At 37.2% G+C, this 57,671-nt stretch carries 33 protein-coding genes and 4 pseudogenes (1 of these 37 running past the window's edge); 15 read left to right on the forward strand and 22 right to left on the reverse strand.

All coding sequences use genetic code 11. The features are described 5' to 3' along the window. Positions 1–131: 131 nt before the first annotated feature. The 3 genes from JCM15092_RS02510 to JCM15092_RS02520 form a co-directional block, all read right to left on the reverse strand. Positions 132–836: a peroxiredoxin gene (locus JCM15092_RS02510; protein ID WP_034541458.1), complete on the reverse strand. Its 705-nt coding sequence runs from the start codon at positions 834–836 to the stop codon at positions 132–134. A gap of 130 nt (positions 837–966) precedes the next feature. Beyond that, a complete protein-coding gene (locus JCM15092_RS02515; protein ID WP_024993275.1) occupies positions 967–1,806 on the reverse strand; it encodes an MBL fold metallo-hydrolase in 840 nt (279 codons plus the stop codon). Beyond that, positions 1,799–2,266 (reverse strand): C-GCAxxG-C-C family protein, encoded by a 468-nt coding sequence (locus tag JCM15092_RS02520; RefSeq protein ID WP_002562090.1) that lies wholly within the window; start codon positions 2,264–2,266, stop codon positions 1,799–1,801. The genes JCM15092_RS02515 and JCM15092_RS02520 overlap by 8 nt, the downstream gene beginning before the upstream one ends. A 72-nt stretch (positions 2,267–2,338) precedes the next feature. Between JCM15092_RS02520 and JCM15092_RS02525 the strand changes: the two genes are divergently transcribed. The 3 genes from JCM15092_RS02525 (at position 2,339) to JCM15092_RS14690 (ending at position 4,505) form a co-directional block, all read left to right on the forward strand. Then, a complete protein-coding gene (locus tag JCM15092_RS02525) occupies positions 2,339–3,301 on the forward strand; it encodes an IS982 family transposase (protein WP_439645892.1) in 963 nt (320 codons plus the stop codon). Positions 3,302–3,717: 416 nt separating this feature from the next. Continuing rightward, on the forward strand, positions 3,718–3,957 hold the full coding sequence (locus tag JCM15092_RS02530; protein ID WP_034541459.1) for a hypothetical protein: 240 nt from the start codon (positions 3,718–3,720) through the stop codon (positions 3,955–3,957). Positions 3,958–3,968: 11 nt separating this feature from the next. Continuing rightward, positions 3,969–4,505 (forward strand): ParB/RepB/Spo0J family partition protein, encoded by a 537-nt coding sequence (locus JCM15092_RS14690; RefSeq protein WP_024993278.1) that lies wholly within the window; start codon positions 3,969–3,971, stop codon positions 4,503–4,505. 42 nt (positions 4,506–4,547) lie between these two features. Here the strand turns inward: JCM15092_RS14690 and JCM15092_RS02540 are convergent, their stop codons facing one another. The 3 genes from JCM15092_RS02540 to JCM15092_RS02550 are packed head-to-tail and all read right to left on the reverse strand — an operon-like array spanning position 4,548 to position 8,470. Beyond that, entirely contained in the window at positions 4,548–5,237 is a 690-nt protein-coding gene (locus JCM15092_RS02540; protein WP_024993279.1) for a LytR/AlgR family response regulator transcription factor, read from the reverse strand. Positions 5,238–5,263: 26 nt separating this feature from the next. After that, positions 5,264–6,286, reverse strand: coding sequence for a sensor histidine kinase (locus JCM15092_RS02545; protein ID WP_024993280.1), 1,023 nt, complete (start codon positions 6,284–6,286; stop codon positions 5,264–5,266). Positions 6,287–6,325: 39 nt separating this feature from the next. After that, positions 6,326–8,470: an outer membrane beta-barrel family protein gene (locus tag JCM15092_RS02550; RefSeq protein ID WP_024993281.1), complete on the reverse strand. Its 2,145-nt coding sequence runs from the start codon at positions 8,468–8,470 to the stop codon at positions 6,326–6,328. Between the two features lie 163 nt (positions 8,471–8,633). Between JCM15092_RS02550 and JCM15092_RS14695 the strand changes: the two are divergent. Continuing rightward, positions 8,634–10,984, forward strand: a pseudogene (locus JCM15092_RS14695) (beta-L-arabinofuranosidase domain-containing protein). 72 nt (positions 10,985–11,056) lie between these two features. On the opposite strand, the gene JCM15092_RS02560 reads toward JCM15092_RS14695, so the two are convergent. The 5 genes and pseudogenes from JCM15092_RS02560 to JCM15092_RS16455 form a co-directional block, all read right to left on the reverse strand. Then, complete coding sequence (locus JCM15092_RS02560; RefSeq protein ID WP_051532467.1) at positions 11,057–12,406, reverse strand: glycoside hydrolase family 43 protein; 1,350 nt, start codon at positions 12,404–12,406, stop codon at positions 11,057–11,059. Positions 12,407–12,471: 65 nt separating this feature from the next. Further along, entirely contained in the window at positions 12,472–14,028 is a 1,557-nt protein-coding gene (locus JCM15092_RS02565) for a glycoside hydrolase family 43 protein (protein ID WP_024993283.1), read from the reverse strand. Between the two features lie 205 nt (positions 14,029–14,233). Continuing rightward, positions 14,234–14,981: pseudogene (locus JCM15092_RS16445) on the reverse strand (response regulator); the annotation flags it as partial. Positions 14,982–15,101: 120 nt separating this feature from the next. Beyond that, a pseudogene (locus JCM15092_RS16450) lies at positions 15,102–15,812 on the reverse strand (sensor histidine kinase); the annotation flags it as partial. Positions 15,813–15,993: 181 nt separating this feature from the next. Continuing rightward, positions 15,994–18,303, reverse strand: coding sequence for a ligand-binding sensor domain-containing protein (locus JCM15092_RS16455; protein WP_051532461.1), 2,310 nt, complete (start codon positions 18,301–18,303; stop codon positions 15,994–15,996). Between the two features lie 367 nt (positions 18,304–18,670). On the opposite strand from JCM15092_RS16455, the gene JCM15092_RS02575 reads away from it, so the two are divergent. The 4 genes from JCM15092_RS02575 (at position 18,671) to JCM15092_RS02590 (ending at position 26,446) form a co-directional block, all read left to right on the forward strand. Next, complete coding sequence (locus JCM15092_RS02575; RefSeq protein WP_024993284.1) at positions 18,671–21,784, forward strand: SusC/RagA family TonB-linked outer membrane protein; 3,114 nt, start codon at positions 18,671–18,673, stop codon at positions 21,782–21,784. Positions 21,785–21,796: 12 nt separating this feature from the next. Beyond that, on the forward strand, positions 21,797–23,389 hold the full coding sequence (locus JCM15092_RS02580) for a RagB/SusD family nutrient uptake outer membrane protein (protein WP_024993285.1): 1,593 nt from the start codon (positions 21,797–21,799) through the stop codon (positions 23,387–23,389). 7 nt (positions 23,390–23,396) lie between these two features. Next, positions 23,397–24,869: a glycan-binding surface protein gene (locus JCM15092_RS02585; RefSeq protein WP_024993286.1), complete on the forward strand. Its 1,473-nt coding sequence runs from the start codon at positions 23,397–23,399 to the stop codon at positions 24,867–24,869. 71 nt (positions 24,870–24,940) lie between these two features. Beyond that, complete coding sequence (locus JCM15092_RS02590) at positions 24,941–26,446, forward strand: cellulase family glycosylhydrolase (RefSeq protein ID WP_204367502.1); 1,506 nt, start codon at positions 24,941–24,943, stop codon at positions 26,444–26,446. 81 nt (positions 26,447–26,527) lie between these two features. On the opposite strand, the gene JCM15092_RS02595 is transcribed toward JCM15092_RS02590, so the two are convergent. Further along, the gene (locus JCM15092_RS02595) at positions 26,528–28,594 is read right to left on the reverse strand and encodes a beta-galactosidase (protein ID WP_084488431.1); all 2,067 of its coding nucleotides are present in this window, start codon (positions 28,592–28,594) and stop codon (positions 26,528–26,530) included. A 376-nt stretch (positions 28,595–28,970) separates the two neighbouring features. On the opposite strand from JCM15092_RS02595, the gene bla reads away from it, so the two are divergent. Further along, positions 28,971–29,810: a class A beta-lactamase gene (gene bla, locus JCM15092_RS02600; RefSeq protein ID WP_024993289.1), complete on the forward strand. Its 840-nt coding sequence runs from the start codon at positions 28,971–28,973 to the stop codon at positions 29,808–29,810. 96 nt (positions 29,811–29,906) lie between these two features. On the opposite strand, the gene JCM15092_RS02605 is transcribed toward bla, so the two are convergent. Then, positions 29,907–30,182: a zinc ribbon domain-containing protein gene (locus JCM15092_RS02605; protein ID WP_024993290.1), complete on the reverse strand. Its 276-nt coding sequence runs from the start codon at positions 30,180–30,182 to the stop codon at positions 29,907–29,909. Between the two features lie 124 nt (positions 30,183–30,306). On the opposite strand from JCM15092_RS02605, the gene JCM15092_RS02610 reads away from it, so the two are divergent. The 3 genes from JCM15092_RS02610 (at position 30,307) to JCM15092_RS02620 (ending at position 36,584) form a co-directional block, all read left to right on the forward strand. Continuing rightward, positions 30,307–31,944 carry a sialidase family protein gene (locus JCM15092_RS02610; RefSeq protein ID WP_024993291.1) on the forward strand — a complete coding sequence of 546 codons (1,638 nt, stop codon included), beginning with the start codon at positions 30,307–30,309 and terminating at the stop codon, positions 31,942–31,944. A 162-nt stretch (positions 31,945–32,106) separates the two neighbouring features. Further along, positions 32,107–34,284 carry a GH92 family glycosyl hydrolase gene (locus JCM15092_RS02615; protein ID WP_439645894.1) on the forward strand — a complete coding sequence of 726 codons (2,178 nt, stop codon included), beginning with the start codon at positions 32,107–32,109 and terminating at the stop codon, positions 34,282–34,284. Between the two features lie 20 nt (positions 34,285–34,304). After that, the gene (locus tag JCM15092_RS02620) at positions 34,305–36,584 is read left to right on the forward strand and encodes a GH92 family glycosyl hydrolase (RefSeq protein ID WP_024993293.1); all 2,280 of its coding nucleotides are present in this window, start codon (positions 34,305–34,307) and stop codon (positions 36,582–36,584) included. A gap of 342 nt (positions 36,585–36,926) precedes the next feature. Here JCM15092_RS02620 and lacZ read toward each other — a convergent pair whose 3' ends face one another. Together lacZ and JCM15092_RS02630 are read right to left on the reverse strand one after the other, a co-directional pair. Then, positions 36,927–40,016, reverse strand: a complete 3,090-nt coding sequence (gene lacZ / locus JCM15092_RS02625; RefSeq protein WP_024993294.1) for a beta-galactosidase, LacZ type — start codon at positions 40,014–40,016, stop codon at positions 36,927–36,929. 138 nt (positions 40,017–40,154) lie between these two features. Then, positions 40,155–41,138 carry a lytic transglycosylase domain-containing protein gene (locus tag JCM15092_RS02630; RefSeq protein ID WP_024993295.1) on the reverse strand — a complete coding sequence of 328 codons (984 nt, stop codon included), beginning with the start codon at positions 41,136–41,138 and terminating at the stop codon, positions 40,155–40,157. A 247-nt stretch (positions 41,139–41,385) separates the two neighbouring features. Between JCM15092_RS02630 and JCM15092_RS02635 the strand changes: the two genes are divergently transcribed. After that, positions 41,386–45,690 carry a hybrid sensor histidine kinase/response regulator transcription factor gene (locus tag JCM15092_RS02635; RefSeq protein ID WP_024993296.1) on the forward strand — a complete coding sequence of 1,435 codons (4,305 nt, stop codon included), beginning with the start codon at positions 41,386–41,388 and terminating at the stop codon, positions 45,688–45,690. Between the two features lie 96 nt (positions 45,691–45,786). Continuing rightward, positions 45,787–46,926 (forward strand): DUF4861 domain-containing protein, encoded by a 1,140-nt coding sequence (locus JCM15092_RS02640; RefSeq protein ID WP_024993297.1) that lies wholly within the window; start codon positions 45,787–45,789, stop codon positions 46,924–46,926. A 56-nt stretch (positions 46,927–46,982) separates the two neighbouring features. Here JCM15092_RS02640 and JCM15092_RS02645 read toward each other — a convergent pair whose 3' ends face one another. The 7 genes and pseudogenes from JCM15092_RS02645 to JCM15092_RS02675 form a co-directional block, all read right to left on the reverse strand. Further along, positions 46,983–49,745: an alpha-L-rhamnosidase gene (locus tag JCM15092_RS02645; RefSeq protein WP_024993298.1), complete on the reverse strand. Its 2,763-nt coding sequence runs from the start codon at positions 49,743–49,745 to the stop codon at positions 46,983–46,985. A gap of 26 nt (positions 49,746–49,771) precedes the next feature. Continuing rightward, positions 49,772–51,183: pseudogene (locus JCM15092_RS14705) on the reverse strand (rhamnogalacturonidase). Then, a complete protein-coding gene (locus JCM15092_RS02655; protein ID WP_024993299.1) occupies positions 51,180–51,992 on the reverse strand; it encodes a hypothetical protein in 813 nt (270 codons plus the stop codon). The pseudogene JCM15092_RS14705 and the gene JCM15092_RS02655 overlap by 4 nt, the downstream one beginning before the upstream one ends. Then, positions 51,989–52,690 carry a DUF4450 domain-containing protein gene (locus tag JCM15092_RS02660; RefSeq protein ID WP_159101361.1) on the reverse strand — a complete coding sequence of 234 codons (702 nt, stop codon included), beginning with the start codon at positions 52,688–52,690 and terminating at the stop codon, positions 51,989–51,991. Before JCM15092_RS02660 ends, JCM15092_RS02655 begins: the two co-directional genes overlap by 4 nt. Further along, positions 52,677–52,910 (reverse strand): hypothetical protein, encoded by a 234-nt coding sequence (locus JCM15092_RS02665; protein WP_024993301.1) that lies wholly within the window; start codon positions 52,908–52,910, stop codon positions 52,677–52,679. The genes JCM15092_RS02660 and JCM15092_RS02665 overlap by 14 nt, the downstream gene beginning before the upstream one ends. 6 nt (positions 52,911–52,916) lie before the next feature. After that, a complete protein-coding gene (locus JCM15092_RS02670; RefSeq protein ID WP_024993302.1) occupies positions 52,917–54,188 on the reverse strand; it encodes a rhamnogalacturonan acetylesterase in 1,272 nt (423 codons plus the stop codon). Between the two features lies 1 nt (position 54,189). After that, positions 54,190–57,057: an exo-beta-1,4-galactosidase gene (locus tag JCM15092_RS02675; protein ID WP_024993303.1), complete on the reverse strand. Its 2,868-nt coding sequence runs from the start codon at positions 57,055–57,057 to the stop codon at positions 54,190–54,192. Positions 57,058–57,339: 282 nt separating this feature from the next. Between JCM15092_RS02675 and JCM15092_RS02680 the strand changes: the two genes are divergently transcribed. Continuing rightward, positions 57,340–57,671 carry the 5' end (the start) of a beta-galactosidase gene (locus JCM15092_RS02680; RefSeq protein ID WP_024993304.1) on the forward strand. Its footprint extends 1,744 nt past the window's final position, so 332 of the gene's 2,076 nt are visible here — the first part of the coding sequence; the start codon lies at positions 57,340–57,342; its stop codon lies off the right edge, out of view.

Consider the following 57,671-nt stretch of genomic DNA (forward strand, 5'->3'; position numbering starts at 1 on the left):
TTGTTATACTGTTTTTATTTCTTTTCTGTACTACAAAGATAGAGCTTCAAAAGGTAGTTACCAACTCAAAATTTCTATCTGGCCATAGACAGCATCTATCAGTACTTCAACTGAAAATCACTAACTAAAGACTACTTGCCTAATTTACTTTCAACCTCTTCTTTAGAAAGTTTACGAGTACAGAAGAACCAGTCATAACAAGTCAACTCACCGGTTTTGTTATCCATCCTCTCTTTGGCAACACCACAAGAACCGGCAGTAGGTACAATCACGTCATCGCCCGGACGCCAGTCGGCCGGCAACGCTACTCCAAAGTTGTCTGCTGTTTGCAATCCCATCAATACACGCTTTATCTCATCAAAGTTACGACCCAATGAAAGCGGATAGTACAAAATAGTTCTAATAATTCCTTTAGGGTCAATAAAGAAAACAGCCCGTACGGCTTGCGTTTCACTTTCGCCCGGCTGAACCATTCCATATAGTTTAGCCACATGCATGGAAACATCTTCAATCAAAGGAAATTTAATTTCAATATCTTTCATTCCCTTGTAATCTATTTTATCTTTGATTGTTCTTAGCCATGCAATGTGGCTATATAAACCATCAATAGATAAACCCACAAGCTGGCAATTCAAAGCTTCATACTCAGCTGCCATTTTACCAAAAGTCATAAATTCTGTGGTACAAACCGGTGTAAAATCCGCCGGATGACTAAACAAAATGACCCATTTACCTCTATAATCTACTGGGAAATTAATTTTACCCTGTGTAGTTACTGCCTCAAAAGAGGGAGCTTGTTCGCCAATTCTTGGCATGACATTCATTTCTTCCATCATTTATTTGTTTATTATTAGTTGGTTATAAAATCGAAACAAATCTACGCTTAAAAGGTTGGTTGTCAAACAGATAAAATCTATCACTAAATAGATTTTATTTATATATAGCCATTAAGCAGTTATCAATTACTTAAAACTTCAACTGCATTCCGCTGTGAAACAAAGCAAAACGGTTCTGCAAGACCTCTGAAAAAACATCAACAGCAGCACTTCCGGTGCAATGACCTGTATAAAGGCACATTTCGGGATATTTATCCGCCAAGACACGTGCGATGGATGCAACATCATCTTTCTCCTCCATATCAGTATCTACTAAATGAGTACCGCCAACAAATGCCAGAACCTTAGAACAACCGGTTATTTCAATACTTGACTGAATAATATTCAGCACCCCGCTGTGCGAACATGCAGAAAGTATTACGATACCATCATCTATACGGATAACTAAAGCTACTTCATCATTAGGTATATAAGGCTTTTCCTGTCCATCGGCTACAATTCTCAGGAATTGATTGCCAACAGGCAAGCGATGTTCAAAAACACGATTATGTATTAAATAAACTTGGGGCGACAAAAGACAATCTTCTGTTAGCAGTACAAAGCGATCGGCATATTTTGCAAATAAAGAACTGTCCGAGCTAATATCTCTGGGCTTCTCATGCCTGTAAGTCAGATACTTATACTTAAAGGCCTTATCAGAGACAAAAATCTTTGCAGATTTATTTACTTGCAAGAAAGTGCTTAATCCACCAGTATGATCTTTATGTCCGTGAGATAAAATCAGGTGATCAACCTCTTCGGCATGAATACCCAATTTATTAGCATTATTGAGCCATTTGTCAGAAGCCCCCAAATCATATAAACAGGCTAAACCGTCAACTTTAAAATAAAAAGACAGTCCATGTTCCGTCAGCAATTCTTTATCAAGAAAGGCTGCATTATTATCAATCAAAACCGTAAGATCAAGCATGATCAATTAATTTTTGTTCTTCTAAATATTCCACCCAAATACGAGCTGCCTCCTCAACCATTTTGACACAAGGTCTTTTTTTATAATACGTTGCAGTACGTTCTTCAGGCATTGAAGATATGGGGTGATTTTTCTTCAGGCCCAATAATTCACCACAATTCAAGGAGCCATTTCTCGCTACAAAAACTTGCGCCAGGTCCTGCACTAGTTTATAATTGGCTCCTTTCGCTTTTGCATCGGGGACTACACTTCCCGTTTGCAAACCCGCCAGTATAAACATTCCGCAGGCTGCACCGCATGTTTCACGCATACGCCCAATTCCAGCACCAAAAGAAGCTGAAATTCGCAATGCTTGCTCTTCTGTCAAATCATATAAGTCAGCAAAAGCTGTTACAACAGACTGCGAACAGTTGTATCCGCTTTTAAACAATTCAACAGCCCTATCAATTCTTTCTTCCATAAAAACTATCCTAAAAAACTATTCCCTACCCGTTGGCGGAATTAATTATCTAATAAGATGTTTTAAAATAAGTTGTACATATTCGTGATATTTAGTATATTAGAAGTGAGCAAACTTTTAATATGTCATCACTCTATGCACAACTTATATGCAATATTCGCAAAATTTCTCCACATTTGCAAGGAGTTTTCTGATAATCTTGTAACCGAACACGGTAACATACCTCGCCCCGGAGTTGTTCCTCGTTTTTCTGATTTAGAAGTAGTTTCTCTTAGCCTTACGATGGAGTCTATTGGTTTGGATAGTGAAAACTACTTATTTTCCAAACTAGGAGAATACTCCAATGAGCTGCCACATCTAATTTCAAGAAGACAATTTAATGATCGTAGGAAACTCACAGCCAATCTCTGTAAAGAGATACGCGAAAGAATTGTGACTGAAATTGATGGTGGGGAAGAATTCTTCTGTATAGATTCAAAGCCAATAGAGGTTTGTCGTATTGCCAGAGCTAAACGCTGCAAAGTTGGCAAAGATGACTATGAACGTTCACCTGCATTTGGATATTGCGCTTCACAAAAACTTTATTACTATGGCTACAAACTACACGCAGTCTGTGGATTAAACGGTGTGATACACTCCTTTGATTTGACAAAGGCAAACGTTCATGACATTCATTATCTTCAGGATGTAAAGTATGAATATCAGGATTGTAGCCTGTTTGGTGATAAAGGATATATTGGAACTGAGGTACAATTGGATTTATTTGAAAGTGCTAACATTAAACTGGAAGTACCTTACAGACTCAATCAAAAGAATTGGAAGCCAACATTTATTCCTTTTGCTAAAGCAAGGAAAAGAATTGAAACACTCTTTTCGCAGATGTGTGACCAGTTCATGATAATAAGGAATTATGCCAAAGACGTCAATGGGATTTTTACTAGGATAATCAGTAAGATTAGCGCTCTTACGATTTTGCAATACATCAACAAAATGAACAATAGACCTATTGGAAGGATTAAATATGCGCTAATTTAATTCCGCCAACGGGTTAAAAGTAATCATTTAGCGCGAAAGAGTAAAAAGGAAAGCTGATAATATTGAAATAATGCGGCATTTAAATATGCCGCTTTTTTGTACTCCCTGTCAGACTATCCGGGAGTAAAGGGGGATTTTTTCTACTGCCCATATCTTATAACTTCTTCCTCTTTAGCGGAATGCTGATTACGCCGATGAAGTGTTCGATTTCATGCGCGAAAGTATTTCCGTGCTCTTCACGCCGAAGCAAGTTCGAGCCTCCGGTTTCGTGAAAAATCTTCCTCTTTCCGTTCCGGCGAGTGTATTTGTTCCCGAAAAACTTTCTTCGGCTAAACACTACCTTTCTCTGCCCCTGAAACTCGATCACTCATAACCGGCTCCGATACGGCATAGCGTTTAAAAAAAAAGTCAGAATTATGATGCGAACAGCAGAAAAAAACAGGAAACAACGATTCTCAAACCTTCCAATCAGCATAGGTTGGGTTTTGAAAATAGCTTTTGCGGTGGCGGGTTTTGCCCTTTGGGGTTGGTCGTTCGTGGCGGTTGTCGCAGGGATTTATTTAGCGTGGGCAATCATTAAAGGCGTTTTGTCCTGTCTTGTTTCCTTGCTCGTTTTGGCAATTATTATAACACTGATAATAGGTTTAACCTTTTAAATAACAACATTATGACAGCAATTAAGAACAACGGCACAGCAGTAGCAGTAGCAGGGAAAGCAAACGAAGTAGTAACCGCAGTAGTGGTACGCCAACCCGACAACGGACAGCGCAAAGCCGTGAATATTGCATCGGACTTGATAGAGCCGAGCAATTACAACGCCCGAAAAACCTTTGATGCCGATGCACTCAAAGAGTTGGCACAAAGTATCTCCGTTCATGGACTGATACAGCCCATTACGGTACGGCGCAAAGGCGAAAAAGGCGAACATTACGAAATCATTTGCGGGGAACGCCGCTTTAGGGCTTGCCGTATGCTGAAACTTGCCGAAATCCCGTGCATCATTCGGGAAGTAACAGAGGAACAGGCGTATGACCTTTCAATCTCCGAGAACTTACAGCGTGAGAACGTGCCACCTATGGAGGCGGCAGAGGCTTACAAACGCCTTATAGACTTCACTTGTGGACTATTCACTCCACACTGTAGATTATACGTTCCACAGTGTGGAGTGAATAGACTACAGTGTGGAACGAACAATATTATATGACTAAAAAAAGTTTTTATCTAGAGAGAAAATAAATGAGAACACCTACAGAGCGTTTTTCATTATCTTATCAAACACCTCATCGCGGAAGTTTCGGGCAATGGTTATAGCTTCATCGCCAATGATTATCTGATTGCCATTTATCATATCTATCTTTTCGATATTTATCAGATATGACTTATGAATCTGCAGGAACATTGATGAAGGTAGTGAGTCTATCATATGTTTCATTGTGTTTCTTATCACAAGCTTTTCTTTTTCTGTATATAGGCATATATAGTTCTCCATACTCTTAACGTAAAGTATATCTTTAAAGAAGATCTTATACATCTGTCTATCAGAGCGAACAAAAATGAAATCAGGAGTCTCTTCTTTTGTCTGCATCATACTATATATCTTGTTTACTGCTTTCAGAAAACGATCGAATGATATAGGTTTCAGAAGATAGTCTGCAACGTTAAGTTCATATCCTTTCAAGGCATACTTCTCGTATGCAGTAGTGATAATTACATATGGAGGATTCTCGATTGTGCTCAGAATATCTAGCCCTGAAAGATATGGCATCTCAATGTCCAGAAAGATGAGATCGGGACGAGAAGTTTGAAGGTATGTGTTGAGTTGCATGGCATCCTCAAATACAGCTTCAAGAGAGAGAAAATCTACCTTTTCAACATAGCTCTGCAACCCTTTCCTAGCCATAGGCTCATCGTCGGTTATTACACATTTTATCTTCATTATCTATCGTATTATTAAGTTATAAATTAGAACCCTATTTTTAGCTTAGCAATGAAACGTCCCTCCTCTTTTACTATTTCAAACAGATGTTTGTCAGGATATAGCAATGCTAATCTTCTCTTTAGATTTTCCAGGCCTATGCCGGATGCATTTTTTTTCTTTGGTAGTTCTTGTTCCGGTATGCTGTTTGCCACCTCAAAGTATATAAAATTATCTGCCGTAAGTTCCATTTTAATATCAATGATATAGTCGCCACCTACATATTTGAATGCATTTTCTACTAAAGGTGTAAACATCATCGGGTAAATATTCTCATCCATAAGTCTATCGTCAAAGTTGACATTCAGCTTAAGGCACTCTTTAGATCGTAACTTACAAAGTTCTATATATCGTTTAAGGTAATAGATCTCATTGCCTACCTTTACCTTTTCGCCGTCGTTATATAGTTGATAGCGAAGAATGTTGGATAGTAAATCGATAGTGTGCCGTGGGGTCTCATTATTATCGTCAATCTGAAAATATATAGTATTTAGAACGTTAAATAGGAAATGTGGGTGGTATTGAGCTTTCAGAAGTTTCAGCTCTGTCTGAAGTTGGTCATTCTTAATCTGTTGAAGTTGCATACTCTTAATCTCGCTCTCCCTTCTTATTGTCTGATTTCTGAAGTAACTATAAAATAGTGAGGATAGAAGGTTGCTGGTTATTATTGCAATAGGCAGGTCACGCCAGTTAAAAGTGTAACTGCATATAGTATGTGTTATTGCCATATCTACAAAAACTGATAGGGTAACCATTATAGAAACTACAGTGTACTCCTTAAGCAGAGTACCTTTTTTTCTATGGCAGAAGTTCATCCATCTGAAAAGGAATATAAATAATACATATGAGCAAAAAAGAACGGTAATGATATCAGTATAAGCAAACCTCATATTACTTGAGCTCCAATAGAATGCGTCTATTAAGCTATCGTTAATAAGGCGTATCATTGCAAATAGAACTATTGCATATGTTGATGATATTAGTAGTATATTATATGCTTTTCTTTTCATAAGTATAATGTTTTAAAGCTATAGATATCAATGCATCTATTACAAATTTACTCTTTTCATTTCTTCTATCTCATTTTTATTACTCTTTTCTTCAGCTTTTGTCCCTTTCTTGAAACGTAGTGATAATGAGATACCTACCATACGCTCTTTATAGTCTGAACGAGAAGATACCGGTCCGTAGTATAGATTTGCTTTTGCAGTTTCTTTCTTTCCATTTAATATATCTTTGGCAAAAAGAGAGATTGTGCCCATTCCATTAAAAATCTTTTTCTGTATACCTAGATTTATCTCATTTTTTGCGTTCATAGTTACCTGCGCTGCTGCAACCTTACCTCCGTAATTAATATTTACCTCAGCTGACCAAGTCGGTGAAATGGTAAATTGGTTCATAAAACTTATAATAGGGGTAAATCTGCTGTTTTCTTTCTCTTCATTAACCTCTCTCCACTTGAAATAGTTGTATTGTCCAATGAAAGTAATATTGGAATTCCACCATTTTACAGGTGATAATGACATAATATGAGCCCTAATTCCTGTTTGGGTATAGTTTGCCATATTGTCTGGTATTGCCAAAAGACGTCCGTCATCATCTATCTGATATGTCTTTATGATAGCATCAGCTGTATGCGAGAAGAAAGCTACTATCTGCCAGTTATTATTGTGTACAAACGATAACTCAATATTATTTGCGTATGATTGCTTCAACTTGGTGTTTCCAGAATCGGCTGTGAAATCATTAAATCTATATGTAAATGGGTTAAGATCACCATAGTTGGGACGGTTTATACGCCGACTATATGTTAACTGGATGGAGTTACCGTTTTTAAAGTTATACTGCATTCCTAAATTGGGAAATAGGCTTAGATAAGATGTAGTGAATGATGAGTCTGGTTGTACTGTGTTACCGCTAAGTTTACCTTTAACATGTGTATCCTCCAATCTTACTCCAAGAGCTAGTTGAAAGCTCTTTATGTTATGCTCACTCTGAAAATAGAGAGCATTAATATTTTCATCGTATTCAAAACGAGAGCCCAATGAGCCATCATATTTCCATATATTATCGTATGGTCGCATATATCCGGCATTGTTGTTCAGGTTTACAATGGCACTCTTTACTCCTGAAGATATTACCCAGTTCTCTTTTATTCTATATTTTAAATCAGCCTTTGCGGAGTATACATTTACTGTTCCGTTCATATTCCCATGCAAGGGATCCGACATTTCGTTACTAATGTCTTGTCTTCTACTTGTATCGTAAATATAGTAATCAGCTGAACCACTTATCTCTCTGTCTTCACCATTAAACTTATGATTAAGATATGTTGTTGCATAGAGATCTTGATTTACATAGTGCAGGAAGCTTGATGTATGATTAATGTAATCACTGCCATCTATTATATCTGTCATCTTTGACCTCTCATTCTGGTTGGCATAGTTACCTTTCAAGGATAGTCCCCACATAGTCTTCTCGGTTATGTCATAGTCGAACCCTAGCCTTAAGAAGTGAGAGTTTTGTACCCTCTTTCTGTACGAAAACTCTTCCATGTCTCCGTTATACCCATTGTATGGTCTGTTAATAACCATATCAATAATATTTATTCCGTGGTAATAAGAGTAGTTTGAGAAGATGTTTATCTTATCATTTCTGACATTCATTGATGTTCCTATATAGCCACTGTTGTTTTCTCCCGGATTTCCGTTGGCATATATATTAGCATTATATCCTCTCAATTTTATTTTTCTTGTACGTATATCTATCAAACCAACATTTCCGGCAGCATCATATTTAGATGAAGGCTGACTTACTAGATCCACCTTGTCACTGTTGCTTGCAGGCATAGATTTTAGCATGCTTACCAAATCTTTTCCTGATAGATATGTGGGTTTGCCATCTACCAATAATGTTGCTCCTCCTTTGCCATATAGTGTAATGTCTCCCTCATTACTTATCGCTATCCCAGGTAATGAGGAGAGCATGTCGTAAATTGTACCACTTCTCTGAGTTATTGTGGCATCAATCATATAACTCATCTTACCCGGAGATACCTCTACAGCTGGAATCTTTGCTGTCACTACAACTTCATTTAGCATCTCATGTCTAATTATAGTATCCTGCATGATTTGTGCAGAAGATAACTCACTTATTGCTATTAAGAATGCAATGATTATACAATTTTTTTTCATTTTTTTATTTCAAAAGTACATCAGTGCTATTTCACGGTAAAATTTAAGTGACAAACGTCTGATTTTTAGTGACGATGAGCATTGTATTTGTAGGTTTAATGTGCTAGTACAGATAGAATTTCTTATCTTTGTTGAAGTCAAAATATTACTAAGAAAGACATTTATGAATCTATTAAAAACCATTTTGGCAGTTTCTGCTGTAGCATTAATTCCTAATGTTACAGATGCACAACTGCCGGTCAAAGCAGAGACTTTTCCTGTAAGTGATGTACGAGTAATCTCAGGGCCTTTCAAACATGCAGAAGATATGGATATACGCTATCTTTTAGGACTAGATCCCGATCGCTTACTCGCTCCATATCTCAAAGGGGCAGGTCTGACACCAAAAGCAGAGAACTATACAAATTGGGAGAATACCGGACTTGACGGACATATTGGGGGACACTACCTCTCTGCTCTCTCATATATGTATGCCGCAACAGGCAACAAGGAGATTAAGAAGCGTCTTGACTATATGATAAGTGAGATGAAACGTTGTCAGGACAGTGCCGGTGACGGATACCTCTCAGGGGTTCCCGATGGACGTAAGATGTGGAAAGAGATTGAAGAGGGTAAGATAAATGCTTCAGGTTTCGGCCTAAATAATCGTTGGGTTCCTCTCTATAATATACATAAAACTTTTGCGGGATTGCGTGATGCTTACCTTCAGACTGGAAATAGTGACGCTAAAGAGATGTTGGTTAAACTCACAGACTGGATGATGAGGCTTGTTGCCAATCTTAGTGATGAACAGATGCAGGATATGCTTCGCAGTGAACATGGTGGTCTGAATGAGGTTTTTGCTGATGTTGCTGACATAACAAAGGATAATAAATATCTTAAACTTGCTCATAAATTCTCACATCAACTGGTTCTTCAACCTTTACTTAATAAAGAGGATAAGCTTACCGGCATGCATGCCAATACCCAGATACCTAAAGTGATAGGATATAAGCGAATTGCAGATCTTGAGGGCAATAAAGAGTGGGATGGAGCAGCAGAGTTTTTCTGGAAAACTGTAGTTAATAATCGTTCAATTTCTATCGGTGGAAATAGTGAAAGAGAGCATTTCCATCCTGTTAATGATTTTAGCAGTATGCTTACCAGTGAACAAGGACCTGAGACTTGCAACACATACAATATGTTGCGACTCACAAAGTTGCTCTATCAGACTTCTCTTGATTCTCATTATATGGACTATTATGAACGTGCTCTATACAATCATATCCTATCTACTCAGGATCCTGTTCAAGGTGGATTTGTATATTTCACCCCGATGCGTTCAGGACACTACAGGTATATTCTCAACCTCAGACAAGTTTCTGGTGCTGTGTAGGTTCCGGTATGGAGAACCATGCAAAATATGGTGAGATGATATATGCTCATAAGGGTAACCAACTTTATGTAAACCTATTTATTCCTTCAACACTTAATTGGGATAATGTAAATATTGAGCAGAAGACAGATTTCCCAAATGAGGAGGGAACTAATATCATTGTTACTCCAAAGAAGGGGAAGAAGAACTTTGAACTTTTAGTGCGTGTACCAGGGTGGGCTAAGCAAGGTGAATTGATCCTGATGGTTAATGATAAACCACAAAATGCAACAGTTAAGGATGGATACGTTTCAATACAACGTACATGGGAGAAAGGTGATAAGGTGAAACTATCTTTACCTATGTCTCTGCATGCCGAGGTGCTGCCGGATAATTCTTCAAACTATTCTCTGCTATATGGTCCTATAGTTTTAGCTTCTCAACTTGGAAAGCAGAATCAGGATGGGCTTTTTGCTGATGACAGCCGTGGTGGACATATTGCAGCAGGGCCCCGTCTTCCACTTCAGGATATGCCAGTGATAATTGGTGATAAGGATGACATCGTATCTCATATCAAAAAAGTTGAGGGAAAACCATTGACTTTCACTCTCTCTGGAGTTTATCCAAAGAAGTATGATGGTATGACGCTCGAACCATTCTATAGACTGTATGAATGCAGATATATGGTGTACTGGCCTGTATGGTCACAACAGGAGCTTAACGCTAAGCAGGGACAGTTGGAAAAAGAGGAGAGTGAAAGGGCAGCTATTGACAAGATTACTTCCGATAAGGTGACTTGTGGAGAGCAGCAACCTGAAAGTGATCATTTTATTCAGATGGATAAATCGCAGACTGGTAACGATGACGGTAAACATTGGCGTGAGGCTGAAGGATGGTTCAGCTATAAGATGAAAAGCAACGGAAAAGATGTTAATAAAGTAAGAGTGCTTTTCAACTCATTCGGCAAACGTAGTGGTAAGGTTCTTATTGATGGCACAGAGATTGGTACATTCACAACAAGTGGAACTCCGTCTGTTTCATCATGTGAGTTTGAAATACCAGCTTCGATGAAAGGTAAAGAGGAGATGGTGATAAAGATTGAAAAGAACATTGGCAGAGTGACACCACATATATATGAGGTCAGACTCATCGCTCAATAAAAATAAATTCGTCTCGCATGCATCATAAAGATGTAATGCGAGACGAACCTTTATATAAAAAACGCTATCTTTTTACTTACTGAACTTCCACCAATCGAAGTTGAAAAGTTTACATCCTTTTCTACCTTTTGGCACGAAGTAAACGTCATGAATACCGGTAACATCTTTAGAGATGTTTGATTTGATATTTTTCCAGTTTTCCCATCCTCCGGTTCCAGGTATAGTGATATTTGATATCATCTCTCCCTTGATACTGTCGATATGAATTTCAAGTCTTCCTCCACGAAGTGCGCTAGCAATAGCAACTTCAATCTGTTTTGGAGATTGACTGCCAAAGTCTACGTTTCTAACCTTTATCCAGTCGCCATCGTGAATTTCTGAAATGTAAATACCTGTCTTTTCGTTTGGCTCTGACTTAACACCTTTAGAGAATGCTATTGTCTCGGCTTCAACACGTCTGTATGGGTTGAATGTAGCAATAGGTGCCACACCTTCGTCGGTAGCTTTTATCTCAGGGAATGTGCCATCAGCATTGTATTTGAACTGTTCAACGGCAACACTTCTTGCAAATCCACCTCCTTTAGGCAGTTTGCCGGTATGGTAGAAGAAGTATGAATTACCTTTGAAATCAATTACACCACTATGATTAGTAAATGAATTGGTATCCTGCAAAGGCATAGCATGACCCATATATTTCCATGGTCCTTCAGGTTTGTCACTCATTGAGTAGGCTATGTGTTCAGGTATTCCACCTGCTGCATAAATCATATAATATTTACCATTGTGTTTGCTCATCCAAGGTCCTTCAACATAGGTATCCTTATATTTCACATCCTTCTTTCTCTCCTTAGGAGATGGTGATCCAAATGATTCTTCAGTCTGTTCAATATGTTTCACATCACCATTGATAGATATCATATCCTTGTTTAGCTTGGCAAAATGCAGATCAGGATTTCCCCAACAGATATATGCCTGACCATCGTCATCAATGAATACAGATGGGTCAATATTTGCCCACTCTCCATCATCAAAAAGAGGCTTACCAATAGCATCCTTAAATGGCCCTGTAGGTGAATCAGCCACGGCAACACCTATAGCCATACCATTAGATAGCTTTGAGTGCGCACAGATATAGAAATAAAATTTGCCGTTACGTTCTACGCACTGAGCAGCCCATGCTCTGTCATCAGCCCATGAGAAAGTTTCAAGAGCAACTGTAGATCCATGGTCGGTCCAGTTTACCATATCTTTTGTAGAGTAGATTCTCCACTCCTGCATCCAGAAGAAGTCTGCATTATCCTCATCGTGACCTGTATAGATATAGAGAGTTCCGTCATGAACCATAGGTGCCGGATCAGTTGTATACCATGTCTGTACGATAGGATTTTGAGCAAGCAGTGGTGAGCAGCTCATCGCTGCCATCAATACTGCTGATTTAATAATAGAAGTATAATTATTGTTTCTCATAATACTTTTTCACGCATTATTTAGTTCTTATCAGAGATTTTGAAATAGTCGAAGTCCACATATCCACCGGCAGTTGTTGTGGCGAAGTTGAATAAGCCGAAACGATATCCCATGAAATGAGGCATTGTATATGTCATCTTAAGAACTGTACCAACCTTATTCCATTTCTTACCATCTAGGCTATAGTAGAATAGAGCCTCATCCTTTTTATTATTAAAGTCACATGATGCTTTAAGGTATACTTTCTTCTTGCTAAGTGGTATGCAAACCTCCTCTACAGCATTACCTGTTGATGCGTTGTGCATAACAATGAATTTACCCTCTTGAGTAACCTTTACTCCGACGAATCCATAATTTTTCTGTAGAAGTGTAAGACCTGCAAAGTCACCCTCTTTCATGTTTTGAACATCAATAACTGTCTCACCACTGCAAACAGGGCCGATAGTTCTTTGAGTAAGGATGTTTTTAGATTGGGTTATAACTTTGTCAACTCTTCCTGTAGTAAGACGTAGCTGTCCTTTTTTTGCAGTAAGAGACCATAGAGAATTGTCTGGGTTATGGTTCCATTGCCATACAAGAGGTAGTGTATTTTCACCTTTCTTACGAGAGAAATCATCAGAATTTACAATACCAGGTATAAGTCCCTTGCTTGCAGGAAGATCAAGTTCCATAGGAACTTTTCCATCTATACCTAGTACAGGCCATCCGTCTTTCCACTCTACAGGAACTAAGTATGGTATTCTACCTACTGCGCCATGATCCTGGAATAGGTAAGCAAACCATTTGTTATCTGGAGTGCTGATGAGGCCACCTTGAGCAACACCTTTATCCTGAAGAACCATTTTACCTTCGTAAGGGCCCATAAGGTTATCTGAACGGTGAACAACAACTGTGCGCATTCCATCTCTTGGCCAACAGATATTGAAGATGTAGTATTTACCATTTATCTTGAACATCTGTGAACCCTCTGCAGGCAACATTATTTTATCTGTTGCTGGTGAGTGTGCATCTTTTATAAGAATTTTCTCTGTCTCAGGGATTACACCTGACAAGTCATCTTTAAGCTGTACTATTCTTAAGTCGCCACCTCCATAAATGAGATATGGCTTGCCATTATCAATGATGAATGTGTGGTCGTGCAAACTTGGTTTAAACTCAATTCTTTTCCAAGGTTCTTTCTCAATATTCTTTGTAGTAAAGATATATGTCTTACCTGTAGTCTGAGCAAATGTAGTTAGATAGAATGTGTCGCCATATTTGCGTAAGCAGCTAGCCCATGTACCTTTTCCATAAGTGTTCTTTCCATTCTCCAGGTCAAGAGTCTCGAGAGGCTCAAGAGTGTCGTATGCATAGCTTACCAGTTCCCAGTTTACGAGATCCTTAGATTTCATAATAGGCACACCTGGATTCATGTGCATAGTTGTGCTACTCATGTAGTAGGTGTCTCCGTCACGGAGCATTGACATATCGGGAACATCCGCGAATATAATCGGGTTTTGCGCTTTCTGTTCCTGAGCCTTAGACTGGGCAGTAGAAAGTGTCAAAAGAAATAGAAGAGAGAAAATGTGTCTTTTCATAATCCAATATTTGTAGTAATAATTTGTTTCACTACAAAAATAGGACGTAGCTATCAAAGGCCGGAATAGTTCCGTAACAAAAGTTTATATTTATGTTACATATACTACTTTATCTATTTTATCTCTTTTGAATTTAGACACAAGTTTAGAAAATAGGTATTTTATCAATAATATATGGCTAAAATTCTAATTGTTGATAGAGTAATTATACTCCATTCTCCTTTTGGAATTCAGAAGGGAGTATGCCAAATTCCTCCTTGAAATATTTCCTGAACTGCTTAGGATCTTTAAATCCTACCATATATGCAATCTCGGATACATTCTGCTGACTCTTTTTAAGGAATTGGGCGGCACGCTTTAGTCTGATTATTCTTATAAACTCACTTGGAGTCTTTCCTGTGATTGATAGCAGCTTCTTGTATAGTTGAGTACGGCTCATACATAATTCATGACTTAGTTCCTCAACCGAAAGTTCATCCTGATTGATATTATCCTCAATATACTTTATGGCCTTATTTATCAGTTTCTCATCTAGAGAGGTAATAGTAATTTCACTTGGAGCAATATCAATCTGTTTGCTGAAGTTTTTGTGCCGGCTCTGTTGTTGATCTAAGAGTCGTCTTATTCTCAAAATCAGTATGTCTAGGTCGAAAGGCTTTGTGATGTAGTCGTCGGCTCCATTCTCGAATCCGGAAAGTTCCTGCTCCTTGGTAGAACGTGCTGTAAGTAATATAACAGGAATATGTGATGTTCTGATGTCATTTTTTATCAGTTTACACAGACTGTTACCATCAATTCCAGGCATCATGACGTCACTTATGATGATATTGGGCTGTAAATTTGGAATCATCTCCCATGCTTTATCTCCATCGGCAGCATCGTAAATTATATAATCCTTTTTCAGGAAGTCATGCATGAAGACGTAAGTCGTCATTATCATCAACAATTAATATTTTTTCTTTATTACCTTGCTTATCTTCAATGATCTCAAATTCATCGTACTGACTTATTTTCTCTTCAGCTTTATTCATCTCTATTTTGTTTCCCTTTCTGTCTCTGATAATAGGAAGGTCAATAATAAATACAGTTCCATTGCCAATATTGTCAACTATCTCTACTGTCCCTTTATGAAGTATCACAAACTCTTTTACAATATTCAGGCCTATACCACTGCCATTATACTTTTCATTTTCTTTTTGTTGTACTTGATAAAATGGTTCGAATATACGTTGTTTGTTATCATCACTTATACCAATGCCTGTATCCGAGACTTTTATTTCTAGCAACTCAATATTGTCCTTCCTCTTCACTTCTAGTGAAATATCTACCCTTCCATTTTCAGGAGTAAACTTAAAAGCATTCGATAACAGGTTTGTTATTATTTTGCTCATTTTATCTTCGTCAAATAGCATATACAGGCTTTCACAAGAAGAAAAGAAAGTCATATGTATATTTTTCTTCTCTGAATATTCTGTGAAAAGATTGCATACGGTATGTATAAAGTTTATGATATCACCTTGTGACAAGTTTAGCTTGTTGCACTTCTCTTCATTCTTTCTAAAGTCAAGAAGTTGGTTTACAAGATTCAATAGTTGCATGGCATTTCTATGTGCTATACTTAACTTATCCTTTATATCACTATCTGAACAGTTCTTTATTACATATTCCAGTGGTGATAGAATAAGAGTAAGTGGCGTTCTCAAATCATGGCTTATGTTTGTAAAGAAACGTAGTTTCATTTCGTCAACTTCATGTTTTTTCTTAGCATCTTCCTCTATTCTCATTATCTTGAACTTCTGTCGTTCATTGCGTAATATCTGCTTATATGTTATGAATAGAATAATAATGATGATAATGAAGTAGAAACAATATGCAATATTGGTAGCCCAGAAAGGAGGAATTATTACGATTTTAAGTTCAGTAGCTTCTTGGCTGACAAAACCGTCGCTATTAATTGCTTTCACCTTAAGTATATTCCCCAGGTGATAGGTTCGTGAACATAATTTTGTTACCGTCGGCAGTTATCCATTCATTATTAAAACCTTCAAGAATATATTGGTATTTTATTCTCTCAGGCAGAACATATGTCATCGTTGATACTGATACTGAAAAAACGTTTTGGTTGTAATTAAGTTTTAACTCTTTGACATAGTTCAATGGAGTTGTCAATATAGTATTACCGTTGTATGTAGAGTCTATTTTTGCCTCCTTGTTGAAGAGGAAAAGATTTGTAAATACAACCTTTGGCGCATTTCTATTATATTTTATGTTCTGTGGATTGCACCAGCTAAGACCTTGAAGGCCACCTGCTACTATTGTACCATCAAATCTACTTATCAATGAACGAGCATTAAACCTCTGTTTTGGGAAATAGTCATCTGATGAATATTCATGGTAGGTGAATGTGTATTTCCCTGTTGTTGGGTCGGTGCCTATAATGATATTACAGATATTTGTATTTGTAGTAATCCATATATTTTTGTTGGCATCTTCAATAACAGCATTGATAATTTTATCTTTAAGTTCTTCTACTGGTTCAAAAATCTCATCTGAATTCCTGTTATATACATTTATGCCATTCTGCGTAGCTATCCACAATAGTTCTCTGCTATCTTCAAAAATCTGATTGCATACTATACTTGATAACTCTTGATTACCTTTCTTATTCCATATTATCCTTTGAAATTTCTTTGTTATAGGAGAAAATTCAGTAATTCCATTTGCTGTAGCAGCATATATCATATTGTTTTTGGATACACAAATAGACGATACATAATCGTTATCAAATCCACTACCTTTTTCTGGATAATAGAAGAATTGATCGTTGTCTGGGTTTAGACATTGCAATCCGTTTCCTAATGTCCCTATCCATATATAGCCATTCATATCTTCGGCTAGTGCCCAAACATTGTTGTTTATTAATGAATTATGATCTTTTTGATCTTTTATGTAATGAGTAAATTTCTTTCCATCGAATGAGCCGAGTCCATTCTGAAATGTACCTATCCAAATCTTACCGTTTTTACTCTCAGTTATAGATACTATAGCATCAATTGCAGCATATTTAGAACTTGAAATATGTGGATATATCTTTTTCTCTTTATTCTTTCCGTCAATATATATTAACCCGTTATTGTCTGTTCCAACCCAAATATTATGTTTTGAATCTTCGAATAAAATATTAGCATCTGGCGAGAAATTCTTGATGTAATTGAATTCATTCAGATTGTCAAGATCGAACTTGAATATGCTTTCATTATATAGTGATACACCTTGTTTGAAAGTGCCTACCCACATGTTACCATCGTCTGCGAAATATAGGCTACTTATATTATTTTGTGATATTGTTTTCTCATCAAATGGGTTGTGGAAAAGATATTTTATGCTGTGATTCTTTTTGTTTATGATATTAAGGCCATTATATCCTGTAGCAATCCATATCTGCTTTTTGTCATCCTCTTTTATGTCTCTTATTCCATTGCAAGAAAGTCTGTAAGAAGAGTCCGTTTTGTCAGTATAATGTTCCCATTTGTTTTCATCTGAATGGAAAACCCAAATTCCCAAATCAATATAAGAGTAGAACCAATAATCATTATCAGAGTCAACGAAAACAAGCCTGCTCTCTTTTCCGTTAAATTGTTTGACAAGGAAATCATTTGATGAGAGTCTTTTCCCGTTGTTTCTATTAAAACATTGAAAGTATCCATTTTCATAAATGCCTATAACACTATTTTTATCTTCCGAGAAACATACTATCCTTGAGCCATCGCTGAATTTCATTTCAGGAATTAGTATTGTCTTTTTGGTCTTGTAATTGTAGAAATAAGTCCCAATATTATCTCTATAGCACCATATATTTTTCTCTTTGTCGATGAACATTAATGAAGGGTCGATAGGTATATTATACTTTTTCTCAAGAATATCTTGTGCAGGATAGAACTTCTCTCTCCTTGGGTCAAAACATGTGTATCTGTATCTTAATTGCATCCATAGATTACCATATTTGTCTTCCTGAGTCTTCCCAACATAATTGTCAAGATTTGGAGTTGAAATTGCACTGTTAGGATTATAATTCTTTATAGTATATCCATTGTATTTGCTTATTCCCCATGATGTAGAAAACCACATGAACCCTTGTGAATCTTTTACTATAGAGGTTACTTGAGTTCCTAATAATCCTTGGTTTGTCCATATATGTTTGAAAGAGATATTATTATTTCCAGAAGCAGGTAGATGGAACAGAAAAATAATCAGCAATGATAAGGCACATTTCATAGTAGTTCATTTAGTTAGCAAGTGCAATATACAAATCTTTTATATTTGGTTTCTACACATTGGCAGAATATTCATCAAGGATGTTTAATCTTAGTGTTTTTGCGTAAATACCATATAATCAGAATAATAGCTTATGCATTAATAGGATTATAACCAAATGACCCCTAAAAAAGAAACATTTTCACTCGAGGCAATACAAACATCCCTTTAATGTAAAACATAAAAAATGTAATAGGAATATGGGATATTTAATTTTACATGAGCGAAAAAATTAAGGCGCTAAAAACCAAATTAACTTTAAAATTTATTTACTAATGAAGAAAACAATTATTAAGCGGAGTATCTATTCCTATCTATGGTGTATAGCATGATAATAGGTATGTTATCTCCAGTTATTGTTCAAGATGCTGAAGCTGCAAATAATGAAGTTGTTTCAGGTATTGTATCATCAGCCGAAAATGAGCCACTTATTGGTGTTTCAGTAACTATTAAGGGAACAACAAAAGGTACTGTTACTGATGTAAAAGGTCATTATGTTATCAATGCTAATAGAGGAGATATCCTGGTATTCTCGTATATAGGATACTCAAAAAGAGAGATAGCTGTTAAGGGTAGTGTGTTGAATGTAACTATGAAAGAGGACACCGAACTACTTAATGAGGTCGTGGTTGTTGGTTATGGTACTATGAAAAGAAGTGACCTGACTGGTGCTGTAACATCAGTAACTGCAGAAGATATGGCTAAGAGTGTCAATACATCGCTCGACCAGGCTTTGCAAGGAAGAGCTGCTGGTGTTAATGTTATCTCAAACTCTGGAGCTCCTGGTGGTGGTATCTCTGTTAGCATCCGTGGTGTGAACTCATTTAATGGTAATGAGCCACTCTATGTAATTGATGGAATACCTATTTCCGGCCAGTCTAGTGGCAATTCAAGTGCACTATCAAATATCAATCCTTCGGATATTGTAACAATGGAGATTCTTAAGGATGCATCTGCAACTGCTATCTATGGAACAAGAGCTGCAAATGGTGTAATTCTTATTACAACAAAACAAGGTAAAGCTGGTGATACAAAAATATCATATGATGGATATTATGCAATACAGCAATTACCTAAAGAACTTGATGTTCTAAATCTAAGAGAGTATGCTACATATCAGAATCTTCGAGCAGAAGTGATAGGCTTTGGTGCAAGAGAGGAATTTAAAGACCCTTCACTTTTAGGTGAGGGTACAAACTGGCAGAAGGAGATATTCAGATCGGCTCCAATGCAGAATCATCAGTTAAGTATAACTGGTGGTAGCCAGAAAACTAGATATGCAGTCATGGCTGGCTATCTCACACAAGATGGTATCGGATTAGGATCCAAGTTCGAAAGATTTTCTCTTCGTGTAAACTTGGATACCAGCATAAAAAAGTGGCTTAATGTAGGTCTTAATACTTATATAGCAAGACACAAACAGGTGAATACTATAGACAACGGCGGAGTTATTGAGACAGCTGTAAGACAGCTTCCTGAAGTTCCAGTACGTAACTCGGATGGTAGCTGGGGAACACAGCAAGAAAATATGTATGGTACATATTTCTCTAATCCGGTAGCTGACGCACTTTCACGTGAGAATTATAACAAGGGAACAGACTTACAGTTAAGAGGTTATGCTGATATAAATCTATTAAAAGGATTGGTGCTAAAGACTGAGGCATCAACTAATATTAATTACTATACTGATTATCAGTATACTCCTTTGATGAAACTTGGATATTTTACTCAAGCATCATCTGGTAGTAGAAGTTCAAGCAACAGCTCTTTTGTTGATTTTAATACATATCTTACTTATAATCTCTCTTTAGTAAAACATAGTTTCTCAGTTATGGCTGGACATGAGTCTCAGGAGAATAATAGCGAAAATCTTTCTGGAAGCAGAGATGGTTTTATCTTCAACTCGGTACACGAACTTCAGGTTGGCGATGCAAAATCCGCAAAAAACAGTAGCTCTAGAAATTCATCTGCTATAGAGTCATATTATGGACGTTTCAACTACAACTATGATAATCGTTACTTGTTGACGGCAACATTACGTCGTGATGGTTCTTCAAATTTCTCAGAAAATAACCGTTGGGCTACATTTCCATCAGTTGCCCTTGCTTGGAGAATAAGCAATGAGAAGTTTATGAAAGATGTAAAGTGGATAAATAACGTGAAATTAAGATTAGGCTGGGGCATTGTTGGTAACCAATCTATATGGCAGAATTATGCTTATGGTGTAACAATGTCATCATCGGCAACACCAACTGGTCAAGGTTTTTACCCAGGCAACTATAGCAACTCAGATTTGAAATGGGAGAAGACTAAGGCGTATAATTTGGGCTTAGACCTTAACCTGCTCGACAATAGAATAGAATTCATTGCTGATTTTTATCATAAAGATATAAGTAACCTTTTGATGCAGGCATCTCTTCCATCATATGTTGCCGGAGTAATCTCTTCGCCATGGGTAAATGCAGGTTCTATGACTAATAAAGGTATGGAACTCACATTGAATACTGTCAATATTAGTAAAGGCTCATTTATGTGGAGAAGTGGATTGACCTTCTCAATAAATAGAAACGAGGTCACAGGACTTTATACAGAATCATCTGCTCTTGTAGGTGAAATTGGAGGCTTGGCATATTCTTATACTTCAGTTGGAAATCCTGTAGGACAACTATATGGATATAAAGTAATTGGTATGTTCAAAGATGAATCCGACTTCTATAAGAAAGACAACGTAGGTAATAATTTACTTGATAAAGAGGGTAATAGAATACCTGTAGCTTTGCCAAAGGATAAGAAAATTGGTGTAAATGAAGTATGGGTAGGTGATTATATGTTCGAGGATAAAAACAACGATGGAGTGATTGATGAGAATGACCGTTCTTTCATTGGTAATCCTGAGCCTAAGTTCACTTTTGGTTTCAGTAATACATTTACTTATAAGAATTTTGACTTGAATATATTCATAAACGGTGTATATGGCAATAAAATATACAATATGTTGCGTCAGAACTACACTAACCCTATGAATAATAGTGGTCTTCTTAAAGAGGCTACACGTATTGCTGTATTAGAGCTTATAGATCCTAATGGTGCAGCCGATGATATCACTAACGTTAGAGTAAAGAACAGTGATGCATCTGTTCAAAGAATTAATATCACTGATGCTAACAACAACAATAGAATGAGTGATAGATTTGTTGAGGATGGCTCTTATTTAAGAATTAAGAATGTCTCTTTAGGGTATACTTTCCCTAAATCTTTATTGACTAAATTCAATATTGAGAATTTACGCATTTATGCAAATGTGCAGAATCTTTACACATTTACAGACTATTCCGGATACGATCCTGAAGTAGGTTCATATAATGTATTGTTGAGAAATATCGATAATGCAAGATATCCATCTCAGCGTATTTTCACTTTTGGCGCAAATCTAACATTCTAAATCTTTAAAAACATGAAAAGAAATATTAGCTATATATTATTACTGTCACTCTTTACTCTCACATTGGGTTCTTGTAGTGATGACTTTTTGGATAGAACTCCAAAAGGGGCATATACAGATGCCGATTTCTATACATCAGCTTCTGCATTGAAAGCGGCAACAGCTCCTCTATATACTAGAGCGTGGTTTGATTACAATCGTTCAGCACTTGCTATTGGTAGCTGCCGTGCAAATGATTGTTATGGTCAATGGTTCCTTCCTGCATACACTCTTTTCACAATTACAGCATTGGACAATGAAGTTTCAAGTGCTTGGCAGGCTTTTTATTCTGTTGTGACAATGTCTAATGCTACTATAGAATCAATAAATCAAAAGGCAACAGGTGTAACTGAACAGGAAAAAAATCAAGCAATAGCTGAGTGCAGGTTAATGCGAGGAATAGCCTACTTTTATCTGCTACGTACTTGGGGCCCTGTAATTCTTTTTGATAATAATGATGTTGTTGTTAAGAACCCATTACAGCCACGCCATAAGGAGGCAGATGTTTTCCAATTCATAATAAACGATCTTACTTATGCCGCTGAGAATCTGCCGGCTGTAGCTGATAAAGGAAGAGCATCCAGCTGGGGTGCTAAAGGCGTTTTGGCTAAAGTATATCTTTCTCGTTCAGGTTGGGATAATGGAGGAACACGCAATCAGGAAGACTTAGACAAGGCTATTCAATATGCAGCCGATGTATGCAACAATTGCGGACTTAATCTTATTGATTATGAAAATCTGTATAAGTATAAATACAACAATAATGAGGAATCAATGATTGCCATGCAATGGGTTCCTAATGGAGAATGGTATGTATGCAACACATTGCTTAGCGACCTTGCATTCAGTACTGATGTTACAGGTGGAGTAAATTGCTGGAGCAGTCTTAATGGAACAATAGATCTGTTGAGACAGTATGAGAAAGGTGATGCAAAGAGACTTAAAGCCACTTATTTTATAAACAATACATTCTATTCTTATATAAATATTAAGGATGGTGGATATACTTATGATGGAACAAGCAGTCCTATAAAGAAGGGTGTTCCTGGAGGTCCGGATGATGATAATGACGGTTATGTGAAGGTTATGAATTCTCCTCTTAATACTTATATATTGCGATTGGCAGATGTATACCTTACATATGCTGAGGCTTCTTTGGGAAATAACGAGACGCTATCTTCCGGTGACGGATTAAAATTCTTTAATAAAGTTCGTAAAAGAGCAGGTTTAGCTGAGAAATCATCTATAAGCTTTGATGACATAATACGTGAAAGAAGAGTTGAATTTGCAATGGAATATTGTAATTGGTATGACATGGTTAGTTGGTATAAATATAAACCAGAGAAGATGCTTAAATACTTCAATGATCAGAAGAGAGGATGGACTTGTAATCAGATTACGAAAGATGATTACGGAAATATTGTAATCAATGATGCAGATTTACAAGCGCCTACTACTCCTGTTGTAGTTACTAATGATAACATATTCCTTCCTTATCCGGAAAAGGATTTACTACAGAATCCTAGGCTAAAGGAAGAGCCACAGTCATACAATTTTAATAAATGATAGTATTATGAAAAGATATATGAATTTTATATTTACAGGGCTTTTACTTGTGCTCTGTGCAGCTAGCTTCTCATCTTGCTCGGATGATGAAAATGGAGGATTGCCTGAGATATTGAATGTAAGGACTACTGATCCTTCTCTTGTTGACAGTACCTTCGTGAAGACAAATCCAGGTCAGATGATAGTAATAGAGGGTAATAATTTAGGATCAGCAAGGAAAGTATATATAAATAATCAGGATGTATATTTTAATCCAAATTATGTTACCGATCATAGTATCATCCTTACTATTCCTGCAGATCTGGAACTTACTGGTACAAACCCAGATCTTCCTAAAGAGATAAAGGTTGAAAACGATAAAGGAGTAGCTACATTTAGTTTCCATGTACTTTCACCTGCTCCTTTGATTTCGGGTATAATGATTGAATATCCTGTAAATACAGGCGATGAGATCATAATTAACGGATCGAATTTCTATGAAATAGAGAAGATTATTATGACCGATCAGGAGGTAAATATTGAGGATATAGATCAAGAGATTACAGGTGTTGAGGTATCAGGTTATGAAGTTAGCTCTGACTATAAGAAAATTACATTCTCCTTGCCTGGTGGAGTTGCTAAAAAGGGAAATCTTGTCATAATAACAGCTTCAGGCAGAGCATTAGTCCCTTATGCAACATTCGTCCTTCCTCCTACAATAGAGATGGTTAGCAGTGATATGCCAATAATAGGAAGTGAATTCTTTATTGTCGGCAAGAACTATATTCAAGTTAAGAGTGTAAATATAAACGGTGAATTTGATGTATCAGCATCTGATTTGAGAGTCAGCGATACTCGCGATACAATATATGTCACTTTACCAAATGCTCCCACAAAATCAGGTCATATTACAGTTACTGCTGCCGGAGGAGATTCCAATAATGATGCTATAACATTCTATCCTATAGAAAATGTGGTATTGAATTATGATGGAATAGGTTACAAATCATGGGGCGCAAGCGAAGTTATTGTGACTGGTGATGGACAAAAAGCTCCATTTGTTACAACTGGAAATGCAGGAGGCTTTGTTGAGAAAAATGTTGGAGGTTGGAATTACTGGATGGGAAGTATAGATAACGGCTTGGTATATACTAATGCTGTATCTGATGATACTCCTGTATCAGATTTGGTATTACGATTTGAATGTTTTGTTGCATATCCAATGTACAATATAACTATGGAAGTTCTGTTCGGTGGTAACTGGGACAACAAATTTACAGGATATGTACCAAAATCTATTATAACAAAAAATACTGAAGTAGGTAAATGGATGACTTGTCAGATTCCTCTTTCATCTTTAGTTGTATCTAGCATAACAAACTATGGACAAGTTAAATCTTTAGGAACAGAACAGGGATTCTTCTCTAAAAATGCTTCTGAGGTAGCTGTACCTAATTATGAAGTATATTTTGATAATCTAAGAATTGTGAAGAACAAATGATAAAGATGGCAATTTTATATAAGTTCAGGCATATTTCTGATCTAGTGGGCAATGCACTATTAATGTTTATAATGTTAAATATATTGTGCTCTTGCAGCGAGAATAGTGATATAGTAGAAATCTATGTAGATCAGGAGTATCAAAACTTAGAGTTTAATCAGTTTACAGGGTCTAAGGTTATAGAGATAAAATCATCAGGCGCGTGGAGTGCAAAGGTTGAGGGTAATGCTTCATGGTGCACATTGTCACATCAAAGTGGTGAGGGTAATCAATATGTAAAAGTATCTGTTGAACCTAATCAAAGTGATGGTGACAGGACTACCTCTGTAACGATATCAGCTAGTGGCTCTGAAAATGTTGTCATCAATGTAAAACAATTTAGGAATCAATTGCCTCAGTACGCTGAGGCAATTGAACCTGATGCCACAGGGATGAGTAAAGATAAGAGTGCAATGCAGCTTTCGCAATCATTAAAAATGGGATTTAATATTGGTAATACATATGAGGCAATATATACAGATGGCAATGGATATCTCGCGGGTGATGAATCATCATGGGGAAATCCTACTCCAAATGCAATTCTCTTTAAGGCTGTTAAGGCAGATGGATTTGATATCGTGAGGATGCCTTTATCTTTCTCGCATAAATTGGTTAAACCAGTAAAGGCTAAAGGGCTGTATACTGATGATACTACCTATGAAATTAAGAAAGAGTGGTTGGATAAAATTGCAAAATCTGTTGATGAGGCCATAGCTGAAGGACTGTATGTGATGATAAATATCCATTGGGATGGTGGCTGGATGAATCATGTTAATGATAAATATGCATCTGCAATATATAAGAGATTCGAAGAATATTGGAAACAGATTGCGCTTCGATTCAGAGATTATGACGAGCATCTGATATTTGCAGGAATGAATGAAGTATATGATGAAGATAATAATGTTTGGAATGTAACTCCTCCTGAAGAATGCTTCAAGGTGCATAACCAACTGAATCAACTGTTCGTTAATGTGGTAAGAGCGACAGGAGGTAAAAATTACTATAGATATTTAGTACTTCAATCGTATGTCACAAGCATAGATTATGCGTTATCTAAGTTTGTAATGCCTTTGGATGTCGTAAAAGAGAGATGCTTTGTTGAGTCTCATTATTACGATCCTTATGATTTTACTATAATGGCCGATGAAGGGTATAAGACTGAATGGGGAAAACCCTTTGCCGAGAGTGGGGGAACTGTCTCTAATTTCGGACAAGAGGATGGCATGGAGAAAACCATGAAATCTCTCTCTAAGTTCACATCAAACAATATACCTGTAATTATCGGAGAGTGGGGTTTGGAATATAGAAAGAACTTAGCACCCAAAGAGAAGCTCGATAGGCATATTGATTCTCGAAACTATTATAGTTGGTATATAGTAAAGACATGCTTAAATAACAAGATTCTTCCAATGAATTGGGACACTGGATATCTGATAAATAGAAGCACAGGAGTAACAAATGATGAGTTGAATCTCAAAGCAATGAATGATGCTGTTCAAGGTAAAGAATATTCGTTTTTTTCAATAAATAGGTGACGTTGATTAGGTTTATTATCACAATTGAAAAGGCGATATGTACAATTTGTGCATATCGCCTTAAACTTTTATGTGGTATGGTTAACGAATTTCTATAAACTCAGGTTCGAAAGGAGGAATCGTGATAATGCTATTGAATTCTTTATCAGATAAAAGACTCTTAGCTTTTGCGTTTGTCTTAATTCTCTTCTCCTCATTTGTTGTATTAAGATATAGAATATGATTGTTGTCAATCTTTCTTGCCATCACTCCTTGCGGTACATCCGGTCCCTTAGTTATTGATAGCTTATCGATAAGATTGCTTACCAATGGATCAATAATCTCCTTAATTGCCGGTAGTCCAACATATATTGCTTTACCTTTCCCATATCTGTTTACTGTAGCAATAGGGTAGTCCTTATCAAGACTCTTTATGTTGGCTATAACCTGTGCACTCTTCGGCTCTATCACATCATATCTTGGTGATTCCATTAGAACTCTGTTATTATTATATTCTATCTCCAACTTATTACCTTTAAAAGATAGTCGTGATAACTCATTTATATTTGCTGTCTCCTCAAAGCTTGCTACTCTTATACCAAATACATCGCTAAGTAATCCCGGTCTTGTTGAAGAAAATACTTTTGCTGTTGAATCAACAATAGCTGAGTTTGAGGTCATTAGTACTGTACCGCCGTCATTAACAAATTTGCGTATTTTAGCAGCTGTAGCTTGGTCCATAACGGCTACTCCAGGGATAATAAGAAGCTTGTAAGGAAGCTTGCTTTTAGATATTTCAAGAATCTTACTGTCAATATTTTTGTTGAAAAGTACTTCGAAACAGTTTTTCAATTGATCTTGATGTTGTTCCGGGAATGATGAACTTACTATCTGACTTGGAAAAGAGAAGGCAAGTCCTATTTCTGCCTTTGGAGTATAGGGAAAGTACTTTTGAATTTTCTTGAACTCTGTTGCTATCTTTTTATATTCATCATATTTACGATTGGTAATGCCATCCCAGTCCAATAAACCTTGTAGGTATTGTTCTTCACCTCCATGCATGCTCTGCCATGTCCATCCGCATACCATCTGATTGCCGTACATAAGTGTAGCATAGGCAGACTTTCGCATTGAGCCAGGGACAGCTGTCATAGTAGTGAACTCGGAGCACCAGAAGGGATTGTTGCTCTCGAACTGTATTCTTGCAATCCCGAATGTAGCATCGATGATTCCAGCATTTGATAAAAGAGATGAACCTGGATAAAAGCCACATCCTTCACGAGTCATTTTCCCTGAATATGCAATCTCTGTATAGTCGAAATATTTTAGAGGACTATAATACCATGCATTGGTGTTAAGTAATACACCTGGTGCATTAACGTTTACCAGATTGATTACTTTCATTAGAAATCCATTTATTTCATCAGATACAAAACGACGGAAGTCTAACATACGTTCCGGAGCACCGTTTGTATATCCCGAAACAGGAAAGCCTATCTCCTCAAACTTATCAATTCTACGTGACCAGCGTTGCCCAGCCCAGGCTTCGTTTAGCTTGTCTATTGTGGTGTATTTTGTCTTTACCCATTCTATAAATCTATTCTTTGCTGTCTCAGAATATGATATTGGTCCGTCACCCGACTCGTTATCAATGCCGAAGGCCAGCAATGCGGGATGCTTAGCATATCTTCTAGATATAGCATCGACAAAACGCAATGCATATTTCTGATAATCGGGGTCGCCAATGTCGTCCATATAGCGGTGATTAGCATACTGACGGTTACCATTAGAATCAGTAATGTCTATAGATGGATATTTGTGATGCAGCCATAGTGGAGCTGGACGTACCGGTATATCGAGCAAAACTTTTATTCCAGCTTTATCCATCTTATCCATTACCTTATCGAACCATGCAAAGTCGAATACTCCGTCGGATGGTTCATAACTGTCCCACGCAAGGTGTCCCATTCTTACTACAGTAAAGCCAGCCTCTTTCATCAGTCTGATGTCATTCTCAATTTTTCCCATGTTCTTATCATCATGAGGATGATAGTTAGCACCTACATAGAGTTGCTGTGATTTCATAGGGGCAGAAAAGAGGAGGCATATAATAAGCAATGCCCAAAGTTTAAGTTTTTTATGTATCAATCTCTTTTTTGCGTTTTTCATAATAATCATATTTTATTTTAATAAAATCTATAAATATCAATTTCAGCTATGCTCGTTTTTTTACCTTATCTGCTGTCTCATTAACAGACAATTTTATATACATTGTATTATATTCTATAGTTTTAATCATACTAATTTATAGCTAATTAATTAAAAAGTAGCTGTATAATGTATCTATTAAAGCATTAAAAATGTTACTTAGGGGATGATATGTTTATTTGTAAAGGGGATATCGTTTATGAATATAATTTGATAATCTTTTTACCTAATACAATATATATTTGCATAGTAAAAAATAATGTTGGACATATAACTAATACAAATGAAAAAGGACTATTCAATTAACAGATATATATTTATATTACTGTTACTTTTTATGAAAATCTCAATCTATGGAGAGACTCTTGAAGAGATGATAAATAGAAAGATAAGAGAGGTAAAGGCAGATGTTGGAGTAGCTATAATAATTAACAGCAAAGATACTCTGGCAATAAATAATGAGCATAATTACCCTATGTTGAGCACATATAAGGTTCATCAGGCAATGAAAGTGGTTGATTTTCTCAGAGAAAAATCCGTTCCACTGACAAACGAGATTGAAATACCCGCTTCTCAACTAAAGAGTAATACCTATAGTCCTCTTCAACAAAAATATCCTTCAGGAGTGACATTGCCTGTTAGTGAGATACTCCGATATTCCCTACAGCTAAGTGATAATAATGCTTGTGATATCCTTTTTTCACTAGTAGGAGGACCAATGGTTGTGAATAGATATTTGGAAAGTATAGGAGTGCATGATTGTAATGTTGCCTATACTGAGGATGAGATGCGTCAGGATATCAACAGAGCGTATGATAACTGGACAACTCCTTTGGAAGGAGCTATAGTTATGGAGAAACTATTTTGCGGCATAGAGATAGGTGATGATCAATATAGCTCATTTATTAAAGAGATACTCTACAACAGTAAGACAGGTGAGAAAAGAATACCTTGTCTCTTGCCAAAAGATATTTTGAAGATAGCACATAAAACAGGTACAGGACCTAAAAAAGAGGATGGCTCTATCTTAGGAGTAAATGATATCGGATTTATAGAGCTACCTAATGGGAAACACTATTCTATAGCGATATTTATCAAAGACTCATATGAAGATATGCAAAGAAACGAACTCCTTATTGCTGAAATCTCTGAAATCGTATTCAATTCCCTAAAGTAGAGCCATTCCAATAATTGGTGGTTAAAATTGAGGCAGATTTAAGAGCCGATTGTTTTCAACTTCCTAAAGAAGAGTCATTCAAATATTATAAGGTAGTTATTTCTGAGCCCATCTTTTAAGTTGAGGAAAGAATTCTTTCATTGTCTTTATAGCCTCCTCCTTAGTGAATTTCTGCTCTGAATCCTTGTTGAATTCATCAACAAACTGTGCACAGTGTTCAATCATTTCATCCATAGTGCAATCCATTGTGAACTGACCATCTTTATAACAATAGATGCAATAGTCATCGTTCTTTGACCCATCAGCATTTGTTCCTAGAACCTCTTCACTACTTAGTGGCATTCCACAGCTTTGGCAAAATTTTGTTTCCATAATATTATTAATATTTTGTAAATATATTTGTAAAAATAGATATTATTCTTGATTTATCTCAATAATTTGCAGTATTAGTTTTAATTCGTATTTTTATGCCTAGAATAATTAATTTAAACCTAACATGAATAAAACCTTTATTGTATTAGCCATTATTGGCTTTATGCAACTGTTCTCTTTTGCAAAAGCTGATGACACCATCTTCATTAAGCAGTCAAAGACGCCTATACTTATTGAGAGGCATGATAATCCATTGTTCTATATTAAACTGAAATCGAATAATGGCGGAGTTATGAATAATGTAACCTTGTCATTTGGTAAAGATGTTAACCTTAAAGAGATAGCATCACTGAAATTATACTATGGTGGGACAGAGGCCCCACAGATAAGAGATAATAATCGCTTTGCTCCACAAGATTATATGACATCAATGACTCCTGGCAAGACTCTGGAAGCAAATAAATCCTATTCACTTCTATTGAACGAAGTCAAGAAATTTGACAGGACCATTACATTGAACTTGAATAAGAGATTGTTCCCTGGCATTAACTATTTTTGGATTAGCCTACGAATGAAGAGAGATGCTTCGCTCGATTCAAAGGTTAGTATGACAATTGACAATATTGATGTCAACGGAGCAAAAGCACCAATGAATAATGTTACTGTAAATCCGATAGAGTTCAGACTAGGTACAGGTGTTCGTCACGCTGGTGATGATGGTTCTGCATCTTTCAGAATTCCGGGACTTGTTACTACAAATTATGGGACTCTTCTTGGTGTATACGATGTAAGATATAACAGTAGTGTAGATCTTCAGGAGAGAGTTGATATAGGGCTTAGCCGTAGTACTGACAAGGGACAGACTTGGGAAAAGATGAGAATACCTATGAGTTTCGGTGAAGAAGGAGGTTTGCCTTCATCACAAAATGGCGTCGGTGACCCATCTATCTTGGTCGACGAGAAGAGCAATACAGTATGGGTCGTTGCTGCATGGTGCCATGGTATGGGAAATCAACGTTCTTGGTGGAGCTCACATCAGGGAATGGATAAATATATCACAGCTCAGCTGATGCTTGTTAAGAGTGAGGATGATGGCAAGACATGGTCTAAGCCCATTAATATTACTTCACAGGTCAAAAAGCCTGAATGGTTCTTTCTTCTTCAAGGTCCCGGCAGAGGCATTACAATGAGTGATGGCACACTGGTTTTCCCGATACAATTCATTGATGAAACACGCGTACCGAATGCTGGAATTATGTACAGTAAGGATAACGGAAAAAGTTGGAATATACATAATCTTGCACGTACTAATACTACCGAGTCTCAGGTTGTCGAGATTGAACCTGGAGTATTGATGCTTAACATGCGTGATAACCGTGGTGGAAGCCGTGCTGTAAGCATAACAAATGATCTTGGCAGGACATGGACTGAACACTCATCGTCAAGAAAAGCGTTACGTGAGCCGGTATGTATGGCAAGTATAATCAATGTAAAGGCCGAGGATAATGTACTTGGTAAAGATCTTCTTATCTTTTCTAATCCAGATACTACAAGTGGCAGAAACCATATTACCATAAAGGTAAGTCTTGATAAAGGTGCTACATGGCTACCTGAACATCAGGTTATGCTCGATGAGAATGAGGGATGGGGATACACATGCCTTACTTTGGTCGACAAAGAGACAGTAGGAATACTCTATGAGAGCAGCGTGGCTCATATGACATATCAGAGAGTGAAATTAAAAGACCTTATAAATGAATAATAAGTTATTATTTATAATAACAATTAAAATAGAAGAAGTCTATATGTAAATATTTGTAAGAGTGATATTTGTTCTTACTTTTGTTTAAATAATTAATAATAAAGACAATAACCTTTACACATGAAATACTCGTTCTTTTCTGCAATAATATTGGTCTTTGTTATGGCTGCTTGCGGTATAAACAGACAAAACCATGATAGAGCAGAATACGCTAATTTAGTCAATCCATTTATTGGCACTGATTATACCGGTAATACCTATCCGGGAGCACAAGCTCCATTCGGTATGGTGCAGCTCAGTCCTGACAATGGCTTGCCAGGTTGGGACAGGATATCAGGATACTTCTATCCGGACAGCACCATTTCTGGATTCAGTCACACCCATCTGTCAGGAACCGGAGCAGGTGATCTATATGATGTCTCATTTATGCCTGTAACATTGCCTTGCAAGAGAGCAGACGAACCACTTGGCATATACTCATCATTCTCACATGATGATGAAGAGGCTAGTGCAGGATATTACAGAGTAAAACTTAAAGATTATAATATTGATGTTGAGCTCACTGCAACAGAACGTTGCGGTATCCAACGTTATACTTTTCCAGGAGGAAAGTCGGCCGTATACCTCAACTTAAAAAAGGCTCTCAATTGGGATTATACTAAAGATTCACATATTGAGATACTCGACTCGAAGACAGTGCAGGGATATCGTATGTCGGAGGGATGGTCCAGAGATCAAAGAGTATTCTTTAGAACCAGATTCTCTAAACCTTTTTCTTCAGTTCATATTGATTCATCGGCAATAGTACGTGATGGTAAGAGAATAGGTACAGCAAACATCGTACAGTTTAATTTTGATACAAAGAAAGGAGAGCAGATTGTAGTTTCAACAGCTATCTCGAACGTTAGTATGGAGGGCGCTGAAAAGAATATGAAAGCTGAGGCTTCTCATGATGATTTTGATAAATACCTTGTTGCTGTTAAAGATGCATGGAATAAGGAATTAGGAGCCATTGAGGTTGAGGGCGACAACAAGGATGATATTGTGAACTTCTACACCGCTCTCTATCATTCTAAGCTTGCTCCAACTATTTTCTCGGATGTTGACGGATCATATTTCGGTCCTGACAAAAAGGTTCATAAAGCTGACGGCTGGACAAACTATGGTACATTCTCTCTGTGGGATACTTTCCGTGCTGAGCATCCACTACTCACATATACTGACCCTGAACGAGTGAACGATATGGTAAAGTCGTTCATCGCTTTCTATGAACAGAATGGTAGACTGCCTGTTTGGAACTTATGGGGTAGCGAGACTGATATGATGATAGGTTATCATGCAGTTCCTGTTATAGTTGATGCTTATATGAAAGGTATCGGCGACTTTGATGCAGAAAAGGCTCTTAAGGCTTGTGTGGCTTCAGCAAATATTGATTCATATCGCGGAATAGGCCTTTACAAGAAACTTGGATATATTCCTTATAATGTTAAGGACAAATATAACAACGAGAACTGGTCATTATCAAAAACGTTGGAATATGCTTATGATGATTATTGTATAGCTCTTATGGCTCAGAAGATGGGCAAGAGAGAGATTGAAAATGAGTTTATGGAACGCTCGAAGAGTTATAAGAATATCTTTAATCCTGCTACCGGATTTATGCAGCCTATGGATGATAAAGGAATCTTCATGCATGATTTCAATCCAGAGGACTATTCCGAACCAATATGTGAGAGTAACGGATGGCAATATCTATGGTCGGTACAGCAGGATGTTAAGGGCTTGATAACTCTTTTAGGAGGGAAAGATAGGTTTGCTGCTAAACTGGATAGTATGTTCACACTTATCCCATCTCAGAACAAGAATCTACCTATATTCAGTACAGGAATGATTGGGCAATATGCTCATGGTAATGAACCAAGTCACCATGTCATCTACCTCTACAATAAGGTACGTCAGCCATGGAAGAGCCAGAAATATGTGGCGCAGGTCATGAATAGTCTTTATCTTAACACACCTGCGGGACTATGCGGAAATGAAGATTGTGGACAGATGTCTGCCTGGTATGTGTTCAGTGCTATGGGATTCTATCCTTTGAATCCGGTAAGTGGAGAATATGAGATTGGTACACCTCTATTCAGGAGGATGAAACTTCATCTTGCCAATGGCAATACTTTTTCTGTAATAGCCAATAACCTCTCAAAGAAGAATATATATATTCAGTCGGTTAAGGTGAATGGAAAACCTTATGATAAGAGTTTTATTACACATTCAATGATAATGGATGGTGATACTGTAGTTTTTGAGATGGGGGAGAAAGATGGAGAAATATGGTATTAAGTAATCAGACCGATGTAAATATGAATAAAATACTATTATATTTTGCTTTTGTAGTAATCTCTCTTACTGCTGTTGCATGTTCTTCTTCAAAAAGTGAACTTGAAAGAGATTATGCATCCTATGTTAATCCTTTTATTGGAACAGGAGGCCATGGTCATACTCATCCTGCAGCGATAGTGCCACATGGCATGATACAGCCTGGACCCGATACACGCATAAATGGATGGGATTCCTCTTCCGGTTACTATTATAATGACTCTACAATAAACGGTTTTGCACATACACGTCTTAGTGGAACGGGGTGTGCAGACTTCGGAGACTTTCTCATAATGCCGACTGTTGGTGACAAAGATATACGTTTCCTTGGTGCTGAAAGTCAATCAAGATCGTATGCATCTACTTATTCTCATGATAAGGAGAAGGCTGAACCAGGATACTACTCTGTATTCCTCGACAGATATGGCATAAATGCAGAGATGACAGCTACGGAGCGTGCTGCTATCCATCGTTACAGATTTCCTAAAAGTGATAAGGCAGGTTTCATTCTTGACTTAGATTACAATATACAGCCTCAGACAAATCTTGAGATGGATGTTAAGGTTATCAATGATTCTACTATCGCTGCATATAAACGGAGTGCCTACTGGGCATATAATCAGCATATATATATGTATGCTGTCTTCTCAAAACCTTTTCAGTACACTATCTATTCAGATACCGTAAAAGCGGGGAAAGATAAGATTGCACAGAAAAAACTCCTTCTCGATTTCAATACTGAAGATAATGAGGAAGTATATGTGAAGATGGGCATATCATCTGTTGATAGTGCAGGGGCGAAGAAAAATCTATTGTCCGAAATTAAAGGATGGGATTTTGATAAGGTAAGGAGCGAAGCTAGAGAAAAATGGAATAATGAACTTTCAAAAATAGATGTAAAGAGCAGTGATGAGGATTGGAAAATTATATTCTATACCTCCATGTACCATGCAAATATATCACCAAATATCTTTACTGATGTAGATGGCAGATACCGTGGCATGGATCTTAAGATACATAGCACCGACCCTAATGACCCGGTATATACTATATTCTCCCTTTGGGACACATTCCGGGCACTTAACCCTTTGATGAGTATTATTGAACCGGAGATGAATGAAGCATACATCCGCTCTCTTCTGAAAAAGGGCGAAGAGGGTGGTATTGTTCCTAAATGGGATTGTGCAGCCAACTATACCGGATGTATGATTGGATACCACTTTGTATCTCTTGTTGCAGATGCATATACCAAAGGTTATAAGAATTTCGATATGAATAAGGCTATGAAGGCTGCCCTCAGAGCTGCTGAATATGACACAACAGGTATCACACCTGCAGCTCCAAAATGGATATATCCATATATTATGCCTAAGGCAAGATATTACAAGGAGAAGATGGGATATATACCTTCTGAACTTGAGAATGAGTCCGTGGCTAAAGGACTTGAGTATGCCTATAATGACTGGTGCATATCTATCATGGCTGATGCCGTAGGTGATAAGGCTAACAAGGAGAAATATGCAGGATATGCTAAAGCGTACAGGGAATATTTCGACCCGGAGACAGGATTTATGCGTGGTAAGAAGAGTAATGGAGAGTGGCGTACGCCTTTCAACCCTCGTTCTTCAAATCATAGAAATGATGACTATTGTGAGGGAACAGCATGGCAGTGGACATGGTTCGTACCACATGATATAGCAGGACTTGTTAACCTAATGGGTGGAGAGGATAAGTTTGCAGCAAAATTAGACTCACTGTTCTCTGTCTCATCAAAGTTAGAGGGAGAAGAAACCTCTGCCGATATATCAGGATTGATAGGTCAATATGCTCATGGTAATGAACCTAGTCACCATATAACTCACCTTTATAATTATGTGAACCGTCCATGGAGAACTCAGGAGTTGGTTGACAGCGTACTTCAAAACCTATATTCAAATGCTCCTGACGGTTTATCGGGCAATGAAGACTGCGGGCAGATGTCTGCTTGGTACATCCTTAACTCGATGGGATTCTATCAGGTTGCTCCTGGACGTCCTGTATACTCTATAGGAAGACCACTCTTTGATGAAGCTGTCATTCATCAGCCATCAGGGAAGGATTTTGTGATAAAGACAATAAACAATTCTAAGAAAAACAAATATATCAAGAGAATAAACTTGAATGGTAAAACTCTCTCTACCCCTTTCTTTACTCATGGAGATATTGTTAAAGGAGGCACATTAGAAATAGAGATGACAGATTTTCCGGTAAAAGAAGTGAAATAATAAAGATGATAATAGATTAAAAAATTGATTCTTATTCTCCTTGCTTCATAGCTGTTCATCACAGCAAGGGCAAATGAAAAAGATAATGTCTCCTACACTAAATAAGAGTAGAGGTTTAGATACAGAAGATATGCCATATTCATTTAAAAATGAACAGAATAAATATAGTTACTTATCCAAAGGCTTAGGATTAATATCCTAAGCTTTGGATAAATAAACTAAGATTATAATTTAATAGATTAAGAGATGAGATAATATTATCTCTCTTAATGATAGAAAAAAGTAAAGGAGCTTATTAACCATTATGTTAATAAGCTCCTTCTTAATTATATAGATTTACTATTATTGCATATCTACTACATGTTTCACAGGTGACATGATGAATGTGAATTCATAGTCTCCATGAGGAAGCATATATTCAGCTCTTGGCCATGCACCCCAGCTGTTCACACAACCCAATCCCATCTGTGCCTTGTCAATACAAAGGTTTGTAAAATCGGCAGGAGTAACTTCAGGTGAATGTCTCTGGTCTTTTCCATCACCATCGTCAAGTGACTCAATAGTGTAGTTAAGAGCAGAAGCTGAGAATGGTGCTTCAGAAACGAATTTCAATCCATTACCACCCATATTGATCTGTTTCCACCAACGTATATCTGTCTTGTTACCATTTTCCTGTGGACGGATATATGAGTAGAACTGGTCAGCAACATTCTGACGGTACAATCCGATAAACTCGCTATTGTTACGGTCTGCATAGTTCTCACCTGGTCCACGTCCGTAGTATTCAATCTTAGAGAATGTCTTAGGCATCTGCATCTGCATACCGAAACGGAACATAGGAGAAACTTTTGCATCTTTATCTGCTGTCATCTTCTGTGTTACTTTTACAGAACCAACATTGTTGATAACATAAGTAAGAGTAAGCTTAGCAGCTACGTTTGCCATATCGTAAGTAGCCACAACGATAGCTTGGTTGCTTTCTACCTTACTGTTTAGTGATGTAAGTTTGATACCTGGATTCTTCCAAGCTTCGAATTTCTTCTGAAGGCCGGCACCGAAGTCGTTATCTGTTGGAGCACGCCAGAAGTTTGGAGTAAGCTGAGCACCCTTATTAAGCATTTCAAGCCCATTAGCATCATATCTGTTCATAAATCCGTTCTGCTTGTTGAACTCAATAGTGAAGTTCTCACCTTTTACAGTTAGATTATTGGCATCATCACTTTTTATTGTAGTTTTTGGCTCAGCAATGTTTGTACTCTTCACATTAGCAAGATTCATTACAGTATTAAGAGGCTGAGTAAGTCTCAACTGATCTCTTGAGATAACTGTTCCTGCAGCAAGTACACCTTCAGCTTTCTTTAGTTTGTATGCTACGTTAAGTAACCACTCCTTGTTATTTGTTGTAGTCCCAAGGTCAAGAGTAATTTTACCAGTCTGTTGTGGAGCAACATTTATATTGTCAACTCTGCCTGTACGCACCACTTTACCATTAGCTAATACTTCCCAATCTATATAATAAGCTGATAGATCACGGAAGAAGTTTTCATTGTATATGTTTATTTCACCAGCGGCAAGGTTTGCAGGGGTAGTCCATATATTCTGATAGTAGTAAGCTACCTCAGCAGCATGTGGGTTAGGAATACGGTCAGGGCCAATAAGTCCGTTGTCACAGAAGTTATTGTCGCTTGCATCAGTTTTGTTAAAGTCGCCACCATAAGCATAAACGGTAACACCATTTTTCTGCCAACGTATAGATTGGTCAACGAAGTCCCATATAAATCCACCTTGTAGATTAGGGTATTTTCTGATAAGATCCCAATACTCTTTGAATCCTCCTACAGAGTTACCCATTGCATGAGAATACTCACATTGAATAAGAGGTTTTGTAGCATCAGTGCGTTTTCCATATGCTTCCATTCCATTATAGTCATAGTACATAGGACAGAAAATATCTGTATGGCCTTTCAAACGAGCCTGTTCGTATTGTACAGGACGGCTATTATCTTCATTTTTAATCCATTTGTAAGCATCCTCGAAGTTAGGACCGTCTCCAGCTTCATTACCTAGTGACCAGAAAATAACGCTTGGGTGGTTGAATACACGCTGTACATTACGTTGGTTTCTCTCCATAGTAGGTATTGCATAAGATGGGTTCTTAGCAAGAGTCTCTTTTCCATATCCCATACCATGAGACTCAACGTTTGCTTCAGCTACAACGTATAGACCATATTTATCGCAAAGGTCATACCATAAGTTATTGTCTGGGTAGTGACATGTACGTACGGCATTAATGTTATGCTCTTTCATTATCTTTATATCTTGAAGCATACGTTCAGGAGATACTACATAACCGGCGTCAGGGTCCATCTCATGTCTGTTCACACCTTTAAATAGGACAGCTTTACCATTTACTAATACCTGAGCACCTTTTAGCTCAATCTTTCTGAAACCAACGTTTATAGGGATTATTTCGTTGTTCCCTTGCATAGTAGCCTTTAGAGTATACAGGTAAGGATTTTCAGCACTCCATTTATATGGGTTTTTTACATCCATATTATATGTACCATCTCCATTTGCTTTTGTTGAAGCTACCTGCTTGCCGTTGGCATCAAGAAGTTCAAGAGTTACAGGAGCTTTTCCTTTCAGAGAAAGTTTTACTTGAAGTGAACCATTCTTATATTCATTGTCAAGTGTTGGAGTTACTCTGATATCTTCTATACGTTTTTTGCTTCTTGCATATAAGAAACAGTCACGTCCCACTCCGCTGAAGCGGAAGAAATCTTGGTCCTCAAGATATGTGCCATCACACCAACGGAATGTTTGGAATGCAATAAGGTTCTTCTTTCCTGGTTTAAGGTATTTAGTAAGGTCGAATTCAGCTTCAAGTTTGCTGTCTTCGCTATATCCTACATATTTACCATTTACCCAAAGGTATATGTTTGATGTTACAGAACCGAAATGTGCAATTATATCTTTTCCGTCCCATGATTCAGGAACAACGATCTCCTTACGGTAAGAGCCAACATGGTTATCTTTTGTTGGCACTGAAGGAGGGTTGTTTTGAAAATGTCCTCTCCAGGCATATCCAACATTTACATAAATAGGATCACCATATCCGTTTATTTCCCATACTCCAGGAACTTGCATATCGTTCCATTTACTGTCGTCATATTTAACCTTCCAGAAATCTGTAGGGCGTGACTCAGCATCTCGTACCCAGTTAAATCGCCAGGTGCCATTAAGAGTCATGAAGTTTGAAGAGTTCTCCTTAACTCCGCTCTTTGCAGCATCCAAACTTTCATAAGCGAAATAGTTTGTGTGCATAGGAGCTCTGTTGACAGCATTGATCGCAGGATTTTGCCATTCATTGGACTGTGCTCCTACAGTAATCGCTACTGCTGTAAGCATTGCCGTAATAATCTGTTTTTTCATGCTATGATTTTCTTTTAATTTGAGGTATTTGCAAATATAATTAAAAAAAGGAGTTACATACGACCATAAATCGTTCAATAGTTGCTTATTATTATGTCATTATCCCAAATATGAGAGTTGAACAGTGAATAAATATAATTATTCAACCACCCAAGCAGGGTTATAAGCTTTTATCGATTCGGTATCATAATATAATCCATCTTCTGTGGGAATCTGAATGATATACTCTTTCCCATTTCGGTTAATCAGATTATTATCTCTTAGCCATGGGTTAAGCATCTTAAGAAAAGCAAGTGTAGTACCTTGTTCATTAGCCCATTGATTTAGGTCACTTATAGAAGTGGTTACAGTTATGCTCTTTGTCTTAAGCTGTGGATATAGGTCTGATGAACGTAGACGAAAACCAAATTCGGCAGGACTTGTGAAGAGTAACTTGGCTGCAAGTATTCTATAAACATATCTTGATGTCTCTTCTACGAGATGAAGGTCAAGAGAGTTTGTTACATTCTGTCTGTTCAGCTGATGAGATATTCTTCCTTGTCCTGCATTATATGATGCTGCAACAGATGGCCAGTCACCATATTTGGCGTATGCATTCTTTAAATATTTACAAGCGGCAACAGTAGCTTTTTCCACATCATATCTCTCATCAACGCAACCGTTTACCTCCATGCCATACTCTTTTGCTGTTGAAGGCATGAATTGCCAAAGGCCTGCTGCACCTGCACCAGATTTGGCCAATGGGTTTACACTACTCTCTATTACCATAAGGTATTTAAGGTCATCGGGAATATTATTCTCTTTCAAGATAGGTTCGATGACAGGGAAATATCTATTGGCTCTTTTTATCATCTGCAATGTGGTGCTATGCATATATGTTACAGCAAGAATCTCCTTGTCAAGTTTCTCGCGCCTGTCAAAACGGCGCAGGTCAATCTCACTTCCGGCAAAGTTCATTTCCTCAGGAATAGAGGGTGAGCTGTATGTGAGAGAAGTATTATCGATTAAATCAATTTTAGATAACGAGTCACTAACTTCAATATTATTGTTGGCCTGTATGCTAGTACTTGTTGCTATAAGTAAAGATGCAATCATGTGCATCCGCAAAATTTTTCTGTCCATTCTTCTTCTTTATTCGTGTTAACACAAAGATATTGCTTTTTTTTGTTCATGAAGAAGTTTATTATTTTAAGAAATGTAATTCTTGCATAAATATTATTTCTTATATAAGCCTTATTGTATAAATAATTCTTTTTTGTCAGGAAAGATTGTATTATGAATATATTGATGCTGAGTATATTATGTTTTTATTTAAATTGTAGAAAAAAAAACCTACATTTGCGTTACTTTAACTGACTAAATTCGGAACATGAAAAACACTAAGACTATAATAGTTATACTTTTTACTCTATTATGTCAGACTATTTCTGCTACTATTGAAATCCGCTCCACTCATCTTACTACAAATGAGGGACTTGCTAATAATTCTATACGCTATATATATCAAGATAAGAAGGGCTTTATGTGGTTTGGCACATTAAATGGCTTAAATCGTTATGATGGTTATTCCTTTCTTACAATCCGCCCGGAACGTGGAGCTAAACTCTCTCTTGCTGACCATCGTATTACTGATCTTCAGGAGGATAAAAAAGGATTCCTATGGATATCTACATCTGCAGAATTAGTCAGTTGCTTTGACTTAAAGCAAGACTGTTTTGTTGACTTCACAGGATGTGGGGAATATGAACAGCCATACTCCAATAGATTTATTGATAGTAAAGGTAACGTGTGGTTGTGGCAAGATGGAAATGGCTGTAGAAAGATTACTTATGCTAATGATAAATTTACATCCATAACATTCAAGAAAGAGAACAACAATCTATTTTCTAACAAAGTGAAGTATGTATTTGAGGATACAAAAGGGAGAATATGGATAGGAACTCAAGATGGAATAGCTTTAGTCAAAAATGATAAGTGTTATAAAAAATCGGGGAAACATGATGCAAGGAAAATTATATCATACAAAGGTGATGTCTTTTTCTTATCTGTATCTGGTGATATTTTAGCCTCACTAGGTGGAAATAAAGATGAAAATCTTGTAAAGGTTGGCAGTTGCGGAGGTGGAGTAACTGTTTCTGGTGAGTTTCGTCTGAATGAGGATTGGATTATTTTTACTAATAATGGTAGTTATCAGTTTAATCTGAAGACTCATGAACTAAAGAAATACAGAGATATTGACATTAAAGGGGGACAGACCATAATTGATAATAAAGGGAATTTATGGGTATTCAACCACTCCGGGAAAGTATGGTATGTAAACCATAAAACCAAGCAGATTAAATCATTCCAACTTATTCCGGCTGACAAGGTAAACTATATTGATCAGGAGAGATATCATATTATTCATGATTCACGTGATATTATATGGATATCAACATATGGAAATGGCCTATTTGCGTATGATTTGAGCAATGACGAACTACAGCATTTTGTATCAAATAATACAGGATTCAGCCATATACCATCCAACTTCTTACAATATGTTATGGAGGATAGGGCAGGTGGCATATGGGTAAGTTCTGAGTATACCGGAATATCTCATTTGTCAGTCTTGAATGAAGGTGCCCGACGTATTTTCCCTGAGAATGAATCTCTTCTTGACCGTTCAAATGCTGTCAGGATGTTGGTGAGGATGCCAAATAACAGAATAATGCTTGGTACCCGACGAGGGGGACTCTATACATACGACTCAAAATTTCAAAAAATGGAGAGTAAGCAGAGTTTTGATTCCAATATTTATTCTGCTGCCCAAGGACCTGATGGAAAGATGTGGTTAGGTAGTCGTGGAAATGGTTTGGAGATAGATGGAAAATGGTATAAAAACAACTCTTATGATCCTACATCTATATCCAACAATAATATCTTCTCTATTTATAAAGATAGAAAAGGTAGAATGTGGATAGGTACATTCGGCGGTGGACTTGATTTGGCAGTGAAAGACAAAAATGGCTACCACTTCAAACATTTCTTTAATAAAACGTATAGCCAAAAACAGATAAGAACTATTCAGGAAGATAAAAGTGGGTGGCTTTGGGTAGGAACAAGTGATGGGTTATATGTCTTTAATCCGGACTCATTGATTGCTTCTGAAAAAAACTACTATACTTATAATTACAATAATAATAAGATGTATAGTAACGAGATTAAATGCATCTATAAGGATAGTAAGGGGCGTATGTGGATTGGTGCATCAGGAAAAGGGTTCTGTGTGTGTATGCCTAATGGCGACTACAATAATCCTAAATTCAAAAGTTACGATGTCGCTAATGGACTGATAAGTAATATGGTACAAGCTATAGTTGAAGATAGCAGAGGAAAGATATGGATATCTACAGAATATGGTATTTCATGTTTTGATCCGACAAATGAATCTTTCGAGAATTTCTTCTTCTCCTCTTTTACACTTGGCAATGTATACAGTGAAAATAGTGGATGTATTAGTGGAGATGGAAATTTACTTTTTGGAACAAATCATGGACTAGTAATCCTTTCAACAGATAAGGTAAATAAAAAGAAAATATTTGATCCAAAGGTGGAATTTACCAATTTGAGAATTAATGGTATACTAATGCGCCCGGGAGATTCTGACTCTCCACTTAAAAAGGCTCTGATATATTCGGATGAATTACAACTGAAATATTATCAGAACTCTTTCGAGGTGAATTTTTCAACATTCGACTACTTTGGGAATAATTCGGCTAAATACACTTATAAACTCGAAAATTTTGACAGTGAATGGAGCAAGCCATCCTCTTTGAATTTTGCTGTATACAAGAATCTATCACCTGGAACATATAAATTGCGTGTTAAAGCATGTAATGTAGTTGGGAAATGGGCAGAAAAAGAGGCAGTAATTAATATAGTTATTCTTCCTCCATATTGGAAGACAACCTGGGCTTTCATTATTTATGCTATTTTGATAATTGCATTCCTTTACATAACATTTAGATTAGTGAATAACTTCAATTCATTGCGAAATAAGATTCAGGTTGAAAAGCATATATCAGAGTATAAATTGGTTTTCTTTACTAATATATCTCATGAATTCCGTACGCCGCTGACACTTATCCAAGGAGCACTTGAGAGAATAGAACAGAGCTCAGAAAAGGTGCCAAAAGATATGAAGAGCTCTATAGATATTATGGATAAGAGTACTCAACGTATGTTACGTCTTATAAACCAGCTTCTGGTATTCCGTAAAATAGAGAATAATAAGTTCTCACTCTCTTTGGAAGAGATTGATGCAATATCTTTCCTTCATGAAATATTTCAAAGTTTCAAAGATGCGGCGTGGGCTAAGAAAATGGATTATTCATTCTCCTCAGATCTCAAATCATATAAAATGTTTACTGATAAGGGATCTTTGGATAAGATTACTTACAACCTCTTGTCCAACTCATTTAAGTATACTCCTAGTGGAGGAAGGGTAAACATGTCTATATCAGTCAATGAGGTTGAGAAGAATATAACTATTCGTGTTTCAGATAATGGTGTGGGAATTCCTAATGAGAAAAGAGACGAATTATTTAAACGTTTTGCTCATAGTAGCTACTCTGGTGGAAGCATCGGAGTGGGCCTGAATCTTGCACATGGACTCGTTATGGCGTTGAAAGGCACTATTACATATAATGATAATGATGGTGGTGGATCACTCTTTACTGTTACCTTACCTACAGATCCTACAGTTTATGACCCTAATGACTTCTTGGTTCCAAATAATATTTTATTAGAGGAGGAATCTCATAATCAAGCTGTTTTGGCTGAGGAAAAGGAACCAGAAAATCACGAGGAGAAAGAGATATGTCAACAGCCAATTAACAAGCATAAGATATTGATAATTGAGGATGATAATGATGTGCGTACATTCCTCAAGGATGAAATAGGACAATATTTTGATGTTATTGCCGAGGCAGATGGAGAGTCAGGATATGAACGAGCACGTTCATATGATGCTGACCTTATAATCTGCGATGTGCTGATGCCGGGAATGAATGGCTTTGAGGTTACCAAGAAATTGAAGAATGACTTCAGCACAAGCCATATTCCTATAATTCTTCTTACTGCGATGAGCACAACAGAGAATCAGATAGAGGGTGCCGAGAGTGGAGCGGATGTTTATATTACAAAACCTTTCAGCACAAAACTACTCCTTACACGTATATTCAAACTTATTGAACAACGTGACAAGTTACGTGAGAAGTTCTCGAATGATCCAAATACTATCAGACCGTCATTATGTACATCTGATAAAGATAAACAATTTGCAGACAGACTTCAAGAAATTATGGAGAGCCAGATAGACAATGCAGAGTTTACTGTAGACGAATTTGCATCTATGGTTGGCCTTGGAAGAACTGTGTTCTACCGTAAAGTTAGAGGTGTAACAGGTTACTCTCCTAATGAATATATTAGGGTGGTAAGGTTGAAAAAAGCTGCAGAACTTCTTATGTCGCATAACTACAATGTTGCTGAAGTATCATATAAGGTTGGTATAAACGACCCATTCTATTTCAGCAAATGCTTCAAACAACAATTTGGAGTAGCACCATCTGTATACATACGTGGAAAAGAGGATATTCAAGATAATAACCAAATTAATAATAAACAAGAATAGATTTTCTTATGAGAAACAAATTATTGTTAACGCTTTTGCTGATGGTGGCAGTTCCATTATCAATATATTCACAGGCAAAGCAAAAAAAAATATATAGTGAAGGTCGTAAACAGCTCAAATCATGATAAAAAAGATAACCCTGTAGTTATCAGTTTGAATGATATAAAATGTGATTTCAAGATAAAATCGGCTGTAGTATTAAAAGGTAATCAAGAAATTGCATCACAACTTGATGACTTGAACCAAGATGCAAAATACGACGAGTTGGCTTTTGTGACCGATATGGCTGCAAACAGTAAAGAGAGTTTCACTGTACTATTTAGCAGTGAGAAATCTACTAAAGTATATAAGGCAAGGACTTTTGCAGAGATGATGGCATATAATGGCAAAGGTAAGCTGGCATATATAACCTCTTTCTCTGCCAAAGGAGATGAAAATGTATATAGTTTTACTCATCATCATGGCCCGGCTTTCGAGAGTGAACTTGTGGCTTATAGAGTATATTTTAATGAAAAACAGACTATAGATCCTTATGGTAAATTTAATAAAGGACTTGAGATTAATGCTACAAAGTTCTATCCTACGGATGAGCAGCTTAAGGCAGGTTATGGAGATGATGTGTTGAGAGTCAATAACAGCTGTGGAATAGGTGCCTTTAAGGGATGGGATGGTAGCAATGCTACACACATACAACCAGTTATCGAGAGAGAGGAGAGAATTATATCTTCAGGGCCTGTAAGGTCTATTGCTCAGGCAAAGGTAATAGGATGGGAGTATAAAGGTAATGAATATAATATGATTAACAGATACACTTTATACGCAGGTCATCGTGATATTGTCATTGATGTGATATTCGATGAGAAGTTAGGCAATGTGAACTTTTCTTCAGGTGTACAGAAACTAAAAGAGAATAGTTCGATGTTTTCCGACCATAAAGGATTGGTTGGAAGCTGGGGTACTGACTTCCCTGTAAATGATACAATTAAGTACGCTAAAGAGACTGTTGGTATTGGAACATTCATCCCTAAACAGATATGTGGCAAGGAACATGCTGACAAAGAAAATTATCTTTATGAGATATCTGCTCCGGGAAAGAGTTCATTACGCTACTATACTACATTTACTTCGAAGAAAGAGAGCTTCGGGTTTAAAGATGATAAAGAGTGGTATGACTATCTCAAGATATGGAAGAGTGAACTTGAGACTCCATGTACTGTTGAGGTCAAAGCATTATAAAAAAGAAGTTCCATGAAACCATTTCTGGATTTCATGGAACTTACATAATCAAAATTCTATGAACGATAATCTATTGGAATCAATTTTACATTTCCATTTAGTCCAGATGGCATAGGTTGCCAATTGTTATATGGAATATCTTTATAGTTTAAGTTAACTACATTTATCTCATTGAATATACGCCACTTTTCACCTTTTCTATCCATCTCTGAGATTCTGTTAGCAGGCAGGTTTGTGACCTCAATTTCAATTATATTATTTCCTTCTTTCAGCCATTTACCAACTTTAAGTCTGTAAGGTACAGCCCATAATGTACCGACATAGTTGTGGTTTATATACACACGTGCACTCTCCCTTACATCAGCCAGATCGAGTATCCAATCATCTGTATTTGCCTTGTTTACATCGATGGCGTTAGTATAAACTCCGGTAGCCATTGTCTTCTTGGCAATGGAATCATCAAGAAGTGTCCATGACGAAGGAGTATCTATATCGAATGTCTTATCAATCTTAGGCTCACTCTCTTTGAAATAGAGTTTCCATCCATGATTGATGTATATTACTCCCGGCTTCTCGGATATATATTGCCATTTCTCTACATTCTCTATTGGCTTATTGAATGACTGTAGGATTATGCTCTCTCCTGAACGGAGCTGCAGATAAATCTCTTTCTTACCATTAACGGTACGTGTTGAGGCTAATCCTTTTTCTCCTGTAATAGGGTTGAACATCATAATTGTACCTTCCTGTATTGATAGTGGAAGCCATCCTTCGAATCCTTTATTCTGAAGTGCGGAAATGAAGTAGTGGTGTCCATTTTCATTGGTCCTACGTATATACTTCAATCCATATAGCGTACTCATCTCCTCACTTTGGATGCCTGTCTTACTAAGTACAGATATGTAGTCGCTTCCTGTGATAATTCTACCTTTACTGAAGTTAGTAACTACAGTTTCACCAAATGATTTTACCTGTGGAAGCAATTTGTGTATATCACTCATCTGCTTATACCTGTTTTTCAGGTTTCCATATCCTGGTACATCTTTTGGATAGTCCTCTGTGAAAATGAGTGTTGCTCCATCTTTAGCCAACTCTATAAGGTGTGCCAAAACATGAGGAGGCATAAACTTTACATCAGGTATAATTATAGCTTTATAACTTGTTCCACCCTTTGTAATGAGATTACCATTTTGGCATGATAGGCTATTTATGAAGCTATCTGATATGTAGTCCATATCATATCCGCATTTAGAAATACTATTTACTGTTTCAATAAACTTGGGAGCTCTTTCAGCCATTTCATGTATTGTAAATAGTAACAATCGTCCCGGTTGTTCCTGCCACATATCATATATTGGTAGGTAAACAAGAAAATCATTATCAGGTTTTCCCATCTGAAGGAAAGATTGACATCTGGCAATATAATCAAAGAAAGATGGAGCATCTCTCCAAATGCTGTTTGTAGGAGACATATCTATAGAGGCATAGAATCTCCATCCTGGCCATTTTGCCTCTTTGGGAGAATAGGTGCTTCCGTGAAAGAACATGTGATTCACACCCGAGACGAACATTAGGTCCATATCCGGCTTGCATTGTGCAAGAGAGGTTCTGAAATGTTCAGTCAGCCATGTAAATGTTTCGGACGATGTGAATCTTTTCCCTGTAATATGTGCAGCTGATGAGGCATATTTTAGCATGGAAAAGTCGGAGTCGTTCTTCTTTGTCAGTGAGTCTTGTCTCAACCCATTAATATGAAACTGAGAAAGCCCGAAACCTTCACACTCGGGTATGTCTACAGAAGCATAGGTATCAATAAGATTTGCAGGAGAACCGTGTGCCTGATTACGAGTTATACTTCCATTTGAATTTGCCCACGCAGTCCATTGTGTTGTGAAGTTCTCGATTAGCAAGTCGGATATTGTTTCACGATAGTCGCAAATGATACGTGCTGTTTTCTCATTTCTCTCTTTTGAAAGAAATTCAGGAAAATGTTCTTCTAATTTGTATCCGCGTCTTTTATAGAACTGTTCAAGAAAATCGGGAGTCCAATCTGCTCCGTAAACTTCATATGAATCATTGAAGAATGTATGCGGATAGGCAACACCATTCTTCTTGAATGCTTTGTCAAAGTTCTCGAGATAAAGTCGTACAGACTCTTTGTCGAAATGGTTTAACACATAACCTTCTCCTCCAGGTGCTGCTCTCTTAACCTTCTGAAAAGTCTTGCCTATATAGTGGACAATGATTTCCCATTCTCCTTTAGGTGCATTCCAAAGTAATCTTCCATTGTTCACATACGAGGTTATGTCAAAGCATTTACCTTTATTATTGTATGCCATCACCCTGCTCAATATTGCTACAGGTTCCTGTCTCTTATCATTAACCTCTATGTTGATATCGGTCTTTTCTCCACCTTTGACTTTATAGGATTGGAAAATAGCTTTAGTAGCAGCATTCTTGATATCTATATTAGGACCTCCGAAAGGCCATCCTGTTCCGGTGTTCATGTCAATTTCTACCCCCAGCCTTTTACCTTCAGCCTGGGTATACTTAAGCATTTCCATCCATTTGCTGCTCAAGAAAGTTATATTGTTATTGTCATTACCTTGTACACCATAGATAGGAGTTATTTCAACTCCTTTAATACCTGCTTTGGAAAATTCCTGAAGGTTGTATGTGATGTTATCTTTGTCGACAGCACTTCCCAGCCACCACCATCTTGTTGCGGGATATGCTTCCTGTTGTACAGGTGGCCATTGCTGTGCCTGCAAATTCATGGAGGCAAGGGTAAGAGATAAAAATAATAATTTCCTATTCATAGTTGTTACCGGTATTCATTTTGATATTAATACTTCTTTCCATCAACAGTAATATATCTGTATTCTACATTATCTGCATCATCAGTCACCATAAGTGGTCTCTCATCACTATTATGATAGTGGAAGTTGACACCGTTTAAAGTTATTCCACTTGCATGGCGTATGTAAAATCCTTTGGCAGGAATAGTACCGAACATCCATGGCTCAGGGTAGACCTTTTCCTGTTCTGCAGCTTTCAACTCTCCATCTTCTTTGCTATATCCTCCCTTATAATATATGTTGATATTGCTCAGGGTAACATCCTCTATTTTGTGACCAGGTATGCCACTTATTATAGATGAGTATCTGGAATCGGCATTGAAAACGTTTATATTGCTTATTATGATACGTTTCATACTTCCTACCTGAGTACCTTGCGGACTTCTCAGTCTTGCACCTAGCCTTAAGAAAAGTGGTGAGTTGACTATATCTCTCATCGTAATATTGCTTATCACAATATCTTCAAGCTTTCCACCGTCAACACTCTCAAGAGCCAATCCTCTACAACGTTCAAATATACAATTTGTTATAGCTATATTCTTAAATCCACCGCTGGATTCTGTGCCTAATTTTATTCTTCCTGTGACATATCCATGATCGGGAGCTTGTGGCTCATCTCTTTGCCATGAGCAGTCGAGCATGCTACCTCTGTCGTATCCGCTAACAAAGCAGTCTGATATAGTCACATTTTCTGTATCTTTAAAATATCCAAGTGCATACGATGATTTCAAAACGATAGCATCGTCCCATGGTGAGTTGACACTGCAATTGCTTATACGTACATTCTTGCAGCAGTCAATATCAAATCCATCGCGGTTGGTATCGACCTTGACGTTTATTATTGTAAGATTGTCTACACCTGTCGCCAAGAGTCCGAAGTGACCACAGTTGAACATGGAGAAATCTTTTAGTGTGATATTCTTGCATAGCTTAAGACTTATGGCCTTGTTGCCTACGCCTGCCAACCTGCTCTCTTCTCTGGTCAGTCCTTTTCCATAAATAGTTCCCGGTCCGCTGATAGTTATATCTTCAAGTTGATTCCCCATATAAGGGAGTTCTTCCAATGGCTATGTCCAAAATCTTGGAACTTGTTATGTTCATTATTTTCAGCATTATCGAATCCTTGTTCTTCAGTAGGGAAAGCTGCTATTATTCTTGCACCTTGCTCCAGATATAGGTTTATGTGACTGGCGAGTCGGATTGAGTAGCATGAATAGTCACCAGAGGGCATATATACTGTACCTCCGCCATTCTTTGCTGCATCTTCAATAGCACTGTTTATTGATTGAGAATCTATATTTATGCCATCTGCTTTTGCACCATAATCTTTTACATTGTACACCTTTGCCTGAAGAATCAAAGGGATGATACAAAGTGTTATAATAATTAGCTTTTTCATGATTTTTTATTTGTTGGCATTAGTTTAAACTTACGTAGGAAAGATGCATTTCCGTACATTTTATGCTCGTTGGAGAGATTCCAGAATCCATCTTTTGATGTAGGATTTTCATCCCAATCTATGATTGCCCAAGATAGTCCTATTTCATTTCCCTCCTTAAGTATAGATTGTCTTGATTTCTCAGGGCCATCAGCATCTGCATGATTGAAAGGAGTAATATAAAATTCAAGGATAAGTTTCCCTGATCCACCCTCTTTGAAATCATATTTATATGCAAAGTCGGAGTAAGGTTTCTTCTTAAGCCACACTTGTGGTCCCCAAAGCATGCACCAGTCTTCTCCATGAGGAGGGGTGAATATATGATAGTTCTGTGCTGAACATCCATGAAACTTAAACCATGCTTGCCATACATCCTTAGATGCTGTCGGGTGAAAACGGTCAATGAAAGGTCCACCGGAACAATCGCCATCTACAACAACCTCGAAGATGTCGGTGTTTAAAGAATTCTCGCTGAAACGCCAATAGTTATCGTATGCCTCGTATAGGAAATATATCTTCTGCTCACTTACACTCCATCCTACCTTTACGTTAACTTTTAATGTTTTCTCATCGGGACGTTCGTGCTTCTTCTCATCATCGGTGAGTAGTGCCTCAGTTAAATTATAACTCTCGGGAACAGATTTCCAGTCGTCACCATTACCATCGATAACAGGTGTCTTATCAGTTTGGAACTGATATATCTTAAACTCCTGAGCATATACGCTAATGCTTAAAAGCGTCATAATCATATATACACTGAGACTTTTCATCTTTTTGCTTTTAGAGTCGTATTAAAAAGACTTGGTAGTAATGAATAGTTATAGTCTGCCTTATTATTTTGCTTATAAAGACAGATATATAAAGGGGACTCATTGTTAAGTTTAGCGGTTGAGGAGATAACAGTTGCATCAGTTTTCTTACTTGAATTTATAAGTTCAATAGGAGAGGTTTGCTTGTGTGCATCTACTAAAAGGATATTGTTTCCTTGTGGCATGACACCATTAATAGTCTTTAATTTCATTACTTCTCCATAGTAAGAAGTGAATGCATTTCCTTCTGTACAGAACACATTGTCTTTACACTCCTGAGGGTTTATATCCTTTATATTACTAGTTGTCTCTTTACCGTGACATCCACCGAAAGCCCAGCATAACTTAACATCATCGGCTAAATTTTGGGCTGTAACCTGAATGACCAGCCCATCTGTATCAAGTAGGCTTAATACTGTAATTTTCAGTTTACCTTTTTTCAATAGGCCACCTGTCAAAGAATAACTATTACCGCTATTATCTATTTTACATTCATCTGTCCAGCAGCTCTTCTCTCCACAGATGATGCCAAGTCTCAATTTCCCAGCCCCATCTTTCAGAGTAAGGGGTATTGATTGAGCATGTAGACTTCCTGCAGAGAAAAGTATGCATAAGATGATTGTGCAGAAATAGCAGTTAATAGTTTTATTCCTTATCATATTTGACATCTATTTTAGCGTTATTGTTATTATTCAAGATAATCTTGTTTCTATCTTCAACCTTTAGACGAATCTTCTTTATGATGAATTTGTCGGTGAATTTTATCACTCCGGCTTTACCAACTTTTGCATATATGTTGCTCACCTTGAAATCACTTATTCTGATCTTATCATCCCAACCAGAAGCAGAGATAAATGTTCCGCAACGTTCTGCTTTCAAATTTTACTAATTCCCATCAGGCTTTTCAATCTCTGTAAATGGACTATTGCTCCATTTAAAACTATCTATTGGGTCTGGTTTTGCAGGATTATACTCCTTATAATCATCCCTTAAGAATTTAATAATAGGTAATTTATTCTTTTTCATACCCTCAATAACACATTTTGCTATCTGATAAGCACCATATGGGTTGAAGTGTGTATTGTCTTTAAGGTCAACCTTCTGTCCCGGGTATGATCCGGCAGGGTAGTGGACAAATGCTTTTGTAGAATTCTCCACTCCAAGAGATTCGTATAGGGTACGTGTCATCTCGTTGAGCTCGATAATAGGTATATTCTCTTTAGCTGCAAGGAATCTCATAGCCTCTGGATAGTTCTCATGAGTATCTTGTATCTTTCCGCTATTATTGAAGCTACGTCTCTGAGTTGGAGTCACCAAGATTGGGTAAGCTCCTCTTAGTCTGGCTTCATCAATGAATGTTTTCAGGCTTGTCATGAATGAGTAGTAAGCCCCTTTGCCTGGTCCTTTCTGTTTTTGATCATTATGACCGAACTCTAACAATATATAATCACCCTTTTTCATCTGTGTAAGGGCCTTTTTCAATCGTTTAGCACTAATGAAGGTATTTGAACTCTCTCCAGACTCTGCATAGTTTGCAAAGCATACGCTGTCATTGAAAAAGCGAGGTATCATCTGTCCCCAGCTGGCCCAAGGCTCATTATCCTGATCGACAACTGTTGAGTTGCCACATAAGAATATGGTAGGAACATTTTCAACTCTTTCGATAATAAGCTCTGATAATAGAGGAGCATCGCCATTGAACTCTAAAGTCAGCTTGTCATCCCAATTTAACTTCTTTTGTTCACGTGGCTTTATTGAGACATCCTCATTAGGTGATATGTGTTTGTCTCTTTTATTTATAGTAAAAGAGCACTCTTTTAACTCTCCTTTTGCTGTTTTTACATTCTCAAAAAAGAGTCTTCTTGATTCTCCTCTTACAGTAGTGCTACCTGATGACTTTTTACTACCTATAATTGAGGTAATATGATAGTTTCCGTCAGGAAGTTGTACAGAGAAGAAGAAAGGTTTTTTATCACCGGCATTAGGCGATGGCTGTATGTCGTATCCATATTTAGCATCTATAGAGAACCTATCGGATGACTTTATCTTTATATATCCACTTTTTGTGCTCTTCTTTGATGTGAAATCGAACTTATATGTCTGTGCTTTAACCGAAATAATGGAAAGAAGACATATAGCAAATATTGTATATTTCATATTAATTGATTTTTGGTTTTAACTCATCAGGAGATTCATTGGTATATGTTTTCACTTTGCCTGCACTTTTTGTGAACAAGTCGCTTATTTGTGACAATGTTATGCTATTCTCGGGGCGGAAATAGTCCGAATTCATATAATCTACAATTGACTTGAAGAGCTGTCGTGCAACAATTCTTTCCTCCGGATTAGAGGTGATATCCATACTTGTCATTATTAGTTTGCCATTTGATACATTAGCCTCGAAGAGTGTACCAATCTTACGGCTTATAAACCAAGTATCTATGCTTTGAACTGTTGGTTGGAAAGAGGCAGGGAAATCAGTAAACTGCATTACCTGTGCTCTGTTAAGTAGCTCCCACCACTGTAAATTACTATGATATTCTGTTGGAAACTCCTTAAATATAGGATGCTTAGGGTTCACCAAAATACCTGTGGTATGTGGTGGACGCATCTTGAACCATGAAGTGTTCCAGAATACAGGAGTGAAATGTTGGACAACCTCTTTACCGTAATTTATCTTTCCGGCAGCGGTAATTAGTACTTTACCACCTTTATCAAGGATGTCGATAGCCTTTTTATTAAGAGTATCAGTGATGTAAATATCGGCAATATCAATATCTGTCTTTGCCGGATATACCCAGAAATCCCAGCCATTAATTGAACTTGTTCCCTCTATTTTTACTTCTAGGTTTAGCTTTGTAGCTTTGCTTATTGAGGAGAGGTCGAATGTGAGATCACCTATCTTATTAAGATTGCCGATAGGAATTTCTGGAGTATTTATTCTACCCTGATAGTATATTTTGCCATATTCATCACTTAATGTATATAGAATGTTTGTGTTTCTAATTGGAGCTTTTCCGAAATGAGCAACCTCAATACTAGCTTTCAACTGTTCGCTGTTATTGTAAACAAACTTCTCAGTGCGCATAAGCGGTACAGTAGGAGAACAGAAACGTTTCCATGAAGATGCATCCATATAACCTTTCTCTTCAAAGAATACATCAAGTATTCCTACAAGAGCAGTGCCCTGACCAGAATAGTCATTCAATGAGAGTAGTTGGAATCCGGCATAGTCGGGTGTACGTAAAGTCTTCTCTATTTCATATTTATAACATAGTGCCTGCAGTTTGCCACTTGCCATATTGAACATATGTGCCTGCTCCGACATATTGTTGTCTGCAAGTATATCTTTAAATATTTCGAAGTTCTTGGCTTTATTGACTCCTGTATATTTGTTTATCTCATCAAAATTAGGGAATGCACACCATTGTCCTGTCTCATGTGACACGTATGGTTGCTTGACTGTGTCAATACGGTTCTGAAACCTATAGTCATCATCTGTTGAAGGTTTTGCTTTTGACCATGTAAGTCCTCTCGCTCCAGCTTTCACATGATATTGACTCTTTGGTTGCCATTGCCATCCATTGCCTACAGATGCTCCGGTATACATATGTCTGTTGTCTGTAGCTTTCCAATAGTCAACGAACTTGCTTACCCAATCTACCCAACGTCCACTAGGTTCATTGCCACATGCAAGCATGCAGTATGATGGATAATTGCCATATTGTTTTGTCAAAGCAATAGTCTCATCCATGAGGTATTTATCTATAGGTTGTCCCATACCTAATTTAGGGCCATGGTTTGGCCAGCTAGGTCCTTCAGGTTGAAGATAGAAGCCGACCTTGTCGGCAGCTATAAATGCAGCCTCTGGTGGGCAGTAAGAGTGAAAACGCATGTGATTAAGTCCGTAATTGCGACAAATTCTGAATACTCTCTCCCAACTTTCTACATCCATTGGGGCATATCCGGTGATAGGGAAGTCGCAGTTCTCAACTGTTCCGCGCAACATAATCTTTATGTCATTGAGATAAAACCATTTACCTCTTATCTCGAACTTACGCATACCAAATTGAACCTCTTTTACCTGTTCACCTCTGGATGTCTTAATTATAGCTTTCAATTTATATAGAGCAGGATCAAATTCATCCCACAGAAGCATATTATCTCCCATAGGAAGAATCATTTCTGTTGTCATTCCTCCTTGAGTAAGTTGTACACTTTTTCTTATAGGATTTATGCGATGTTTCTTGTCTGTATTGAAACTCTCGGCGGAGAGTTCGATATCGGCTTTACCTTTTCCCTTAATGGTAAACTTTACTAAAGCCTGCTTCTTATCTACATCAGGATATACCTGAATATCATCAAAGTATGTAGTTGGGGTACATTTTAAGGAGATCTCACCTACAATACCATTCCAGTTTCCTTGAGTCTGGTCGGTAACACTGTGGGAGTCTGCTCCTACGTTTATATCTTTTATTCTGTTATCAACTCTTATTGCTATTTTGCATTTGCCACTATGCAGATATCCTGTCAAATCATATTGATGAGGCACACACAGGCTATTCTGCATACCTACCTTTTTCCCGTTCACCCATACTGTTGTCTCAATATGTGGTCTTTCCAAGAAAAGTACTACGCGTTTCCCATTCCAGTTTGAAGGGATAGTAACCTCTTTTATATACCACGCAACACCAACATAATGTCTGTTGGGAGTAAGGAAGAAAGGGAATTTAATATTTCCCTCCTTACGGTACTTTTCCATATATGGATTGTAGTAATATGAACTGTCGTATAAACTTCCTGTCCATTTAGTCTTTGCAGTAACCATATCCCCCTTAAGTTTCTCGGGCATAGATCCTGGTAGATTGATATTGTCGGACAAGACCTTATTATACCATTTCTCAATGATACCTTTGTCGTTTCTGTCAATACAGAATTTCCATCTACCAGACAAGTCAATATATTGTTGTGCACTGGCAGAGAAAAAGGTTAAAATAAGGAATGTTGCGAATAGCATTCTCTTCATAGCATGTAGTTTTATAAAATTTCAAGCTAAATTATTTAGTTATTCTATTTTCAAGAATAGATATAAGTACATATCAATGGAATTTTGTATAAATCTTGTGTTAAGGGAGTTAATAATAGCAATTATGTACGATAATCCATCCAAATGCTCAATAAATTTAATAATAAATTACTGTCATAATTTATATTTGCTTATTATTGGCATATTGCATTAATACCTAAATAATATATTGAAATGGCGGATGGACAACACCTTGAAAGACATTAATAAAATATATACAAAATGAGAAAGAAACTTTTTTTATTGATTTTATCTTGTTTAACCACCTTAGGACTATCTGCTCAAGGAAGGTGGTTCAATGATAAGGATCTAACTCTTACCGGGGTATATTATTATCCTGAACATTGGGACGAGAGTGAATGGGATAGAGATTTTAAGAAGATGCATGATCTTGGATTTGAATTTACCCATTTTGCTGAATTTGCATGGGCTCAACTTGAACCGGAGGAGGGTAAATATGACTTTGCTTGGTTAGATAAGGCTGTAGGTTTAGCGGCGAAATATAATCTTAAAGTTGTAATGTGTACCTCAACAGCTACCCCTCCGGTATGGCT

Source organism: Phocaeicola paurosaccharolyticus JCM 15092 (genome assembly GCF_000613805.1).
Lineage (GTDB): Bacteria > Bacteroidota > Bacteroidia > Bacteroidales > Bacteroidaceae > Phocaeicola > Phocaeicola paurosaccharolyticus.

Excerpts from the sequence above, each read along its gene's own strand:
- JCM15092_RS02655 (WP_024993299.1), bottom strand. The coding sequence starts at position 51,992 with ATGAAAAGTCTCAGTGTATATATGATTATGACGCTTTTAAGCATTAGC.
- JCM15092_RS02515 (WP_024993275.1), bottom strand. The coding sequence starts at position 1,806 with ATGCTTGATCTTACGGTTTTGATTGATAATAATGCAGCCTTTCTTGAT.
- JCM15092_RS02610 (WP_024993291.1), top strand. The coding sequence starts at position 30,307 with ATGAATAAAACCTTTATTGTATTAGCCATTATTGGCTTTATGCAACTG.
- JCM15092_RS02660 (WP_159101361.1), bottom strand. The coding sequence starts at position 52,690 with ATGATAAGGAATAAAACTATTAACTGCTATTTCTGCACAATCATCTTA.
- JCM15092_RS02530 (WP_034541459.1), top strand. The coding sequence starts at position 3,718 with ATGATGCGAACAGCAGAAAAAAACAGGAAACAACGATTCTCAAACCTT.
- JCM15092_RS16455 (WP_051532461.1), bottom strand. The coding sequence starts at position 18,303 with ATGAAATGTGCCTTATCATTGCTGATTATTTTTCTGTTCCATCTACCT.
- JCM15092_RS02675 (WP_024993303.1), bottom strand. The coding sequence starts at position 57,057 with ATGAAGAGAATGCTATTCGCAACATTCCTTATTTTAACCTTTTTCTCT.
- JCM15092_RS02630 (WP_024993295.1), bottom strand. The coding sequence starts at position 41,138 with ATGGACAGAAAAATTTTGCGGATGCACATGATTGCATCTTTACTTATA.
- JCM15092_RS02560 (WP_051532467.1), bottom strand. The coding sequence starts at position 12,406 with ATGGCAGCGATGAGCTGCTCACCACTGCTTGCTCAAAATCCTATCGTA.
- JCM15092_RS02520 (WP_002562090.1), bottom strand. The coding sequence starts at position 2,266 with ATGGAAGAAAGAATTGATAGGGCTGTTGAATTGTTTAAAAGCGGATAC.
- bla (WP_024993289.1), top strand. The coding sequence starts at position 28,971 with ATGAAAATCTCAATCTATGGAGAGACTCTTGAAGAGATGATAAATAGA.
- JCM15092_RS02605 (WP_024993290.1), bottom strand. The coding sequence starts at position 30,182 with ATGGAAACAAAATTTTGCCAAAGCTGTGGAATGCCACTAAGTAGTGAA.
- JCM15092_RS14690 (WP_024993278.1), top strand. The coding sequence starts at position 3,969 with ATGACAGCAATTAAGAACAACGGCACAGCAGTAGCAGTAGCAGGGAAA.
- lacZ (WP_024993294.1), bottom strand. The coding sequence starts at position 40,016 with ATGAAAAAACAGATTATTACGGCAATGCTTACAGCAGTAGCGATTACT.
- JCM15092_RS02510 (WP_034541458.1), bottom strand. The coding sequence starts at position 836 with ATGATGGAAGAAATGAATGTCATGCCAAGAATTGGCGAACAAGCTCCC.
- JCM15092_RS02595 (WP_084488431.1), bottom strand. The coding sequence starts at position 28,594 with ATGAAAAACGCAAAAAAGAGATTGATACATAAAAAACTTAAACTTTGG.
- JCM15092_RS02645 (WP_024993298.1), bottom strand. The coding sequence starts at position 49,745 with ATGAATAGGAAATTATTATTTTTATCTCTTACCCTTGCCTCCATGAAT.
- JCM15092_RS02585 (WP_024993286.1), top strand. The coding sequence starts at position 23,397 with ATGAAAAGATATATGAATTTTATATTTACAGGGCTTTTACTTGTGCTC.
- JCM15092_RS02615 (WP_439645894.1), top strand. The coding sequence starts at position 32,107 with ATGGCTGCTTGCGGTATAAACAGACAAAACCATGATAGAGCAGAATAC.
- JCM15092_RS02540 (WP_024993279.1), bottom strand. The coding sequence starts at position 5,237 with ATGAAGATAAAATGTGTAATAACCGACGATGAGCCTATGGCTAGGAAA.
- JCM15092_RS02635 (WP_024993296.1), top strand. The coding sequence starts at position 41,386 with ATGAAAAACACTAAGACTATAATAGTTATACTTTTTACTCTATTATGT.
- JCM15092_RS02565 (WP_024993283.1), bottom strand. The coding sequence starts at position 14,028 with ATGAAAAGACACATTTTCTCTCTTCTATTTCTTTTGACACTTTCTACT.
- JCM15092_RS02620 (WP_024993293.1), top strand. The coding sequence starts at position 34,305 with ATGAATAAAATACTATTATATTTTGCTTTTGTAGTAATCTCTCTTACT.
- JCM15092_RS02575 (WP_024993284.1), top strand. The coding sequence starts at position 18,671 with ATGATAATAGGTATGTTATCTCCAGTTATTGTTCAAGATGCTGAAGCT.
- JCM15092_RS02545 (WP_024993280.1), bottom strand. The coding sequence starts at position 6,286 with ATGAAAAGAAAAGCATATAATATACTACTAATATCATCAACATATGCA.
- JCM15092_RS02580 (WP_024993285.1), top strand. The coding sequence starts at position 21,797 with ATGAAAAGAAATATTAGCTATATATTATTACTGTCACTCTTTACTCTC.
- JCM15092_RS02590 (WP_204367502.1), top strand. The coding sequence starts at position 24,941 with ATGTTAAATATATTGTGCTCTTGCAGCGAGAATAGTGATATAGTAGAA.
- JCM15092_RS02670 (WP_024993302.1), bottom strand. The coding sequence starts at position 54,188 with ATGAAATATACAATATTTGCTATATGTCTTCTTTCCATTATTTCGGTT.
- JCM15092_RS02550 (WP_024993281.1), bottom strand. The coding sequence starts at position 8,470 with ATGAAAAAAAATTGTATAATCATTGCATTCTTAATAGCAATAAGTGAG.